45 protein-coding genes, 2 tRNA genes and 3 rRNA genes (2 of these 50 running past the window's edge) are annotated in these 57,671 nt (G+C 43.1%); 23 read left to right on the top strand and 27 right to left on the bottom strand.

The window, feature by feature from the left end:
* On the bottom strand, positions 1-546 hold the 5' portion of the coding sequence (locus H4W00_RS03750) for a superoxide dismutase (protein WP_209956299.1). The gene continues 84 nt to the left of window position 1, outside the view; the window shows 546 of its 630 coding nt (coding positions 1-546); its start codon is at positions 544-546; its stop codon lies off the left edge, out of view.
* Between the two features lie 506 nt (positions 547-1,052).
* Here H4W00_RS03750 and rdgB point away from each other — a divergent pair.
* The 5 genes from rdgB to H4W00_RS03725 all read left to right on the top strand — a co-directional run bounded on the left by rdgB (position 1,053) and on the right by H4W00_RS03725 (position 7,454).
* Positions 1,053-1,706 (top strand): RdgB/HAM1 family non-canonical purine NTP pyrophosphatase, encoded by a 654-nt coding sequence (gene rdgB / locus H4W00_RS03745; protein ID WP_209956298.1) that lies wholly within the window; start codon positions 1,053-1,055, stop codon positions 1,704-1,706.
* A gap of 394 nt (positions 1,707-2,100) precedes the next feature.
* On the top strand, positions 2,101-3,444 hold the full coding sequence (tig, locus tag H4W00_RS03740; RefSeq protein ID WP_209956297.1) for a trigger factor: 1,344 nt from the start codon (positions 2,101-2,103) through the stop codon (positions 3,442-3,444).
* Between the two features lie 436 nt (positions 3,445-3,880).
* Complete coding sequence (clpP, locus tag H4W00_RS03735) at positions 3,881-4,513, top strand: ATP-dependent Clp endopeptidase proteolytic subunit ClpP (RefSeq protein WP_209958866.1); 633 nt, start codon at positions 3,881-3,883, stop codon at positions 4,511-4,513.
* Positions 4,514-4,718: 205 nt separating this feature from the next.
* Positions 4,719-5,996, top strand: coding sequence for an ATP-dependent protease ATP-binding subunit ClpX (gene clpX, locus H4W00_RS03730; protein ID WP_209956296.1), 1,278 nt, complete (start codon positions 4,719-4,721; stop codon positions 5,994-5,996).
* A 432-nt stretch (positions 5,997-6,428) separates the two neighbouring features.
* Positions 6,429-7,454 (top strand): SDR family NAD(P)-dependent oxidoreductase, encoded by a 1,026-nt coding sequence (locus tag H4W00_RS03725; protein ID WP_209956295.1) that lies wholly within the window; start codon positions 6,429-6,431, stop codon positions 7,452-7,454.
* Between the two features lie 275 nt (positions 7,455-7,729).
* Here H4W00_RS03725 and H4W00_RS03720 read toward each other — a convergent pair whose 3' ends face one another.
* The 3 genes from H4W00_RS03720 to argS all read right to left on the bottom strand — a co-directional run bounded on the left by H4W00_RS03720 (position 7,730) and on the right by argS (position 11,821).
* Entirely contained in the window at positions 7,730-8,824 is a 1,095-nt protein-coding gene (locus H4W00_RS03720; protein WP_209956294.1) for a PTS transporter subunit IIC, read from the bottom strand.
* Between the two features lie 172 nt (positions 8,825-8,996).
* Positions 8,997-9,830 carry an SPOR domain-containing protein gene (locus H4W00_RS03715; protein WP_209956293.1) on the bottom strand — a complete coding sequence of 278 codons (834 nt, stop codon included), beginning with the start codon at positions 9,828-9,830 and terminating at the stop codon, positions 8,997-8,999.
* A gap of 161 nt (positions 9,831-9,991) precedes the next feature.
* A complete protein-coding gene (argS, locus tag H4W00_RS03710; protein ID WP_209956292.1) occupies positions 9,992-11,821 on the bottom strand; it encodes an arginine--tRNA ligase in 1,830 nt (609 codons plus the stop codon).
* A 602-nt stretch (positions 11,822-12,423) separates the two neighbouring features.
* Between argS and H4W00_RS03705 the strand changes: the two genes are divergently transcribed.
* Positions 12,424-12,642 carry a DUF2788 domain-containing protein gene (locus H4W00_RS03705; protein WP_209956291.1) on the top strand — a complete coding sequence of 73 codons (219 nt, stop codon included), beginning with the start codon at positions 12,424-12,426 and terminating at the stop codon, positions 12,640-12,642.
* 88 nt (positions 12,643-12,730) lie between these two features.
* Here the strand turns inward: H4W00_RS03705 and cmoB are convergent, their stop codons facing one another.
* Both cmoB and cmoA read right to left on the bottom strand, forming a co-directional pair.
* On the bottom strand, positions 12,731-13,834 hold the full coding sequence (gene cmoB, locus H4W00_RS03700) for a tRNA 5-methoxyuridine(34)/uridine 5-oxyacetic acid(34) synthase CmoB (RefSeq protein WP_209956290.1): 1,104 nt from the start codon (positions 13,832-13,834) through the stop codon (positions 12,731-12,733).
* 66 nt (positions 13,835-13,900) lie between these two features.
* Positions 13,901-14,653, bottom strand: a complete 753-nt coding sequence (cmoA, locus tag H4W00_RS03695; protein ID WP_334684988.1) for a carboxy-S-adenosyl-L-methionine synthase CmoA — start codon at positions 14,651-14,653, stop codon at positions 13,901-13,903.
* A gap of 300 nt (positions 14,654-14,953) precedes the next feature.
* Here cmoA and msrA point away from each other — a divergent pair, with 300 nt between their 5' ends.
* The 4 genes from msrA (at position 14,954) to H4W00_RS03675 (ending at position 19,240) form a co-directional block, all read left to right on the top strand.
* Positions 14,954-15,475, top strand: a complete 522-nt coding sequence (gene msrA / locus H4W00_RS03690; protein ID WP_209956289.1) for a peptide-methionine (S)-S-oxide reductase MsrA — start codon at positions 14,954-14,956, stop codon at positions 15,473-15,475.
* 145 nt (positions 15,476-15,620) lie between these two features.
* Complete coding sequence (locus H4W00_RS03685) at positions 15,621-16,334, top strand: DUF1499 domain-containing protein (protein WP_209956288.1); 714 nt, start codon at positions 15,621-15,623, stop codon at positions 16,332-16,334.
* 335 nt (positions 16,335-16,669) lie between these two features.
* Positions 16,670-17,392: a thiopurine S-methyltransferase gene (tmpT, locus tag H4W00_RS03680; protein ID WP_209956287.1), complete on the top strand. Its 723-nt coding sequence runs from the start codon at positions 16,670-16,672 to the stop codon at positions 17,390-17,392.
* Between the two features lie 348 nt (positions 17,393-17,740).
* A complete protein-coding gene (locus H4W00_RS03675; protein ID WP_209956286.1) occupies positions 17,741-19,240 on the top strand; it encodes a lytic murein transglycosylase in 1,500 nt (499 codons plus the stop codon).
* 187 nt (positions 19,241-19,427) lie between these two features.
* On the opposite strand, the gene H4W00_RS03670 is transcribed toward H4W00_RS03675, so the two are convergent.
* From H4W00_RS03670 to H4W00_RS03655, 4 genes are all read right to left on the bottom strand, one after another.
* A complete protein-coding gene (locus H4W00_RS03670; RefSeq protein WP_209956285.1) occupies positions 19,428-19,724 on the bottom strand; it encodes a hypothetical protein in 297 nt (98 codons plus the stop codon).
* Positions 19,725-19,970: 246 nt separating this feature from the next.
* On the bottom strand, positions 19,971-20,981 hold the full coding sequence (locus H4W00_RS03665) for a DUF4062 domain-containing protein (protein ID WP_209956284.1): 1,011 nt from the start codon (positions 20,979-20,981) through the stop codon (positions 19,971-19,973).
* A 168-nt stretch (positions 20,982-21,149) separates the two neighbouring features.
* Positions 21,150-22,100 carry a glutamate racemase gene (murI, locus tag H4W00_RS03660; protein ID WP_209956283.1) on the bottom strand — a complete coding sequence of 317 codons (951 nt, stop codon included), beginning with the start codon at positions 22,098-22,100 and terminating at the stop codon, positions 21,150-21,152.
* Positions 22,101-22,387: 287 nt separating this feature from the next.
* Positions 22,388-23,044, bottom strand: a complete 657-nt coding sequence (locus H4W00_RS03655; RefSeq protein ID WP_442793130.1) for a DUF1285 domain-containing protein — start codon at positions 23,042-23,044, stop codon at positions 22,388-22,390.
* Positions 23,045-23,816: 772 nt separating this feature from the next.
* Here H4W00_RS03655 and H4W00_RS03650 point away from each other — a divergent pair.
* Positions 23,817-25,454 carry an electron transfer flavoprotein-ubiquinone oxidoreductase gene (locus tag H4W00_RS03650; protein WP_209958863.1) on the top strand — a complete coding sequence of 546 codons (1,638 nt, stop codon included), beginning with the start codon at positions 23,817-23,819 and terminating at the stop codon, positions 25,452-25,454.
* A 124-nt stretch (positions 25,455-25,578) separates the two neighbouring features.
* On the opposite strand, the gene H4W00_RS03645 is transcribed toward H4W00_RS03650, so the two are convergent.
* Positions 25,579-25,920 (bottom strand): alanine:cation symporter family protein, encoded by a 342-nt coding sequence (locus tag H4W00_RS03645; RefSeq protein WP_327193523.1) that lies wholly within the window; start codon positions 25,918-25,920, stop codon positions 25,579-25,581.
* 1,071 nt (positions 25,921-26,991) lie between these two features.
* On the opposite strand from H4W00_RS03645, the gene H4W00_RS03640 reads away from it, so the two are divergent.
* The 3 genes from H4W00_RS03640 to H4W00_RS03630 all read left to right on the top strand — a co-directional run bounded on the left by H4W00_RS03640 (position 26,992) and on the right by H4W00_RS03630 (position 29,948).
* Positions 26,992-27,252, top strand: a complete 261-nt coding sequence (locus H4W00_RS03640; protein WP_209956282.1) for a DUF4212 domain-containing protein — start codon at positions 26,992-26,994, stop codon at positions 27,250-27,252.
* A gap of 4 nt (positions 27,253-27,256) precedes the next feature.
* Complete coding sequence (locus tag H4W00_RS03635) at positions 27,257-29,125, top strand: sodium:solute symporter family protein (RefSeq protein ID WP_209956281.1); 1,869 nt, start codon at positions 27,257-27,259, stop codon at positions 29,123-29,125.
* 277 nt (positions 29,126-29,402) lie between these two features.
* On the top strand, positions 29,403-29,948 hold the full coding sequence (locus H4W00_RS03630; RefSeq protein ID WP_209956280.1) for a hypothetical protein: 546 nt from the start codon (positions 29,403-29,405) through the stop codon (positions 29,946-29,948).
* A gap of 38 nt (positions 29,949-29,986) precedes the next feature.
* On the opposite strand, the gene H4W00_RS03625 is transcribed toward H4W00_RS03630, so the two are convergent.
* The 12 genes from H4W00_RS03625 to H4W00_RS03570 all read right to left on the bottom strand — a co-directional run bounded on the left by H4W00_RS03625 (position 29,987) and on the right by H4W00_RS03570 (position 43,946).
* The gene (locus tag H4W00_RS03625; RefSeq protein WP_209956279.1) at positions 29,987-30,598 is read right to left on the bottom strand and encodes a rhomboid family intramembrane serine protease; all 612 of its coding nucleotides are present in this window, start codon (positions 30,596-30,598) and stop codon (positions 29,987-29,989) included.
* Positions 30,599-30,737: 139 nt separating this feature from the next.
* Positions 30,738-31,793, bottom strand: a complete 1,056-nt coding sequence (locus tag H4W00_RS03620; protein WP_209956278.1) for a 5'-nucleotidase — start codon at positions 31,791-31,793, stop codon at positions 30,738-30,740.
* Between the two features lie 288 nt (positions 31,794-32,081).
* Positions 32,082-33,371: a TRAP transporter large permease gene (locus H4W00_RS03615; protein ID WP_209956277.1), complete on the bottom strand. Its 1,290-nt coding sequence runs from the start codon at positions 33,369-33,371 to the stop codon at positions 32,082-32,084.
* Positions 33,368-33,895: a TRAP transporter small permease gene (locus H4W00_RS03610; protein WP_209956276.1), complete on the bottom strand. Its 528-nt coding sequence runs from the start codon at positions 33,893-33,895 to the stop codon at positions 33,368-33,370. Before H4W00_RS03610 ends, H4W00_RS03615 begins: the two co-directional genes overlap by 4 nt.
* 17 nt (positions 33,896-33,912) lie before the next feature.
* Complete coding sequence (locus tag H4W00_RS03605; RefSeq protein WP_209956275.1) at positions 33,913-34,968, bottom strand: TRAP transporter substrate-binding protein; 1,056 nt, start codon at positions 34,966-34,968, stop codon at positions 33,913-33,915.
* 858 nt (positions 34,969-35,826) lie between these two features.
* Positions 35,827-36,879: a TRAP transporter substrate-binding protein gene (locus H4W00_RS03600; protein ID WP_209956274.1), complete on the bottom strand. Its 1,053-nt coding sequence runs from the start codon at positions 36,877-36,879 to the stop codon at positions 35,827-35,829.
* Between the two features lie 402 nt (positions 36,880-37,281).
* A 5S ribosomal RNA gene (gene rrf, locus H4W00_RS03595) occupies positions 37,282-37,396 on the bottom strand.
* Positions 37,397-37,576: 180 nt separating this feature from the next.
* Positions 37,577-40,435 (bottom strand): 23S ribosomal RNA (locus tag H4W00_RS03590).
* A gap of 348 nt (positions 40,436-40,783) precedes the next feature.
* Positions 40,784-40,859: transfer RNA gene (locus H4W00_RS03585), tRNA-Ala, on the bottom strand.
* A gap of 8 nt (positions 40,860-40,867) precedes the next feature.
* Positions 40,868-40,944: transfer RNA gene (locus H4W00_RS03580), tRNA-Ile, on the bottom strand.
* Between the two features lie 77 nt (positions 40,945-41,021).
* Positions 41,022-42,560, bottom strand: a 16S ribosomal RNA gene (locus H4W00_RS03575).
* The 16S, 23S and 5S rRNA genes sit together here with 2 tRNA genes alongside, the layout of an rRNA operon.
* A gap of 750 nt (positions 42,561-43,310) precedes the next feature.
* Positions 43,311-43,946 carry a DNA glycosylase gene (locus tag H4W00_RS03570; protein WP_209956273.1) on the bottom strand — a complete coding sequence of 212 codons (636 nt, stop codon included), beginning with the start codon at positions 43,944-43,946 and terminating at the stop codon, positions 43,311-43,313.
* Between the two features lie 431 nt (positions 43,947-44,377).
* On the opposite strand from H4W00_RS03570, the gene upp reads away from it, so the two are divergent.
* Both upp and H4W00_RS03560 read left to right on the top strand, forming a co-directional pair.
* Positions 44,378-45,019, top strand: coding sequence for a uracil phosphoribosyltransferase (gene upp / locus H4W00_RS03565; RefSeq protein ID WP_209956272.1), 642 nt, complete (start codon positions 44,378-44,380; stop codon positions 45,017-45,019).
* A gap of 91 nt (positions 45,020-45,110) precedes the next feature.
* Complete coding sequence (locus tag H4W00_RS03560; RefSeq protein WP_209956271.1) at positions 45,111-45,863, top strand: SDR family NAD(P)-dependent oxidoreductase; 753 nt, start codon at positions 45,111-45,113, stop codon at positions 45,861-45,863.
* Positions 45,864-45,880: 17 nt separating this feature from the next.
* Here the strand turns inward: H4W00_RS03560 and H4W00_RS03555 are convergent, their stop codons facing one another.
* Entirely contained in the window at positions 45,881-46,612 is a 732-nt protein-coding gene (locus H4W00_RS03555; RefSeq protein ID WP_209956270.1) for a hypothetical protein, read from the bottom strand.
* A gap of 247 nt (positions 46,613-46,859) precedes the next feature.
* Between H4W00_RS03555 and H4W00_RS03550 the strand changes: the two genes are divergently transcribed.
* The 3 genes from H4W00_RS03550 (at position 46,860) to H4W00_RS03540 (ending at position 49,763) form a co-directional block, all read left to right on the top strand.
* Positions 46,860-47,771 (top strand): ABC transporter substrate-binding protein, encoded by a 912-nt coding sequence (locus tag H4W00_RS03550; protein ID WP_209956269.1) that lies wholly within the window; start codon positions 46,860-46,862, stop codon positions 47,769-47,771.
* 14 nt (positions 47,772-47,785) lie between these two features.
* The gene (locus H4W00_RS03545; RefSeq protein ID WP_209956268.1) at positions 47,786-48,733 is read left to right on the top strand and encodes an alpha/beta fold hydrolase; all 948 of its coding nucleotides are present in this window, start codon (positions 47,786-47,788) and stop codon (positions 48,731-48,733) included.
* Positions 48,734-48,926: 193 nt separating this feature from the next.
* Positions 48,927-49,763 carry an alpha/beta fold hydrolase gene (locus H4W00_RS03540; protein ID WP_209956267.1) on the top strand — a complete coding sequence of 279 codons (837 nt, stop codon included), beginning with the start codon at positions 48,927-48,929 and terminating at the stop codon, positions 49,761-49,763.
* 79 nt (positions 49,764-49,842) lie between these two features.
* Here H4W00_RS03540 and H4W00_RS03535 read toward each other — a convergent pair whose 3' ends face one another.
* Together H4W00_RS03535 and H4W00_RS03530 are read right to left on the bottom strand one after the other, a co-directional pair.
* Complete coding sequence (locus H4W00_RS03535; protein ID WP_209956266.1) at positions 49,843-50,082, bottom strand: DUF1653 domain-containing protein; 240 nt, start codon at positions 50,080-50,082, stop codon at positions 49,843-49,845.
* Between the two features lie 139 nt (positions 50,083-50,221).
* Positions 50,222-51,466: an alkane 1-monooxygenase gene (locus H4W00_RS03530; RefSeq protein WP_209956265.1), complete on the bottom strand. Its 1,245-nt coding sequence runs from the start codon at positions 51,464-51,466 to the stop codon at positions 50,222-50,224.
* A gap of 255 nt (positions 51,467-51,721) precedes the next feature.
* On the opposite strand from H4W00_RS03530, the gene H4W00_RS03525 reads away from it, so the two are divergent.
* Positions 51,722-52,807 carry an AraC family transcriptional regulator gene (locus H4W00_RS03525; RefSeq protein ID WP_209956264.1) on the top strand — a complete coding sequence of 362 codons (1,086 nt, stop codon included), beginning with the start codon at positions 51,722-51,724 and terminating at the stop codon, positions 52,805-52,807.
* Between the two features lie 34 nt (positions 52,808-52,841).
* Here H4W00_RS03525 and tyrS read toward each other — a convergent pair whose 3' ends face one another.
* A complete protein-coding gene (gene tyrS / locus H4W00_RS03520; RefSeq protein WP_209956263.1) occupies positions 52,842-54,053 on the bottom strand; it encodes a tyrosine--tRNA ligase in 1,212 nt (403 codons plus the stop codon).
* A 123-nt stretch (positions 54,054-54,176) separates the two neighbouring features.
* Here tyrS and H4W00_RS03515 point away from each other — a divergent pair, with 123 nt between their 5' ends.
* The 3 genes from H4W00_RS03515 to H4W00_RS03505 form a co-directional block, all read left to right on the top strand.
* Positions 54,177-55,571 (top strand): anhydro-N-acetylmuramic acid kinase, encoded by a 1,395-nt coding sequence (locus tag H4W00_RS03515; protein ID WP_209956262.1) that lies wholly within the window; start codon positions 54,177-54,179, stop codon positions 55,569-55,571.
* Positions 55,572-55,826: 255 nt separating this feature from the next.
* Entirely contained in the window at positions 55,827-57,197 is a 1,371-nt protein-coding gene (fabF, locus tag H4W00_RS03510; RefSeq protein WP_209956261.1) for a beta-ketoacyl-ACP synthase II, read from the top strand.
* 148 nt (positions 57,198-57,345) lie between these two features.
* Positions 57,346-57,671, top strand: the start of a protein-coding gene (locus H4W00_RS03505) for a hypothetical protein (RefSeq protein WP_209956260.1). The gene runs 460 nt beyond the window's last position; the window shows 326 of its 786 coding nt (coding positions 1-326); the start codon lies at positions 57,346-57,348; the stop codon falls past the right edge of the window.

The following is a 57,671-nucleotide window of genomic DNA, read 5'->3' as shown; positions in this document are numbered from 1 at the left end:
ATAGTCAGGACGACGGTTGCGATAATCAACGTAATAAGCATGTTCCCACACATCACAAGTCAATACCGCTACTTGACCATGTGCTAATGGGTTGTCAGCGTTACCTGTTTTAGCGATTGACAGTTTGCCGCCTTCTTTATCAGCAACGAGCCATGCCCAACCTGAACCAAATTGGGTTAGTGCTGCGTTTTTGAACTCTTCACGAAACTTATCATAGCTACCGAAGTCTTCTTCGATTTTGCCTTTTAGATCGCCAGTAGGTTCGCCGCCGCCATTCTCAGGCGTCAAGCAATTCCAATAGAAGGTATGGTTCCATACTTGAGCAGCTTGGTTAAACATACCCTGTTTGCTGTCATCTTTAGATGCGGCTACGATGATTTCTGCTAGCGTTTTGTCTTCTAGACCAGAACCTGGTAACAAATCATTTAGCTTGTTTACGTAGGCGGCATGATGCTTATCGTGATGATATTCTAGAGTCTCAGCACTGATATGCGGCTCAAGTGCGTTTTTTGCGTACGGTAATTCTGGTAAAGTAATCTTTGACATGGTTATTTTATCCTTGCTTTTTAGCCGTTAATGTCATGCTTCAGTTGTGTGCCTATTTCTGACCCACTTACCTTAAAACTTGTAGATAACGCGATCATAACCGCGGTACTGTTCGAACTTATGACCATGAAATATTAGGCTAAATTGGCTGAGTTTATTGTTAATGAATGAACGTTATTGCTCAATGCGCTATGGCACATGATTATAAAACAAAAAAATTGACCACATGACTGTTGCACACGGATTGTTAATTTTAAATTCATAACCTACAAGCTATAATTCACTTTAGCTTACCATTTATTATAGCAAAAATTACGCTTAATATCCGTTACTGAATGTTATAGCTGCCTTAATTCGACTATTTAAATTACCTGCCAATGGCATACATTAGTAATTTACTTAATTAAAGCATAAAATAGCCACTGCCATTAGTGTTTACATTATAATAATTCAACATTAATGATCCAGTAGACCATCACCACATACAAAAATTACGGACTGGCCTTATGAGCGATATTGAGACACAATTACAGCCAAGCCACGCTTTGACTCAGACGAGTTGGGTGCTTGCGAGTAATAACAAAGGTAAGCTTGCTGAGTTTAAACGACTGTTCGCTGAAGCCAATTTAGACGTTACTATCATACCGCAAGGTGAGCTAGATATTGAAGATGCTGTCGAGGACGGTCTCAGCTTTATTGAGAACGCTATTATCAAAGCCCGTCACGCCAGCCGTATAAGTGGTAAACCTGCCATTGCCGATGATTCAGGGCTCTGTGTACCAGTACTTGGTAATGCGCCTGGAATATACTCTGCCCGTTACGCAGGCGAGCATGGTAACGATGCTAAAAATAACGCCAAGCTTATCGCTGACTTACAGCCGATACGCGCACAGCAGCCCGATACGCCCATTGATGGTTTATTTGTCTGTGTACTAGCCATGGTTCGTCATGCTGATGACCCACTACCTATTATTGCTCAAGGCTTATGGTCAGGTGAGATTTTAGACCAACCGCATGGCGATGGTGGTTTTGGCTACGATCCACTATTTTGGTTGTCTGATATGCAAGCGACCGCCGCCAGTTTAGGCGCCACTGATAAAAATCGCGTCAGTCATCGTGGACAAGCTATTCGGCAGCTATTGCAGCAGCTGGATTTCTAGTCATAATAGACGCTATCACTTTTTAAATGGTTAAATTTCTGTACTATTGGCCCATTTTGAGCATCAGGCTATAAAAGCGTGTGCCAGACAAAACAGATAACTTTTACTTTAATTAGCAGATAGATTATACTGTTCTACTTTTGAAATTTTATCGAAAATCGCCATTTATCTCTACTGCTGATTAAAAAGCATTGTTATCAGAGCCTATTAGCGAGTTATTATTGATATTTGACGTACTATATTGCCTATATCATTGCTAGTGTCATTGGCGATTCCCAATCGCACTATCATGAGGCGATCGATATCCCCTATTCATTCCAACGGCAATCGGCATAACGAGTCCCAATCTTGAGGCGCGATTGCCTGTTATTTTAATCCTAAAGGTGTAATCAACATGGCTACAGATTTACAGATCACAACCAACAAGCTGTCTGAAAAAGAAACCCAGCTAACGGTTAAAGTACCGGTCGAAAAAATTCAAAACAAAGTCGAAGGCCGTATTCGCCAAGTTGCGAAAACTGCCAAAATCGATGGTTTCCGTAAAGGTAACGTCCCTATGTCGCATATCCGCAGCCAATATGGTGCCGGTATCCAACAAGAAGTAATTAACGACGTCATTCGCGATACTGTGTTTGAAGCGATTAAAGCGGAAGATATCCGCGCGGTCGGCATGCCTAACATCGATGATGTTAAACTTGAAGATGATTTCTTAGTGTATCAAGCGACAGTTGAAATCTTCCCAGAAGTTGACGTGCAAGGTATTAATGACATCGAAGTTGAACGTCATACTGCTACTGTTAACGAAGAAGACGTTGACACTATGATTGAAAATCTACAAAAGCAGCGTGAAGAGTTCGTCGAGAAAAAAGGCAAAGCCGATAAAGGCAATCAGGTCATCTTTGACTTTGAAGGCTCAATCGATGGCGAGAAATTTGAAGGCGGCTCCTCTGAAGACTTCAAATTAGTTATTGGTAGCAACCAGATGATCCCAGGCTTTGAAGCGGGTATCAAAGGCATGAAAGCTGGCGAAGAAAAAACTATCGACGTGACTTTCCCAGAAGACTATCAAGCGGAAGATCTTGCTGGTAAAGCGGCTCAGTTTAAAATTAATGTCAAAAAAGTTGAAAAATCAAAACTTCCTGAAATCAATGAAGAGTTCCTTGAGCTGTTCGGTGTGACCGAAGGCGGCGTTGAAAAACTAAAAGACGACGTTCGTAAAAACATGGAACGCGAAATCAAAAACGCCGCCCGTAGCCAGGTTAAACAAGCTACTTTTGATGCCTTGCTAGAAAAAAATGCATTTGACGTACCAAGCGCTATGCTAGAGCAAGAAATTGAACGTCAACGTAGCATGATGATGCAACGTTTTGCTCAACAGTTTGGCTCAAACGCTGATAGCTTCGATAAAGACATGCTGCCAAATGAGCTGTTTGAAGAGCAAGCATTGCGTGCAGCCCGTCTTGGTATCATCGTTGCTCGTGTTATCGACACCAAAGGGATAGAAATTGACCAAGCGCGCGTTGAAACCTTTATCAAAGAATCTTCAGAAAACTACGAAGATCCAGCAGAAGTCATTGAGTACTACACCAATGATAAGCAGCAGCGCGCTAACATTGAGTCTGTGGTTCTAGAAGACCAAGTGGTTGATTATCTGATCGAGCAAGGCAAGGTAACTGACAAAGAAGTCAGCTATCAAGACCTTCTTGCTGCGCAGCAACAACAGCAGCAAGCGATGTAATCTAGTACTGATATGAGTTGGCGTTTAAGCTAATTTTGTAGCATCACTTATTAAATTTGTCTTACAAATGCCCTAACATATGTTGTTGGGGCATTTTTATTGGTGGTTTATGGCTTTAGCCCTTGATAAATGATTGCAGACGCCTTATTAATAGGGAGTCATTTATCATTTGTCACATTAAAACGTTACTATTAGCGCATTAAAAAAGTTACCATTACTGCCATCATTTCTAACACAGCTTTTTAGCAAAATCCAGGTATTGTTATTGCTTGTTGTTATTATCCGTTTCTATTAAAAGACGTCAACTTTAACGACAATAAACGCCCATAAACGATTGGCTACTGGTTAATATTTATTTATTTTATACACTTATTGATAGGAAATCTCTATGACAGATTATGATCGCATTACCGCCAATCCGCATTTTGATATGCTAATGAGTGCGCATAACGCTCAAAGCGCTCAGAGCCCCCAAGGCGCACTAGTTCCCATGGTGGTTGAGCAATCTGCACGCGGTGAACGCTCGTTTGATATTTTTTCACGCCTATTACGTGAGCGCGTTATCTTTTTGACCGGTCCAGTCGAAGATTATATGGCCAATCTTATCGTAGCGCAGCTGCTATTCTTAGAAGCCGAAAACCCTGATAAAGATATTCATTTATATATCAACTCGCCAGGCGGTTCAGTCAGTGCCGGTTTGGCTATTTTTGATACTATGAACTTTATTAAGCCTGAAGTCTCTACTATCTGTATGGGCGGTGCTTATAGCATGGGTTCATTCCTTTTAGCTGCGGGTGAACGAGGCAAACGTTATGCATTAGCTAACGCTCGCGTGATGATTCACCAGCCTTCAGGCGGTGCTCAAGGTCAGGCAACCGATATCGAAATTAATGCTCGCGAAATTCTAAAAACTCGTGCTCGCTTAAATGAAATTTTGGCTGAGCGTACGAGTCAACCAGTAGAAAAGATTGAAAAAGACGTCGAGCGTGACTTCTGGCTAGATGCTAAAGAAGCAAAAGAATATGGTTTGATCGATGAAGTATTAGAACGTCGTCCTGACTCTTTATAAGTAGTATTAAACTTATGAGCAGTATTAAGCAGGATACGACTCAATATTGATCGTAATTACCAGACCATTTTTAGTCAATCCATAATAATGAGAATATAAGAAAGCTTCGCGCAGACTACACAACAGTCCAGCTAGTGACGCTAACAACATAGTCGTTTTATTGTGGGTAGACTATAGAAGTTTAAAATTTTAGGAGTGCCTTTGTATGGCAGAAGACAAAACACCGCAGTGCTCATTTTGTGGTAAAGCCAAAAGCGATGTGAAACAGCTTATTGCCGCTGATGATGCCAATATTTGTAATGAATGTATTGAGCTATGTACTGACCTTATTGCTGATAGCGGCGACAGTGACGATGATACTGATGGTGAGCTTGATACCTCTTGGGTCAATAAAAAATTACCAACACCCAAAGAACTACGTGCCCAGCTAGATGAGTATGTCATTGGACAGGACGGCGCTAAGAAAGCCTTATCGGTTGCCGTTTATAACCATTACAAACGTTTAAAAGTTAGCCAAACCTTAGCCAATGACAGCAAAAAATCTAAGATTGGTGCTGATGAGGCCATGGTTGAATTAGCCAAGAGCAACATCTTGCTTATCGGACCGACTGGTTCTGGTAAAACATTATTGGCGCAGACTTTAGCGCGCTTGCTAGATGTGCCTTTTGCCATGGCTGATGCCACTACCTTGACTGAAGCCGGTTATGTGGGTGAAGACGTTGAGAATATCGTGCAAAAGTTATTGCAAGCATCCGATTATGATGTGAGCAAAGCTGAGCAAGGCATCATCTATATTGATGAGATTGATAAAATCAGCAAAAAAGGCGAGAACCCGTCTATTACGCGTGACGTATCTGGAGAAGGCGTGCAACAAGCCTTGCTAAAGCTTATTGAGGGTACGGTTGCGGCTATTCCACCACATGGTGGCCGTAAGCATCCACAGCAAGAGCTGATTCAAGTCGATACCAGCAACATCCTAATCATTGTCGGCGGCGCGTTTTCTGGACTCGATAAAGTTATCCAGCAGCGTACTGAAAAAACCGGTATTGGCTTCAATGCCGATGTCAGCTCAAAAGATGACAGCCGCCGCAGCTCAGACTTACTGCAGCAAGTCCAGCCGGAAGATTTGATTAAGTTTGGTCTTATTCCTGAGCTAATCGGTCGTTTGCCAGTACTTGCGGCTCTAAGAGAGCTAGATGAAGAAGCCCTGGTTCAGATATTGACCGAGCCGAAAAATGCGCTAGTGAAACAATATAAATACCTGTTCGATATGGAAGGCGCTGACATTACCTTTACCAAGGAGGCGCTCGATGCCATTGCCAAAAGGGCCATGGAGCGTAAAACGGGTGCTCGTGGACTACGCTCTATTGTTGAAAACGCTCTGTTAGATACTATGTATGAGCTGCCTTCAATGAAAAGTGCTAAAAAAGTAATTGTCGATGAGCAAGTAATCAATGACGGCAAAACACCTGAAATCACTTAGGTTATTATCAATAGTTGGTTGGGTTAATTTGCGATCAAAATAAATTAACGTCTATTGACTTTTGTTATAGAAATGGCGTCTGGCATTAATTATGCTCAGACGTCTTTTTTATGTCTATTGCCTTATTATTTACCACTCGTTCTTGGTAGCAAAGCTATAGTTAAAATACCTTAAAAACGCGACGGTACTGCTGGTATAAACTTTTTGCAGCCTCTGTCTGCGTAGGCACAGCAAGCAAGAAAGACTTATGCCAGCAGTACATTATGTATCGATACTACTTTTTATTGACTATACTTTATAAAATAGCGTTATAAGATGACAGGAGCGTCTACCAAACATAAATAAGGCGGCTCATAAGTTATGCTAAGGTAGCTTTGCAAGTAACCGTTAAAATTATCAACTTATTACCTATGATACAAAGGATTGTTTATCATGCTTAATACTATAAGTGCCACCCTGCGTAAGCGTTTACCCTTCTTTCCAAAATCCAGCCAAGATAACGATATTACTACTTATTACCGACACCATGTGGCCGCTATTACCGGTGCAGGCTCTGGTATAGGGCGCGAGCTTGCCTGTCATCTAGCAAAAATGGGCTGCCATTTGGCATTGTCTGATATCAATGCTGAGCAGATGGCACAGACAAAAGAATTGCTCGTAGGCTACGATGTTAACGTGACCATAACTGTACTGGATGTCTCAGATAAAAAGGCAGTCGATGCGTGGGCTGATAGCGTGATGATAGCGCACGGTAAGGTTAATTTTATCTTCAATAATGCGGGTGTGGCGCTGTATTCTACCGTGGAAGGCAGCAGCATCAGCGAGCTTGAATGGGTCATGGATATTAATTTTTGGGGCGTGGTTTATGGGACTAAAGCATTTTTACCCTTGATTAAAAATAGCGTCAAACAAAGCGAGTCTGATGCCAGCACTGACAGCAAAAGTAATAAATCACGTCAGTTCGATGAGCATGGTCATATCGTGAATATCTCAAGTCTCTTTGGTTTGACCGCGCAGCCTTCGCAATCCGCTTACAATGCCAGCAAATTTGCGGTGCGCGGCTTTACAGAAAGCTTGCGTCAAGAGTTGGATATCCAGCGCTGCGGCGTGTCAGCAACTTGTATCCATCCGGGTGGTATCAAGACCAATATCGCCAATAGCGCGCGCGGTAATGAAAGCATAAGTGATATCGGTATGCCTAGCGGTCGCAAAGCCATCAGTAGCTTTAATAAACTGCTAAAATTTGATGCTAGTGACGCCGCTTGGATCATTCTTCATGCCGCAGCGACCAACCAAACTCGATGCTTGATTGGTAATGACGCCAAAGTGATAGATGCTGTGCAGCGCGTATTCCCAGCAAGCTATAGCAACGTGCTCAACGATGTCAATAAGCTGGCTCGTAAGCTAAAGCGCAAGAAACGCTCAAAACCTAACGCTCAAAAATCTGCTTCGGCATAATAAAATCTCAGTGCCATGACAAATAAGAATCAACATAAGAAAAACCCAGCTAGCAATTTATTACTAGCTGGGCTTTTCTTATGTAGCCAGTTCAAAATAAAATAGATACATTTGTGTCAGCGTACTACTGGTATAAATTTTTCTTGCTTACTGTTCGCACGCGTGACAGAGGCTGCGAAAAATTCATAACAGCAGCACTGTGTCGTTTTTAAATTGGATTTACTATACTACATCGATGTTTTTTATATCAGTTTTACAATTCGGTGACTGTAAAACTAAGGCAACTTCATATCACCATCAACCAACCAGCCGATACGACGCATAACGTGTGCCACTAACCAAGCAATAACAGCGGGTAGCACAAACATCAATAATATAATTGCTGTCCACAGCTGGGTACTACCCATGAGCTCTTGTGACGCTTCAATAACCCCAAAAACTCCTACCAGGCCTGCGGTACCCATACCTGCGCCTGTGGCCGTACATGCCAGCCCAAAGCCTACGGTCGCAATAGGTCCAACGATGGCACTAGCAATAACTGCCGGTAATAAAATCATGGGCTTTTTAAGCACATTAGGAATCTGTAGCATACTGGTGCCTAGGCCCTGCGATATAACGCCACTGACCCCATTGTCTTTATAACTTGCCACCGCAAAGCCAATCATATGCGCAGCACAGCCGACCACAGCAGCGCCGCCTGCCAAACCACCGAGCCCAATAGCGATACAAATTGCCGCACTAGAGGTCGGCAAGGTCAATAAAATACCAACCACCACCGCAATGATAATACCCATTAATAATGGCTGTAGTGTTGTTGCCGCCTGGATACCTTGACCAATGCTATTCACAGCAGCGACTACCGGCGGATTCAACACTGCACAAACGACTAACGCTAGCGTGCAGACTACTAATGGCACTAGTAAAATATCAAGCTTGGTCTTGCCGGCAACCCATGTCCCTGCGCGATAGGCAAATACCGATGTCAAATATGCGCCGATCGGATTACCTGGCAAGGCGACAAAAGTTGCAGGACCAGCCTCTTGCGGGATAAATAGCGTTCCTGCCATAAGTGCTTCAGAATGTGCACCCAACATCCCTGCTACTAAGCAGCTGAGCATAACCAAGGTCGGTGCTTTGAGATAATAAGCTATGCCCACACCAATTCCTGCACCCATCAATACTGAGGCTAGCTTACCGACAGCAACTAGCGCGGGCAGATGTAGCCAACCGCCTATTTGCGAGATAATAAGCCCGGCAATTAGGGTCACAAACAATCCTAAAGCCATACCGGTAAAAGCATCAATAAAGTACTTTTGAAAAAATGACTTAATAATACTAGGAGGCGCTATCACTGTATTAGATGGGTTCATGGTGATACTCTTGTTTGAGGTGTCTATAAAGGGTTCTAATTAAGAGTTTTGATTAAAACAGTTCAATGTATTAATTTTACTAAAAAAATAGCATAAAAAAAGCGCCGATATGACGCTTTTTTTATACTGTGACTTAGGACTTAATATTAAACCTAACGACCTAGCATCACACTTAACGGCGCTGTTCAACGATAATAGAATCAATGCCATTATTTTGTAGTCGTTGTTGCGCATTGGCAACCGCTTGACGATTATTCATCGAGCGCGAGATTACCTGATAAATCGGCGAGCCATTACCCGTCGTGTTTTTGACCACCTTAGCATCAACCCCAGCCATTAATACTTGCGCACGCCGACGATCCGCTTCATCAGCACTACCAAAACTGTTGATTTGTAAAATATAGGTCGCTACAGGTGTCGCTTTTTGCACACTAGCCGTTCCTGTACCTGACCCGGTGTTGTTAGATCGTGAGGTAGTATTGTTATTTTTGCTGGCAGCAGGTGGTGTCCCACCGTCATAAGTAGCGTCTTCCTCAACGATAACAATATCATTATTATCACTGGTATTGTTAGCGTTATTACCACGACTAGGTTCAATGACCGTACTTTCAGAAATACCAAAGTTACCCGTGTCATCATTACGATTAGCGGAGTTATCGTCAGGCTGAGTGACCACCACATCAGGTTCAAAATCGCTGATATCACCTATTAGGCTATCATCCGTCTCCCCAATATCTTCATCAGGAATAGTCGCCATCTCTTGATTTGGCAAAATATCATAAAACTCATAATCGCTATTGTCAGTATCAGTATCAACACGCGGCTGTACCTGCCGATTAGGATCAGTACCAGTAGAACTAGCTGGGCTAAAGTCAAACAATGGTGAAAGGTACAGAAATACCCCAATCATAAGGGTCAATACGGCCCCAACGAACATCCATAATAATCCTGACACGCTACTGGCTTTGCGTTTTTCAGTGGCACCTTTAGGTTTTTTGGCTAACATGAAACGCGTTCTCCCTACCGAATCTAACAGTTGTTATGAGCTGATATTATGTGCCGTCTTTATAACCGGTGTTATATTGACAAGCGCGAGACGACTTGCGCCTTTATATGTTTATAATTCTATATTTCAATGCTTGGGCATTTTTATGCCTATATTTAAGACTACATGCTGGACGGTGCTGACAATCCTAATAAGCCTAGACCATTGGCCAGTACCTGTCGCACCGCTTTTGATAAGCGCAGGCGTGCTTGCATCAGCTCAACCTCAGAGTCGCTTGGGGTCTCCCCTGAGGTTAAGCTTACGGGTAGAATGCGATTGCTGTCATACCAGCCATGAAATAGCGCAGCCAACTCTTTGAGGTAGTTGGTCATTATGTGCGGCTCATAGCCAGTTGCTGAACGCAGCAAGGTAGCAGGATACGCCGCAAGTAGCTTGATTACTTCCTCTTCGGCAGGCGCAATAAGCAAGTGTTGCTGCTGCGCACCGATGAGGTCATCCACACTTAGACCACTGGCTGCTAATTTTTCTAATACCCGACAAACACGAGCATGCGCATATTGAATGTAATAAACCAAATTGTCCTTGCTTTGCGATTTGGCAAGCTCTAGATCAAAGTCAATGTGCACTTCAGGCTTCCGCGCCACATAATAGAAGCGTGCCGCATCATTGCCGACTTCATGACGTAACTCACGCAAGGTCACGAACTCACCTTTACGCGATGACATAGGTACCTTTTCATCGCCACGCCATAACGCCACAAACTGTACTAACACTACATCAAGACGCTCAGAATCAATACCAAGCGCCATTAGCGCTGCTCGAACGCGCGGCACATAGCCATGATGGTCGGCGCCCCAGACGTTAACAACTTTATCAAAACCACGGTCGAATTTATTCTTATGATAGGCGATATCTGAGGCAAAATAAGTGGTTTGACCATTGGCACGGCGTACGACTCTGTCTTTTTCATCGCCAAAGTCAGTCGATTTAAACCAAATATTACCCTCTTTTTCGTACAGATAACCTTTATCATCTAGTATCTGTAGGGCGGGTTCAATATCAGCATCAATAGTTTTTTCATGAAACCAACATTCATAACGCACGCCAAACTCATTCAAATCATCTTTGATATCAGCCAAAATACCACTTAGTGCGGCATTCAAAAACAGCTCATAGCCGTCACCAAGTAATGCCTTGCTATTGACAATCAAACCATCGATATGAGCTTCTTTATCACCCGATAGCAGTACATTTTCGCCATCAGCATTGATCTCAAATTGCGCGTCAGCTGGTACGTCTTTCGCGATTTCTACAAAGCTGTGCACGTAACTATTACCATGCTGTGTCTTGAGTGTCTCTGCTATATCGCGAACATAGTCGCCTACGTAAGCGTTGGATGGGAATATTACTGTTTCACTGTTAGCCTGTAGATAACGCAAATAAGTGCTGGTGGCTAGAATGTCCATCTGCCGACCAGCATCGTTAACATAGTACTCACGAGTGACGTCATAGCCCACTGCCTCTAACAAGTTGGACACGCTCATACCAAACGCCGCTCCGCGACCGTGACCAACATGCAAGCTAGAAGTTGGGTTGGCTGAAACAAACTCGACTTGAACCTTTTGTCCGTCGAACTGCCGGCTGAGGCCAAAGCGATCCTGTAAGTCGAAGATATCACCTAATACCGCAAACTTGGCTTCAGCATTCAAGAATACGTTGATAAAGCCCGGCCCAGCGATGTCTACTTGGCGTATGTCTTTATTGTCTGGCAGTGATTGAACGATTTTTTCTGCCAACGCGCGTGGATTGGTCTTGGCCGCTTTGGCCGCGGTCATGGCAATATTACTGGCGAAATCACCATGGCTAGCGTCTTTAGTACGGGTAATCTGGCTATTGTTTTGCCAATCAGCCGGTAGCGCGCCTTCGTTTTTTAGCACTTGAACAGCATGATCAAATAATGAGGCTAACGTATCAATTTGGGCTTGTGACATAAGACTATAAACTCGGATAAATAAACAATAAAAATGAGGTGAAAAAGGGAATCAACACGCATTGGGGTCGTCAATAACGGCTTATAGCGATTGCTCATTTTTTATTATGAGATTGACCAGCATCAAACTACTGGCATACAAAGATAAAATGATACGAAAATATAAGTAGCCTGTAAATATAACAACCTTTGCACTGTATTGCACTATTTGTACTAAAAATAGTATTAAAATTCATATACTAACTGTGTATGGCTAAGATTTATTAGCTAACATCTATTGTAAGCGTCAAGTGACTTAGTAGTCGCTCTGAATGTAGTGTTCCTGTTGCCTCACAGTTGGCGGCAGGTTTAACCCTCATTGGTTCCAGAGTATAATAGCCCTTGGTATACTGCTTGGCATTTTTCTATGCCGTTTTTTCTTAGTGTTGATTCTAACTATAATAGGCCGCTGTCTAGTACGCTTATTTAATGTGTTTTCTGTAAAGTAGCTTTATAGGCTACGACCATAGTCATCCAACAGTAAAATGAGCATCAGATAAATAGCCATCAGATAAACAACTACCAAATGATAGTTTATGTCACTACTTTATTTAGGATTACACCATGTTTGCGATTGCTGCTAGTACTGTTACCAGCTGGGGTATGTATGTTTTATTACCGATATTTATTGCCTTCTTATTCTTCATTATTTGGGATCTCTCCAAACAATCTGACGCTGGGCGCGCTGGTACATTTTGGATGTTCTTGGCCCTTGGTGCCGGCTTTATAGGATTTATATTTAAGATTCTAATAGAAATTGCTTTCACCACATGGTTTATCTAAAAACAACTATTTTTGATGCCGACTCAATTTCAAACTGCATGATACAAACTACATTTCAAATTAAAAACTTCAAACAGTTTACATGGCTCTACTTTTTAGCAATTAGAGTCGCCCGCTTTGGCGCTGGATGGCCTTCAATAGTTTTGGTCGGATCATTGGGATCTAAGAAGTCTTTGAGCGAATGATAGCTCATCCAATCTGTTTTGCGTTGCTCATCAATGGAGGTCATTGCTAGATCAACGCAGCGAACCTCTGAAAATCCAACTTTTTCTAGCCAGCTAATTAATGCAGCAACTGACGGCAAGAAGTACACATTATTCATTTGCGCATAGCGGTCTTGGGGCACTAATACTGTATTGACATCACCATCTATCACTAAAGTCTCAAGTACCAGCTCCCCACCCTTAACCAACTGCCCTTTCAGCTGTTGTAAGTGCTCAAATGGTGACTGGCGATGATACAGCACACCCATGCTGAATACGGTATTAAACAGCTGACTGTGTGCCGGTAAGGCCTCAAGTGCTACTGGAATATAATGAGTACGATAGTCATCCGCTGCACCGATGAAGTGCCGAATCGCCATAAACTGATGATAGAACAAACATGACGGGTCAACGATTATCACACTCTCTGCGCCTGCCCCCGCCATGCGCCAACCATGATAGCCAGAACCACCGCCCACATCCAGTACGCGCCGCCCTTTTAAACTCGCTAAATGGGGCGCAACTCGTTGCCATTTCCAATCACTACGCCATTCAGTGTCAATGATTATTGGCCAGCTTTTCTCGCTGTCATTCTCACTGTTAGACTTACTGTTATCCTCACTAGAATTATCACTATAAACGACGGCATCGCTATCAATTCGACCGCTACCGATCTGAAAAGGTCCTTTACGCCACGGCATTAATTGCTTTAATAGAGCAATAGTTTGCTTACGCTCAGAGTTGCTCAGAGTCGCTTCCATAGTCAGGGTGGCGCTATTTAGATCTACCTTACTAGCTAATATATTAGGCAAACGTGCGACTGCTGCTTGATAAGCTGGTGCATGGGCATAGTTGTTTTTGTCTTTAATTTGATTCAACCATTCAGGTAGTAGCGACAGCCACTCATTGACGATTGGCTGCTGCTGCGCTAGTGCTAATAAGGTTAAATAAAGTTCGCGTTCAGCGTGGATAATGGTGTCATTAATCATCAAAGCAATTACCGTTATTTTGGAGAATAAGAAGAGATTAAAAATTTACTTTTCAAATAATGAATGTTATTTAAAAGCCACAATAGAAACAAAGTTCAAAAACTGAAACCAAGTGAGATGACGCTCAAAACCAACGTTAGCCAAACGAGCGTGATGCTCATCTAATGTATCGGTAATTAGTACATTTTCCAATGCATTACGCTTACCGCTAATCTCCATCTCGGTATAACCATTGGCACGCTTAAAGTCATAATAACGCTCAACCAGCCAAGCATCATATTGCTCATCAAAGGCATGGGTCTTTTCGGTCAGTACCAATATACCGCCTGTACTTAACGCTGAGTAAATCTTATCTAATACCGCCACCCGATCCACTGCTGGCAAAAACTGCAACGTTAGGTTCAAAACCACCATATCACAAGGCTCAAGCTCAATATCTCTGATATCAGCCGTGATAACTTCAATATCATGTTCGGGATAGTTTTCGCTTAATAAGGTTTTGGCTTCAGCGGTCATGGCTGGTGAAATGTCCACTGCTTTAATTTGTAAGTCATGTGGCGCAAACTCGCCAGCAAGCGCCATACTTGCCGCCCCAAGAGAACAGCCTAAATCATAAATACGGCTGACCCGTTGACCACTGTCATTTTGTTGGCGATACTTACCATGCCGCCTCGCAAATATCGGCAGCATGGCGAGCACTTGACCGTAGCCTGGCACACTGCGGCGAATCATATCCGGAAAACAGGCCACCACTTGCTCGTCAAAAGAAAAACGTGCGGCTTTATCCAGTGGCGTGGTGAACAAGGTATCGTGTTTAATAGTATCGTTGTTAATAGTATCGTTGTTAATAGTATCGTGTTTAACGGTATCGCTTTGAATGGCTGCGGCTGGCAAGGAAGTAGATTGACTCATGAAATGGCTCGTTTTTTTATGGCGCAATACTTTGATTAAATTTATTTAGCGAATTATTTGTATACCTTAGGGGCTATATGCTTAATAAAGCCGTATTATAACATTACTGTTTGTTACTAATAGGCAGCTTGTAGGCTGATAAGCTAAATGCATCGTATTAAGCAACGAATTTTTAACCCCTCGTATTTATAATAACAGGACAATCTTATGCAAAACATTATATTAGGCGGTGGCTGTTTCTGGTGTACCGAATCAGTATTTTTATCACTCAAGGGTGTACAGTCGGTGGTCTCAGGTTACATGGGCGGCGAAGCTGCTACTGCTAACTACCAAACAGTATGTGGCGGTAATAGCGGGCACGTGGAAGTCATTAAAATCGAATTTGATCAGTCTATTCTACCGCTAGAAGTGCTACTTGATGTATTCTTTGGTACTCATGACCCGACTACCAAAGACCGTCAAGGTAACGATGTCGGCAGTCAATATCGCAGCGTCGTGTTTTATACAGACGAAGATCAAAAACCAACTGTTGATCGCACTATTAATAAGCTGCGCGACATGGGGCTTGATATCGTCACTGAAGTACATCCTGCTGTAGAGTTTTATAAGGCTGAAGACGATCATCAGGACTTCTTTAATAGAAACCCCGGTCAAGCCTATTGTAACTTTGCTATCCCACCTAAACTTGCTAAACTTCGTAAAGAGTTTAGTAAATATATGACTGATTAAAATAGTATTTTCTTAAAAACAAAGATGCCGGGTATTCAGTGATAGTTGCTATATGATAGCTATTGCTGCCGGATAATGATCATCAAGGCGTGTTTTATACTCGGCCGTAATGGGTCGAATAGTTAACTGATAATAGAGAAGTTTGATGAAAGTTTTAGTTACTCTAATAAGTTTAATCGCCTTATTGCTAGTCGTATTACCAGGCCCTCTTTATAAATTTGGTATTGTCGATTTAGGTACTGCGTTTGCAGGGTTTAAGTTTGGGGTATATGCCGGTATTGCAGCGCTGGTGCTGCTTTTACTACAATTTTTATTGAAACGTGACACGATGACGCTTGGCAGTTCGGCGATAGTGGTTGTATTTTCTGTATTTTCTATCGCAATGCCCCTTAGTATGATGAATACCGCCAAAAGTGTACCGCCCATTCATGATATTTCAACCGACTTAGTAAACCCGCCTGAATTTGTGGCTATTGCACCACTGCGCGCTAATGCCCCAAATCCGGTAGAGTATGCTGGTGAAGCAAGTGCAGAGCAACAACGTCAAGCCTATCCGGAGCTTAAAACCCTCAACTATTCGCAACCAAAAGCTGAGTTAGTGAGTGCTGTTGAACAAGCTGCTAAAAACTTAGGCTGGGAACTAATAAATGCGGATGCTAGCAACGGAATTATTGAAGCGACACATACGTCAACCTGGTTTGGTTTCGAAGACGACGTAATCGTCCGTGTTAATGATCAAGGTAACGAACGTTTGGTCGATATTCGAAGTAAATCACGTATTGGTGGTAGCGATTTAGGTAAAAATGCAGCACGCATTCATACTTTAATTGAAGAGCTAGACACTGTACTAGCAGAGTAGTATTTATATAAAGACTTAATATGAAAAAAAAGCCAAGTGTCAATGTGCTTGGCTTTTTGTTGGCTATTATAATGTTAGTATTAAGCTGATAACTTCCGTTTTTTGAAATATAGATATAGTTAAAACACCTTAAAAACGCTAGGGTACTGCTGGTATACGCTTTTTGCAGCCTCTGTCTGCGTAGGCACAGCAAGCAAGAAAAACTTATACCAGCAGTAGGTTATGTATCGATACTACTTTTCATTGACTATAACTATCTGCAAAGCCAACTTGTAGAAGCCATCGATATCTACAAAGCCTGTCAATAACAACTATCACCAATAAAGGTTGCAATAATGAACCCTGAATTCTGGCAAGAACGCTGGCAAAATAAGCGCATCGGTTTTAATCAGCCAGAAGTGCATCCATTATTGCTTAAATACTTTACCGCTCTAAACTTGTTGGCTAGTAGTCGAGTCTTGGTACCCTTGTGCGGTAAGTCAATCGACATGGTATGGCTAACGAGCCAAGGCTACGATGTGGTTGGGGTTGAGCTTGTTGAGTCAGCCATTCAAGAATTCTTCGCTGAGCATAATATCTCGCCTACAGTCATTGAAAATATAGCTGTTCAAAACACAGCTATCGAGCATACTAATAGCCCAGCTATTAAATGTTATCAAGGCTCGCTATCCGGTCAAATAATAGAACTATGGGTTGCTGATATTTTTGCGCTAACACCTGATAACATCGGTCGAGTTGATGCGGTTTATGATAGAGCAGCCTTAATCGCCTTGCCAGCAGATATGTGTCCAAGATATAGCGAACAAGTGCGGCAGCTTAGCAGCAATGTTATAGGCAACGTTAGTAGCAATGCGCCACAATTACTATTAACGCTCAATTATGACCAAAACGAACGCAATGGCCCACCATTTTCGATCAGTAGCGAGCAAGTTGCGCAATATTATGGCAATCATTACCAGATTACTGAGCTTGAGGGCGAGCCGTCAACTTTGAACGCCGCGCCAGATTTGGTGGTAACTGAGCATGTTTGGTTATTGGCGCGAAAACAGAAAATATAATGATATTACTCATAACTTGATAACTCACTAAGTCAACTTGTTAATGATATATTTGAGCTCGCTTTTTAATATAAGAATGGCGGCGAATTCATTGATCTAAGTTTATAATCCATATAACACTTACAGTCACATAGACGCCATAGTTGTTGTGAGCGCTGCAAAATATTTCCTTAAGCCATACTTTACCCTTTCTCTCCCTTACCTTGACCCTGCGTCAGCTTATGGTAACTAAGTACTCCTAAACCTTTTCTTTATTGTTGATATTGGTTACTCTAAACCAGTCTCATCATATTGAACTTTTGATATTATTTTCGGCCTTGCCACCACTTATGTTTATAGGATATTTTCATGCGTTTGACTCACTTATCTACCCTCTCTTTACTGAGCGCTGCTATTGGCTTAAGTCTAGCCAGCACTGCCCAAGCCGCCAGACCAGAAGCGCCGAACTTATCCAATGCTGAGCTACAACAATGCTTAAGCACCCTTAAAAACAGCAGTCAATTTAGCGATATATCCGATTCGACCTTTGAGCGTTATCGTCCAAGTGCACCTGATCCTAGCGTTATTCAATCATTAAATTATCAGCCTGAATTTCAAAAGGACGTTTGGGATTATTTGTCAGCGTTAGTTGATAAGGAACGGGTAGAAGATGGTATCCGTGCCAAGCGCCAATGGGCAGATACACTGCGAGAAATTGAATCACGCTATGGTGTAAAAGCTGAGCACGTGTTGGGCGTATGGGGCGTGGAGTCAAATTTTGGTCAGACCTTAGGTAAAAAACCATTGTTTGAGTCATTAGCGACGCTGTCTTGTTTTGATCGTCGCCAAAGCTACTTCCGCGGTGAGTATGCCAATGCGCTAAAAATTGTCCAAAACGGTGATATCAGTCCCAGTGATATGACTGGCTCTTGGGCAGGCGCGTTCGGCCAAACGCAGTTTATGCCTGGGACTTTTTTGGACTTGGCTGTAGACTTTGATGGCGATGGCCGCCGCGACTTAGTCAATAACGTTCCCGATGCGTTGGCCTCTACCGCAAACTTCCTGGCGAAGCGCGGTTACCGTTCAGGTGAGGCGTGGGGTTATGAGGTCACACTCCCTAACGGATATTGGGCAGTGTCCGATCGTAAAGATAAGAAGTCAATGAGTCATTGGCGTGATCAAGGTCTAACCCTTGCTAATGGTAGTCCACTCCCCTATGACCTCAGTAGCGCCGGACTGCTATTGCCTGCCGGTAAAGGTGGCCCTGCATTTTTGGTCGGTAGGAACTTCGACACTTTTTATTCCTATAATGCCTCAGAAAATTACGCATTGGCAATCGCTCATTTATCGGATTTAATTACCAAAGAAGATAGTAGCAAAACTGACTTTATAACAGCATGGCCAACTGATGACCCAGGGATCAGCCGCCAGCAAGCTAGAGACATTCAGCAAGCGTTATTAGATGCTGGCTATGATATTGGTGGCGTTGATGGCATCATTGGCGATAATACCCGCACAGCTATTCAACAATATCAATCCAGCCGTGGGATCTTTCCAGCCGATGGTCGTGCGGGTCAAAAGTTTCATCGCTTAATCGTTGGTAATTCTGCTTCTAGTCGCTCGCAGTATACTAACCAGTATGGCAACCGATATGGCCAACCATCTGATAGCCAACCTTTAATTCCAGCACCTGCCGATCGCATGGGCCAATTGATTCAGCGGCAAACCACCGCTCCTAGCATTTATTCACCTCAATCGTCAGCTCAGCCAGCAACGGTTCAGCCATCAAGCTCCGGTAACGTACGCTATCGCCGCGTTACTGATGTTAATGGTACCGTGAGCTTAGTACGTATTGATGAAGGTTCTTAATAGAAATTTTTTAGTATTATGGCCGAATTTAAGATACTCCCGTACTGAACAGCTTAATCCTAAGCTATAAATAATAAAAACCACGTCAATGTAGACGTGGTTTTTTATTTACTTTTCTTGGTTTATAAATAATATTCTGATATTTATAACGGTCAAAGTAAGTCAGCTTGAGATTGCAATTTGGCACTTAAACAATAGGCGGTGGATTGGGCTTGCCGTTATCGCCATCCCAGTTCTCGCGTGCTTTGTCATCGAGATCTGCAGGTGTTTTTGGTTTCCATTTGCCATTCTCTTTCCAAGTGTCATCGCCCCAATCCTCTTTTTCTTTATCATCCCAGTCATTATAGGCCTTACTGGGATCAATACCACGGCGTTTCATATCGGCTATTTGTTCTTCCAACGTATGAAACTGATCGGCGTCATGCATGGTTTCTTCTAATTTATCTATATCACTCTTTAACTCGTCATTTTTAGAGTTGCTCATTATATTCTCCTCAATCAGTCAATATTTATGGTGCATTTTTCGCACTAACGGAGCTTGATATCGCTATGTGTGGTCAATATCAACCAGCCTTTTCTATCAAGATCTTCATAACAACTAAGCTGCTACTAGCCTATTAATAGACTTCATTATTACCAGTTTACAGTAGATTAACAACTGCCAGCACGTAGGCTTTGTATTACAAAACGTAGTGATGGGCACAGGTTACTTATAATTGAGACCTCATTATTAATGAGACATTGTTTGCTGACTCTTTGCAAATAAACTTTTGGCATAAAAGGTTGTTTTCCACATTTCTTGTGATACTCGAGTGCCGTAGGTAGTCAATTGAATCCAGTTAGCAGCGACCATTATACGCTGTAGTTTGTTTAAATCGTTTTGAGCAATTTTATAGCGTGAAACGGCATGCACATTGGGCATTTCTTGTTTAATATCTTGCTCAGCTTTAGCAGCGATCAAATTATTGATACAGCTTTGAAGACTATAGCTTGAAAAAGTCGCTGGTATCTTTACTAAAGCTTGTAGGACCTGTTGCCACGTTAAAGTCAGCGACCTAGTGATATCTGTCAGATTACCGTCTTCATAAGCTTGAGCACTATATTGGATAGTGAACGCGTCTATTAATTTAATCGGCTTGTTCAGACTGCCCGCAATGACACCATTTTCAGCTGAACGACTGTCTGGTTTGATAGTCGTACTACTGCTCGTAGATGAAGCAGCAGCATACTGTGCGATGATCGCCTGTGAGTCAGGTTTTGCTAGTTTCTTATTCGCCCTTACCCATCCATCTCTTACTTGATAATTTACGGCTATATCATCACAGGCGTAACTGAGCAGCTGCTCAATATTAGTGTCCTCATCATAGTAATAAATATGCTTGGCATGCTTTTGGACAATACGGGTAAAGTCCTTTAATTGCTGACTGACTTCCGTACCACCATTATGAGTTTTAATCAGTATCAACAAAGGTTTGAGCTTAGCTTTAGCACTTAGATAGCTCAGATGCATTTGACTGACACCCAGACTTTGGCTAGTGCCATAACTGTCACCAACTACCATTAATGCGTAATCACAAGCGTCAATACATTGGCGGCCGTATAGTGCAGCTCGCGGTAATTTATTAGAAACGTCGTAAGTTAAAAACGCTCGTGCTTGAAAAAATATCGCCAACCTGTCTAAAACCAACGGTTGATCGTTGGCAGCACATACGACGTGGATATGATAGCGACGGTTGGGCACAATAACCTCTACGCTCAGGTAGTAACGTGCAATAACACACAAGTATCTTGCTTGTGAAAGTTCTAGCCTAGCATAGTCTTATTAGGATGCGCGCTGTTTATTTTTATTGACCATACTTTATATAGAGTCATCCTAATATCGAGTCATTCCTAGTTTGCACAGACTGTGCTAAAAATGCTGTTGCAAGCGTATTTTATTACCCAGCAGACGCTGAATCAGCATACCAAGCCTGTCATCGTATTTACTGGCATAAAAGATTAAAGAAGGTCGAAGGTCTGTACCCTTGCTATCTGAACTCTCACTATCCGTATTACTAACAGGTAGGGCCATTAACTGGTTCTTTATCAGTAGCTCTTTTACGCGCTCAGCGATTGCTTGCCCTGAGTCGATAACTTGTATAGATAACTGTCGCTCCTTAATCTCTTGCAACAAAAACGGCTTAAAGAACGGGTAATGCGTGCAGCCTAGCACCAATTGGTCCACACCATTGCGAGCAAACTCTGTTAACTGCTGGCGTAAGCGCTGGGCAGTTTCAGAATTTTCTGGCATGCCTGCCTCTACCCACGGTACCAGCTGTGGATCGAAGTACTTAGTAACCGTCGTTTGGTTTGGCTGGGCAATATTCTCAATAACTTGATTGAGCAAGGTACCATTTAGAGTGGCTTTGGTGGCTAATACTGCTACGTGACCACTTTTACTGGCCAATACCGCAGGCTTTAAGGCGGGTACTAAGCCCACAATAAGCAATTGCGGATAACAGCGCCGGGCAGCATCCAAAGCATAGGCTGAAGCACTGTTACAGGCAATAACGATCAATTTACAACCTTGCTGAGACAGCCATTCTACTGCTATTAAGGTCAATACCTCAATCTCTTGGCTATCACGGTCACCGTATGGCACATGCAAGGTATCAGCATAATAGATATAACGCTCGGCTGGAAGTTGTTGAGCCACATGCAAATAAACTGATAACCCACCAACGCCAGAGTCAAACAAGCCAATCGGGGCGCTGCGGTCTCTATTAATAACAATTTCACTAAAAGCTGCCGTATAAATAGTATTAAACGCAGCTGGTTGGATAGTTACATCATTGATTACTTTGTTTTCAGCTATGCTCATAGTCAATTTACCGATTTTGTAATAGACATACTGTCATAAACATAGCGTCATTTGGACCTTTCTTATTAAATTTCGTATATTTTAGCTTAAATACCTCAACTCACAATGTGCCACTGGTATAAATTTTTCTTGTGGGCTGTTCGCGAGCGGGCTTCGAGCCTACGAAACGTTTGTTACAGTAGCGCTGTATCTCTTTTAAATTGAATCGACTGTAACAACTAACTGCCACCCAATAGGTAGCTAATTAAGGTAGCTAATTACTATTCATCTGGTTTAAGTCAGTAGCGTTAACTAGCCGGCATTGATAGCAAGTAAGACTGTCCACCACTTTGTAAAGTCAATATAGTCTCATCTTCTTGCTGCGTTAATTCACCGATCTCGGTTAAGTGATAAAAAGTATTACGGCCGATAAGTGCGGTTAGTCCGTTTCTAATGGGCATATAAGGGCGTACTGGTGTTTCTTCGTGCTTATTATCTTGGAGTCGACTGTCCTTAGGCTGGTAAGTCGCCAGAGTAATCGGATGCTTTTCATCTAAACGTACCACATCACCAGTGGTAGTCGTAAACTCTAACCAACGCATATCTCCTTCGGTAATGATACCAACATCATTAATCAGTAGCGGCACATCCTCTACTTGAATTCGTAACTTTTGCACTGGGGTTTTTAAAAAATACTCGATAACACCATCTTGTTCTTCTTTCCATAAGACAGTAGCAAATAGGTTGACTAATGACTCACGAGTCATATGCCCACCTTCATGCCACCATTCGCCATTGGCTTTTATCACTAAATCCATATCAACGACTTGCTCAGGATGCCAATCCTCTAATGGCGGTATTGCACGTCCCTGCTTTACTCCTGCCGCAGACTTTATATATTGGCTAAGGGTATCGGCATTGTCTAAGCTGGACGTCAAGTCCTGTGAGCCTTGCGTCTTATTCATGGTGCTGTTAACCACATTATGAGTATGATCAGTCATCATACAATCTCCTAGCTATTGGTCAAAGTTTGGCGTATCGAGTGTTACTATTAATTTTAGTTTGGGGTATGATAAAATCGTAGCTTAATTGCACAGCCATTATATTAATTTCACCTTAACACTGATACCCACAAATGCGTATCGTGTTTGTAGTAGTTTTCTTTTATAATGAGTAACGACCTTTTATTGAAATAGCCACGTAGGTGTTGTTTTAGTTATCCTCTTTACGTTATGTGTTTCTACAATCCCCTTTATTAATTTTCACATATGCTAATTTTCAATAGTAACGTTGTCAATTGATGCCGCAAAGACAGTTTTTATCAGGCAGCCATATATCTGAGGTAAGGTAGCGTCGCAAGCTTTATTATTTAATTGTTATGCTAATAATGCCCTGAGATAAGCCACTAAAAGTTTAGGAGTAGGTATGCAAGAGCAAGACAAGAAAACACCAGTCGTTGATGCTGATATTGTCAACACTGACGCAACAGAAACGGTAGAGTCAGCAAACTCAGTGACCGCAGAACAGACGACAGAAGTCCCAGCTGAAAATGTTGCTATTGAAAGAACTGACGTCAATGCAGCAGATCTTGATACAGAGCGTGTTGAAAAGGTAGCCGTTGACGAACCATCTACTGAGCAAGCAGTTATTGAAAAAACGCCTGAAACTATCGTCCTAGAGCCAGAAGCTGTTCCAGAGCCGGAAGTTGCTCCAGAACCAGAAATTGAACGTGAGTCAATGGAATTCGACGTTATTATCGTTGGTGGCGGTCCTTCCGGTTTGTCTGCGGCTATCCGTCTGCGTCAGCTGGCTATAGAAGCAGGCAATGACGAGTTTATGGTCGCTGTAGTCGAAAAAGGCTCTGAATTTGGTGCGCATATCTTATCTGGTGCCGTTATCGAACCACGTGCTCTAGATGAGCTGATACCTGACTGGAAGGAAAAAGGCGCCCCTTTAAATGTACCTGCGATTGAAGACCGCGTGTATATGCTAGGGTCAGCCACTAAGACGACTAAGCTTATCGACTCCGTTATTCCAGCCAGTTTGCATAATGAAGGCAATTATATTGTCTCATTGGCCAATGTGGTCCGCTGGTTGGCAGAGCAAGCCGAAGAGTTGGAAGTTATGATGTTCCCAGGCTTTCCTGCTGCCGATATTTTATACAACGATGACGGCTCAGTAAGAGGTATATTGACTGGTGATATGGGTATTGCGGCCAACGGTGATGCCAAAGCTAGCTTTGAGCCTGGCTATGAATTATTAGCTAAATATACTATCTTTGCCGAAGGCTCCCGTGGTCACTTGGGCAAGCGCTTAATCAGCCGCTTTAATCTTGATAAAGATTGCGATCCTCAGCATTATGGCATTGGTCTAAAAGAGTTGTGGGACATTGACCCCGAAAAACACGAGCAAGGTGTGGTGATGCACGGCTCAGGCTGGCCATTAACCGATACTGGCTCTTCTGGTGGCTGGTGGTTATATTTTGATGAAAACAATCAAGTTAGCTTCGGTATGGTCATCGATTTGTCCTACTCTAATCCTTACATGTCGCCGTTTGATGAGTTGCAGCGCTTAAAACTGCATCCGCTCATTCGTAATATTTTAGAAGGAGGTAAGCGTGTTTCTTATGGCGCGCGTTCACTTACTAAAGGCGGTTTGAACTCGTTACCAAAGTTCACCTTCCCAGGTGGTGTGTTGGTAGGGGATGATGCAGGATTCTTGAACTCTGCTAAGATCAAAGGCACTCATACTTCAATGAAGTCAGGCATGCTAGCAGCGGAAGCTATTTTTGAAGCACTGCAAGCTGAGCGCCAGCACGATGAAGTGGTTGCCTATAGCACTATGTATGAAGAGTCATGGCTATATCAAGATAACTATGAAGGTCGTAACTTTGCTCCGGCCATGCATCGCATGGGTGCATGGATGGGAGGCGCCTTTAATTTCATCGAGCAAAACTTGTTGGGTGGCAAAATGCCGCTGACTATTCATGATAACTTACGTGATTATGATCAGTTAGAACGTGCTAACTATGCCTATCAGCCAGAATATCCGAAGCCTGATGGTAAGCTGACATTTGATAAACCATCATCGGTATTTATCTCTAATACCAACCATGCTGAGAACCAACCGAAGCATTTAAAATTAACCGATCCTACTGTGCCTATTTCCATTAACTTACCCTTATATGCTGAGCCAGCACGTTTGTATTGTCCAGTTGGGGTATATGAAGTAGTCAAAGATGCTGAAGGTGCACGTTTTGTGATCAATGCGCAAAACTGTATCCATTGCAAAACCTGTGATATTAAAGACCCGTCACAGAATATTACCTGGGTCACACCTGAAGGTGGTGGCGGTCCTAACTATCCTAATATGTAATGGTTAAACAGTTATTAGGCATTTATAAAACAATTGCTCACTACTATTAACCTGCAACAAACAAAAACCCCATTCACTATGAATGGGGTTTTTGTTTGTCTAAACTGTTTTATAGCTGTTTACTTTAATCTTTCCATGCCTCTCGATTAGCTTCATCTTTAAGCTTAACAAAATCATCGGGGTTAAATTTAATTTGCTCACCCGTCTTGCCTTCCTTGATTTGCCGCTCGTAATCACGCAATATTCTAAGCGCCACGGGTGACAAGAGCACAATAGCCACTAAGTTAGTTAATGCCATCAATCCCATTGATAAGTCTGCAAAGTTCCAAATAGCCGGTAGGCTGGCTACTGCCCCGATAAATACCATACCAAGCACTAAGAAACGGAAAACCATAATCATTACTTTAGCGTTTCTGGCACCAGAGATAAATTCGAGGTTAGACTCACCATAACTATAATTAGCAATAAATGAGATCTATGTTGCTTTTTATCTACTTATCACTGTTTACAAGTCAATCAAAGTATTTATAAAGAAAATAGCCATTATTACGTCGCTACATTTTAACTGACAATATGACTGTTAACTGTTAACTGTTAACTGTTTCAGACTTTATCTCATCGATTATTTTTACTGAACTTTTAAAAGGTTTTTTAATTAGTTATTAATAGACAATTGTTAAATTAATTAATCGTTATCCAATTTTTATTAAATCTTTAAAAATAAATTTGCTATAAAATTTCTGTCTTGTTACTAAATAAATTAAATATATTTATGATCATAATACTTGCTTATCATTCTACGGACTCTATTTCTGAGATAAATACCATGTGCTATGTATACGCTTCAAGATAATTATCATAAAAACCCTTGTTATAAGCATGGGCTTTATATGATAATACCAACAGTATCAGTTGCTTTAATAAATTTTGCTAACATAAGTTCGCCATACTTTCTATTAAGTAAATATTTAGTTACATAAAGTAATTTAAATTTATTTATTGTTAATCAGGTCATTATTGTATATATTCCTAATAAGTTCACAACTATCTGCCTCAATACTTATTGGCATGAATAATTAAAGACTAAAAATTTTAATAGATATTATCAAAAAGATAAAAACTATAATAAAACAGTGGTAATAAAACAGCGGATTGTCAGGTCCCATCGACTTTCCTGAATGAATATTATTATGTTCATACAATACACTTGATCGCAGCCATAATAATGAGCAATACTATGCAGTTATCTTGCTCTCTTTCAGACGATTAACCCCATTATTTTTAGATCGCAGTTTAGTACTAAGCAGTTTATGGCTATTTTTATGAGTTATGAAGTTATAGGAAATGGCGTAAAACTTGGTTGATAGTTTTTGATTACTAATACTAGTTGGTCATTCTGCTTTAGCAGTCTATGAAATAAATCTCGTGATTTTATTATAGACACCCTATCGCACCGTGCGATGGACGCTAAACCACAATGACTTGTTAGATCCTAATTAGTAACTCTGTTTTTATTTCAGGCAAAAGGAGTTGTCCTATGGAGAACCACAACGATCCATCCGGTTATTGGCGCGCCAATATTCGTCTCATTATAGGTAGTCTAATCATATGGGCACTAGTTTCATATGGGTTTGCAATCTTGTTACGTCCATTATTATCAGGTATCGCCATAGGCGGTACTGATTTAGGCTTTTGGTTCGCTCAGCAAGGGTCCATCGCAGTCTTTATCATTTTAATTTTCTTCTACGCGTGGCGTATGAATAAACTAGATAAACAATATGGTGTAGACGAGGAATAGCCCTATGAGTCAATTTACAATTAATATTATTTTTGTGGGTCTATCCTTCGCTCTGTATTTCGGTATTGCGATTTGGGCGCGCGCTGGTACCACTAGCGAGTTCTATGTGGCTGGCGGCGGTGTGCATCCGGTAGTGAACGGTATGGCAACGGCTGCGGATTGGATGAGTGCCGCGTCATTTATCTCAATGGCAGGTCTAATTGCTGCTAGCGGTTATGGCGCATCAACTTACTTGATGGGTTGGACCGGTGGTTATGTACTACTAGCAATGCTATTAGCACCTTATTTACGTAAGTTCGGTAAGTTTACAGTGCCTGACTTTATTGGTGATCGCTTCTATTCAAAGACCGCCGCCATGATTGCAGTCGTGTGTTTGATTGTCGCATCCACTACTTACGTTATCGGTCAGATGACTGGTGCTGGTGTTGCATTCTCACGCTTCTTAGAAGTTGAAAATACGACCGGACTGCTTATTGCTGCTGTCGTCGTATTTTTCTACGCCGTACTTGGCGGTATGAAAGGAATTACCTACACGCAGGTTGCGCAGTATGTGGTTCTAATGATTGCTTATACGATTCCTGCGGTCTTCATCTCACTTGAGTTAACTGGCAACCCAATTCCAGGCTTAGGCTTATTTTCAACCCATACTGAATCAGGTTTACCGATATTAACCAAGCTTAATCAAGTGGTTACCGACTTGGGTTTTGCTTCTTATACGGCTGACGTACCTAACAAGCTCAACATGGTACTATTTACCTTATCACTTATGATTGGTACAGCCGGTCTACCGCACGTTATCATTCGCTTCTTCACAGTACCCAAGGTTGCGGATGCCCGCTGGACAGCCGGTTGGACACTCGTATTTATATCGCTACTATACTTCACTGCTCCAGCAGTAGGTGCTATGGCGCGTCTAAACTTAATCGATACTGTCTACCCACAAGGTGTTGACCAACCAGCGCTTACCTATGATCAGCGTCCGGATTGGATGAATACTTGGGAAGACACCGGTCTAATCAAGTACAACGATTTGAATAACGATGGCCGTATTCAGATGTATAGCGATAGCGGGCTTGGTGCAGCAGAGCTTGCATTAACTGCAGCTCAAGCTGATGGCGGCGATGTTGCTGCAGCGACTGCGGCAGTTGAAAAAGCACAAGCAGCGCATGACTTAGAGCTCGATGGACGCTTTACTGATGCGGGCTGGAAAGGTAATGAGTTAGACGTAAACGCTGATATCCTAGTATTGGCTAACCCCGAAATTGCACAGTTGCCAGGTTGGGTCATTGGACTTATCGCCGCAGGTGGTTTGGCAGCAGCGTTATCAACGGCAGCTGGCCTACTACTCGCCATCTCATCAGCGATCAGTCATGACTTGATTAAAAGAAACCTCAATCCAAACATCAGTGATAAAGACGAGCTAAAAGTGGCACGTATCACTATGGGTGTGGCGATTGTCGTTGCCACATGGTTGGGTATTAATCCACCAGGGTTTGCCGCCCAGGTGGTTGCATTAGCCTTTGGTATTGCAGGGGCATCACTGTTCCCTGTACTAATGATGGGTATTTTCTCTAAGCGTATTAACAATCTTGGCGCGATCGCTGGTATGTTAACGGGTCTGATTACTATCCTAGTTTATATCTTTGTTTTCAAAGGCTGGTTCTTTATCACTGGTACTGCCAACTTCCCTGATACTGAAGAGTATTGGTTGTTTGGGATCTCGCCATTGTCATTCGGCGCGGTTGGTGCGTTGCTTAACTTTATCGTCGCATTTATTGTCTCTTATTCTACTGCGCCACCACCGGCACATATCCAAGAGCTGGTGGAGAGCGTACGTTCTCCACGTGGTGCTGGCGGTGCGGTTGACCACTAAGCTGTTATTCACTAAGCTTAGCTGCTAGACATGTATCACTGGTAACACATCTATCACTCACAGGCAGCAGCTGCTTGTGAGTGATTTTTTTATCCCAAGGTTGTTATGAATAGATATTTATGACAAGCGATTATTTGGTTAACCCGTTTCTAAAAATTAAAGCAAACGAGAAAGACAACGGCCAGTACTATAATGAGTAGGCTTAGAAAGTCTGACCACGTTGGCTTATTTTTTGATATTGGTATTAAATGCGCTGATTGCGTTAAGGAAAAGTCTTATGCTTTTTGAGTTTATCGCTACCATTGCCGCCGGATTCGGCCTAGCTGGGGTAGCACTCGTCATAACTCACCTCAGCAAACTGGCAGGTAAAAAGGCACCTAAGTGGCTTATCCCATTATTTGGTGCGGCTGGCATCTTTGGTTTTCAAATACACCAAGAGTACAACTGGTACAGTCAGCAAGTGGCTCAGCTTCCTGAAGGCATGACGGTCATTAAGACCATTGAAAAGAGTATCTGGTTTCGCCCGTGGTCCTATATCAAACCACAAACAGTACGCTTCATAGCCGCAGACAGTGGTCATGCAAGTGCTCAAGTAGACGACCAAGATATATATTTGGTTAACTTGTATTTATTTGAAAGACGCATGAGTGTTCAGCAAATCCTACAAGTTATTGATTGTGTGGCGCCAGCGCGCGCAGACTATATTATACCCGCGAAAGACAGTAAGCTAACCATTAATGAATACGTTGAACAGACCACTAAATGGCGTGCTTTAGCACAAGGTGATCCATTATTTATTAGTGTATGTTCAAACAACCGCTAAACGATATGCTTATAGGCATCACTATAAACAGCGATAGATCACTTGTGTGCATACTTAGTGATGCTGGTATAGGCATGTTTCGAGCTCGCCCCTAACAATAAACCGGCGCATAGACCGCCAAAGTGCGCCGCAAATGAGATACCCTGTTGCGGAATCAAACCTTGCTTGATAGTGAGCCAATACCCTGTTCCCATTACAATACAAGCAATCAGATAGCCCCAACGCCTCGCAAACACGGCTCCTCCTATCATATAGCCGAGCATCGCAAAACACAGCCCTGACGCACCAATATGAATTGATAACGGTGAGCCTATCAGCCAAGTCATCACCCCTGAAGCGACAATGAGCTTGAGGATAGTCCGATAAGCATTATTTTCAAACAAACCAAACAAAAACAAAATCTGTAACAATACTAAGGTATTGCCTAATAAGTGGGCAAAGTTACCGTGCATAGTCCATGAAGTGAACACACCGATAATGCTGCGTAAATCTAGGGTGCGGGGTACGATACCAAAAATATTCCAAAGGCCAAATAGTATTGCTTTATTAAAAATAAACAGGCCCCACATTGGTATCAGCACCAGAATATATAAGCCAATAACCTGCTTCAATCGCGCCATAATCAGTGTTAGTAATTGCTGCCAGTTCATACTCCGCTACCCTCTTATGTCTCAATCAAACCAAATACGTTACGTACTTTATGTCAAAGATCAATTTTACTATGAAATAGAATAATCCAAACGTATCAGGTTAATTACACTAGAAATATTGTAACAATCAAGATATCCGTTAATTATTCACTGAAAAAAGTGACTTTTGGACTGGGATAAAATTTAGTAATGAGGCGTCTTTGCTAAAACTTAAATACCTACTGCCATTTAATAAAGAGGCTGAATGATAGGGGACTAAGGCCGTAGGAATAAAACTGCGCGCGGCATTAATATGCTGAATTGAATCATCGAAAAAGATATGTGGCGCGAAGGTTTTGAGTACTGACGTTTTTTCAAGACCACCCAAAAAAAACGCCATATCGACATCTACCCCCCACTCCCGTAGCGTCTTAATCGCCCGCAAGTCAGCTGGTGCATTGCGCGCAGTGACCAATGCAATACTGATAGGACATTGATTGATACCCACTGGTAATCGTTCTTGTAGTTTTGACAGCTTAATTAACAGCTCAGCATATGGCCCTTTTTCTATTGGCAAATCTCGCATCTGCGCTTCACGCTCATGAAAGGCACGCAGCCCCTTTTGTTTATACAAAAGCTCTCCAGAATCATCAAACAATACCGCATCACCATCAAAGGCAATGCGCAGCTGCTCAGTATCCAGCTCATACGTATTCACAGGGGTAGCGTCCAATATGGCACAAGCACAAATTTTTGCATCTGCTACCTGTTGTGCATCATCACGGTTGGTGGTCAAAAACAAGTCGACATTAAAATCATTGATATAAGGCGCTATTGGACTGCCTGAGATAAAGGCTGAGCGTGAAATATTAAGCTTGTGGTTACGAATGGCGTTTAGTACTTGAATACCCGTATCAGGGCTACTCTTTGAGACGATAACGACTTCAACCAAAGGCGTTTCAATATCTGATTCTGATCCAACACCTTGATTACAGTAATTGTTTAGATTAAGTAGCGCCTTGATCAAAGGGTAGCCGGCACCAATACTCAGCGGTTCGTCTTCACGATCCACCATATAGTCCCGAAATTCTTTGATAGCTCTATTAGCAGGATGCTGTTGCAACAGTTGCAATAGATAATTCTCGGATTCTGATAAATCAAAAAGTGCCGTTGCGGAAATTGCGACTATTAAAGTATTACTAAAATCGACTGCCATAACTTTTCTACTTATATATGCTGATATGAAATACTATTTATATGTCAATAATACAGGAATAAAGTCTATTGAGTTTACTACATCTATCAGCCTTTAAAATTAGGAGAAAAGTTATGATAAGGTCATCGCTCTATCAAAGTCTTGGACCTATAAGATCAAACCTATAGTGCTGCTCGCATAAAAAAACCATATTGTCATTACAACAATATGGTGAGAAGAACTAACGATAATCCTCTGACGCTCATAACTTTAATAATAGCTTGTTTATTTAGCTGTCATGAACAACTCTCAACTTAATAACACTAAAGATATGGCTGGGAAGGATACCAAAACAATCAATCGAATCAAATCAGAGACAATAAAGGGCGCTACCCCGCGAAACATATCCGCAAGCTTGATGTGCGGGGCTACCGCTTTAATCACAAAGATATTCATGCCCATGGGCGGGGTAATGAGCCCAAGCTCTACAGTTAATACCGCAATGATACCAAACCAAACGGGATCAAAACCTAATGCTAGAATAATAGGATATACCACAGGAATGGTGATCACCAACATCGCTAGGGCATCCATAAACAACCCAAGCAAAAAGTACATGATCAGGATGCAGATTAACACCACCATTGGACTAACGTCTAAACCACCAATCCACGCTGCTAGGGTATTAGACATTTGTGATACAGAGATAAAGTAGCCGAGCGCTTCTGCCCCTAATAGCATAAAGAATACCACCGCAGATAACGCTAAGGTCTCAATTAAGGAACGCTTTAACCCATCGAGTCTCATGCCTTTGACAGCAGCATAGCCCCAAGAAGCAAAGGCTCCTACTGCTGCCCCTTCAGTGGGGGTAAATAAGCCAAAGAAAATACCGGCGATAATAATAATGAAAATAAAGCTAAAAGGGATAAGACCAGTCAGAGACACTATCTTAGCTTTCCATGGGGTTCGCTCGCCGCGTGGTGCGAGATGCGGCTTCCAGCGCACCATGATCATCACAGTAATCGAATACATAACCATGCCTAGCACACCCGGCAAAAACCCAGCAATAAACATATCGCCAACCGATTGTTGGGTCAAAATGGCATAAACCAGCAGCGCGATACTGGGTGGAATCATAATACCTAAGGTCCCACCAGCGGCTAAAACCCCACAGGCAAAACCCGGCTGATAACCGTATTTTTCCATTTGTGGCAATGCCACTCGAGCCATCGTAGACGCAGTCGCTAACGATGATCCGGAAATAGAGGCAAAGATACCTGATGAGCCAATACCCGCAATCCCAAGGCTGCCTCTAACACCACCAAAGATAGTACGAGTGGATTCAAAGAGCTTACTTGCCATACCAGAATGCGTAGCAAACACCCCCATTAATATGAATAGAGGAATGGCACTAAAATCATATTTTGCTAACACATCTACTGGAACGTCTTTTAACATCTGTAGGGCGTTGCTAGGAGCAGTTACTGCCCCAAAACCTACTAGCCCTACGCCTAACATTGCCAAAGCAACCGGCACCCTGCCGATGACTAGTAAAATCATACACACTAAACCGATAGCACCAATAATTTCTGGACTCATGCGCCTGTCTCCTCGGCGTCAAAGAACTCGCCCGTTTTGAAAATATTGATAGATTCGATAAGGGCACGAGTAGCAAGTAAGGCACTTAAGAATGAACTCAAGCCATAAATGGGCATCATTGAAATTCTAAGATCTTGAGTCACTTTACCGAAATGGACGGCATCGACTGCACTCTCATATAGGCCCCATGTGAACACGATACCTATTAAGAAAAACCCCATCATGAAGGTACCCATCATATAGCCTTTGATAGCCTGGGGCATTTTTTGGGTAAAAACATCGACGATAATTTGTGACCGTTCGACATAGGCGGCAAAAGCAGACAACAACGCAAAAAGCATAAAATAGGAGACAATCTCCACGCCGCCTTTAATAGTAAATCCGAGCTCACCACCAGTGAGCTTGAACATATAACGAAAGAAAACATCTGCAATGGTGGCGAGAACAATGATGATTAAGCTGATACCACCAATGAACTCACACATCCTTGCAATAAAGCGGCTTATTTTGACCAGAAATACCATGTGACAACTCCAATAGGTTAAACCTTACAGGCAACACTGGCTGCTTTGGCTTTTGCATAAACCCCATCAGCATCTAAACCTAGAGCTTTGACATCACTAAGATACTTTTGCGTGCCTTTTTCCAGAGGCCCTTTCCAATCTGGGTTATTGAGCGGATCTGGAATATCGATGATTTCATCCCCTTTATCCCTTGCCGCTTGTAAAGCCATATCATCATGTTTATCAAATACTACACCGACCTTTTTCGCCAAAGCCATACCTGAATTATCATCAATCACTTTTTTCAAATCATCAGGTAATTTGTCATAGCTGTCTTGATTCATAGTCACCATCAAGGCAGAGCTATAGAAGGGAATATTAGTATGATATTTGGTTATTTCGTCAATTTTGAACGTTGTGACTGCTTCCCATGGGAAACTCAAGCCGTCAACGACCCCACGCTGTAAGGACGTGTACATATCATTAGCAGGTAATCCTACAGGAGAGGCACCCATACTCTCAATAATATCGCCTGCCACTGCTGAAGGGCGACGAATACGCATACCTTTCATGTCTTCAGGGGTTCTAATCAATTTATTAGTGGTGTGTAGAGTTCCAGGGCCGGCACCATACATAAATAGCAGGTGCGAATCTTTATATTCATCAGCAAAGGTACCATCTTCATAAAGGGTCTGCAGCATACAACCCATCTGAGTGGCTGAACTTGATAAGCCTGGAAGTTCTGCAATTTGAGTTAAGGGGAAACGTCCGCTAGTGTAACCATGGGCTTGAGAACCAATATCAATAGTTCCTTTTACAGCAGATTCATAGGTCACATCAGCCTTGCTCAAGGTCGCTGATGGATAAAGTTCAACTTTGAGGCGGCCATTGGAGTCGGTTTCTATTTGTTTCGCCCACGGCTCAAAAACCTCTTGGTTGATAGAAGAAGTTGCTGGCCAAAAATGCGAAAAACGCAGCGTAGTGGTTTCTTGGGATGATGCGGAGGCGTCGTTGCCAGTATCCGATGAATTAGAACAGCCCATTAGGCTGAGTGCTGCTAAAGCACCTATTGAAAAAAGAGGAGCGAATTTCATTATCAATTCCTTTTGATAATTATTAAAAAGATAAGAGCCTATTTATAAATCTACTAGATAGATAGCATATAACTTAAATCATATTTATTAGCGATTAATTGATAGCTCTCTATGATACTTACGAGTAACTATTATTAACTCCAATTTAAACCGCTATTTAGAATTAAAGATGCTAGGTAAAATTAGCAGCTATAATGATAGGTGTCAAATCATTTTAGATAATGAAATGGAATACTTTTTCAGCGTTACAATACCCTGCTTGCCTTCCATTTTATGTGAGAAATGCCTTATTCTACTTTAGCTTTCTAGAAGCTTAGGAATGAAAAGTGCATAGGTACGATGAACCGCCTTGGGTTTGTCGAAGACTCACCAATCTGACAGGGTAAAATAATGAGTAAAAACACATACACCTCAAGAGTAAAAAACATGCTGTCCGTATACTGGTAAAAATTGAATGCCAGTTTCTGTCAAAGCAGTAGTCCATCCTTTGTATCTATAGTCAATGAAACATAATATCGATACATAACATACTGCTGACATAAATTTTTCTTGCTTGCTGTACCTACGTAGACAGAGGCTGCAAAAAGCTTATACCAGCAGTACCGTCGCATTTTTAAGATATTTTAACTGTACTTTGTAATAGATTAGGCCAAGACCCTAGGTAATAAAAAACCCTGTTAAGCTAACGCTTAACAGGGTTTGGGTATAGAGAGCTGATGGTGATCCACTCCATGAGCGAACCACACAATATATTCTGAATACTTTCACTTATTCGAAGCAAAGGAACACAAACAATCAATCACGACAAGGTGGAAGTACGAGTCCTGACAATAACTGCTATGTCATGCCTTTGATTGGCTAAACCTTACAGGCAATACTAGCGGCTTTAGCCTTTTCATAAACCCCATCGGCATCTAAACCTAAAGCGTTAACATCGCTAAGATATTTTTGTGTGCCTTTTTCGAGTGGACCTTTCCAGTCTGGATCATTGAGCGGATCTGGAACTTCGATAACCTGATCCCCTTTATCGATAGCAGCTTGTAAGGCTATATCATCGTGTTTATCAAATACTTCACCGACTTTTTTCGCCAACGCCATTCCTGAATTGCTATCAATCACTTTTTTCAAATCATCGGGTAATTTGTCGTAGCTGCCCTGATTCATAGTGACCATCAAAGCAGAGCTATAGAATGGAATATTGGTATGATATTTGGTTAATTCATCAATTTTAAAGGTTGTCACCGCTTCCCATGGGAAACTTAAACCGTCAACGACACCACGCTGTAAGGATGTGTACATGTCATTAGCAGGTAACCCTACGGGAGAAGCGCCCATACTTTCGATGATGTCGCCAGCGACTGCTGACGGGCGACGAATACGCATACCCTTCATATCTTCAGGGGTTCTAATCAGCTTGTTGGTGGAGTGCAGCGCACCTGGACCCGTAGCATACATAAACAAGATATGTGAGTCTTTGTACTCACTAGCAATAGTGCCATCTTCATACAAGGTTTGCAGCATACAGCCCGTCTGAGTCGACGAGCTAGATAACCCTGGGAGCTCTGCAATTTGAGTCAACGGAAAGCGACCACTGGTATAGCCATGAGCTTGAGAGCCGATGTCTATCGTACCTTTAGCAGCAGCTTCGTAGGTGACGTCTGCTTTACTGAGGGTCGCTGAAGGATAAAGCTCAACTTTAAGTCGACCATTAGAGTCAGTTTCTATTTGTTTCGCCCACGGCTCGAATACCTCTTTATTAATAGAGGAAGTAGCTGGCCAAAAATGCGAAAAACGTAGCGTAGTGGTTTCTTGAGATGACATAGCAGAAGCGTCGCCATCAGATTGGTTAGAACAGCCTATTAGACTAAGTGCTGCTATGGCACCTATTGAAAAAAGAGGAGCAAACTTCATTATCAATTCCTTTTGATAATTATTAAAAAATAAAAGCTTATTTATTAATCTACTAAATAAAGGACATATTTCTAAGTCTCATTTAACATTGATTGACAAACGACTCTCTATAATTTTTACGAACGGCTATTATTAATTCAGATTTAGACTGCTACTTAGAATTAAAGGTATCAGTCAAAATTAGCAGCTATAACGATAGGTGTCAAATCGTTCTAAGATAAATATCAGAAGTATCTTACCTGAATACTAAATTATTCCTATGATATTTTTAGCACAGGCCTTGTTGTTTAGGAAAAACCTTCTGTTCCCATCACATAGAAGGAATTCATCAGTAGCCCACTAGAAACTTAGGCAAAGAAAAGCCCCCAACGAATTAACGTTGGGGGCTTTACTAGAATAGAGAGCTGACGATGACCTACTCTCACATGGACGAATCCACACTACCATTGGCGCGATGATGTTTCACTTCTGAGTTCGGTAAGGGATCAGGTGGTTCCATCATGCTATTGTCGTCAGCAAAGGGGGTTAGATATGAGTCTGTTGTTGTTATTGACTTAAGTATTAGCTTAAAGCCTGTCAACATAAACCTAACTGAATCAAGGTTTAAGGTGATATCGAAATGTATTTATATTCTATAGCATTTTAGCTATACAAGATAGATTAATTAGAGCTCTCATACAAACCACTTGGGTGTTGTATGGTCAAGCCAAACGAGCAATTAGTACAGGTTAGCTACACACATCGCTGTGCTTCCACACCCTGCCTATCAACGTCGTAGTCTTCAACGGCTCTTTAGGGAAATCTTATCTTGAGGTGGGCTTCCCGCTTAGATGCTTTCAGCGGTTATCCCATCCGAACGTAGCTACCGGGCAATGCCACTGGCGTGACAACCCGAACACCAGAGGTTCGTCCACTCTGGTCCTCTCGTACTAGGAGCAGATCCTCTCAAATTTCCAACGCCCACGGTAGATAGGGACCGAACTGTCTCACGACGTTCTAAACCCAGCTCGCGTACCTCTTTAAATGGCGAACAGCCATACCCTTAGGACCTGCTTCAGCCCTAGGATGAGATGAGCCGACATCGAGGTGCCAAACACCGCCGTCGATATGAACTCTTGGGCGGTATCAGCCTGTTATCCCCAGAGTACCTTTTATCCGTTGAGCGATGGCCCTTCCATACAGAACCACCGGATCACTAAGACCTACTTTCGTACCTGCTCGACTTGTGGGTCTCGCAGTTAAGCGCGCTTTTGCCTTTATACTCTATGAACGATTTCCGACCGTTCTGAGCGCACCTTCGTACTCCTCCGTTACTCTTTAGGAGGAGACCGCCCCAGTCAAACTACCCACCATACATTGTCCTCGGTATTGTTATACCTGAGTTAGAACCCCGACATGACCAGGGTGGTATTTCAAGATTGGCTCCACCAAGACTAGCGTCTCGGCTTCAAAGCCTCCCACCTATCCTGCACAAGTCAGGTCAAAGTTCAATGTAAAGCTGTAGTAAAGGTTCACGGGGTCTTTCCGTCTAGCCGCGGGTACACAGCATCTTCACTGCGATTTCGATTTCACTGAGTCTCTGCTGGAGACAGCGCTGCCGTCATTATGCCATTCGTGCAGGTCAGAACTTACCTGACAAGGAATTTCGCTACCTTAGGACCGTTATAGTTACGGCCGCCGTTTACTGGGGCTTCGATCAAGAGCTTCGCTTACGCTAACCCCATCAATTAACCTTCCAGCACCGGGCAGGCATCACACCCTATACGTCCACTTTCGTGTTTGCAGAGTGCTGTGTTTTTAATAAACAGTTGCAGCAGCCTGGTATCTGCGACTGCTAATAGCTTACGGAGCAAGTCCTTCACCATCAGCAGCGTACCTTCTCCCGAAGTTACGGTACCATTTTGCCTAGTTCCTTCAGCAGAGTTCTCTCAAGCGCCTTGGTATTCTCTACCTGATCACCTGTGTCGGTTTAGGGTACGATTCGTTTATAACTATTGCTTAGAAGCTTTTCCTGGAAGCATGGTATTTGCCACTTCGCTGTACAAGTACAGCTTGCTATCAGATCTCGGTATTAACAGTCCGGATTTGCCTAAACTGTCTACCTACATCCTTTCACCTGGACAACCGTCGCCAGGCTGGCATAACCTTCTCCGTCCCTCCATCGCATTATAAACAAGTATCAGAATATTAACTGATTTCCCATCGACTACGCCTTTCGGCCTCGCCTTAGGGGTCGACTCACCCAGCCCCGATTAACGTTGGACTGGAACCCTTGATCTTCCGGCGTGCGAGCTTTTCACTCGCATTATCGTTACTCACGTCAGCATTCGCTCTTGTGATACCTCCAGCATGCCTTACGACACACCTTCACAGGCTTACACAACGCTCCCCTACCACTTGAAAACAAATTCAAATCCGCAGCTTCGGCTCCTAGTTTGAGCCCCGTTACATCTTCCGCGCGGGCCGACTCGACTAGTGAGCTATTACGCTTTCTTTAAAGGATGGCTGCTTCTAAGCCAACCTCCTAGCTGTCTATGCCTTCCCACCTCGTTTCCCACTTAACTAGGAATTTGGGGCCTTAGCTGGCGGTCTGGGTTGTTTCCCTCTCCACAATGGACGTTAGCACCCACTGTGTGTCTCCCGGATATCACTCATCGGTATTCGGAGTTTGCATCGGTTTGGTAAGTCGGTATGACCCCCTAGCCGAAACAGTGCTCTACCCCCAATGGTGTTCGTCCGAGGCGCTACCTAAATAGCTTTCGGGGAGAACCAGCTATCACCGAGTTTGATTAGCCTTTCACCCCTATCCACAAGTCATCCCCTAGCTTTTCAACGATAGTGGGTTCGGTCCTCCGGTGCCTGTTACGGCACTTTCAACCTGCTCATGGATAGATCACTCGGTTTCGGGTCTATGCCCTGCAACTATTCGCCCTATTAAGACTCGGTTTCCCTACGGCTCCCCTAAATGGTTAACCTCGCTACAGAACATAAGTCGCTGACCCATTATACAAAAGGTACGCGGTCACCCCAATAAATTGAGGCTCCCACTGCTTGTACGCACACGGTTTCAGGTTCTATTTCACTCCCCTCACAGGGGTTCTTTTCGCCTTTCCCTCACGGTACTGGTTCACTATCGGTCAGTCAGGAGTATTTAGCCTTGGAGGATGGTCCCCCCATCTTCAAACAGGATTTCTCGTGTCCCGCCCTACTTAATATGTTAACTCTAATGTTTCGAATACAGGACTATCACCTACTACGGTCAGCTTTCCCACGCTGTTCTTCTACATTAGAATTAATCGGCTTCTCCCCGTTCGCTCGCCGCTACTTGGGGAATCTCATTTGATGTCTTTTCCTAAGGGTACTGAGATGTTTCACTTCCCCTCGTTCGCTTCTCGTACAAGTACGAGATACCTACCTTATGGTAAGTGGGTTTCCCCATTCAGAAATCTCCGGATCACAGGATATTGCCGCCTCCCCGAAGCTTATCGCAGGCTGTCACGTCTTTCATCGCCTCTGACTGCCAAGGCATCCACCATGTGCGCTTCATTACTTGACCATACAACCCCAAGTAGTCTTTCAACTATCTAAGTGTTATATGAGTCTAATTATGATAACGATATCACCTAATTTTATACGCTTGATTCAGTTCTCTTTATTATTTGATAATCAATCCTCTGGGATAACAACTGATGTCGTTAAGAGAATCGATTATCAGGTTAGAAACAACACGTGAACATGTTGTTCTAACCCAGACTCATATCTATGTTTTTAAATAGTTCCTGTATTCTCGTCGAATTACAGGTTCTGTATAAAACAGAAAGAAGTAATCTTAAGATATATTTCGCTATATCTAAATCACTTGTTTCTATGTTATTCGCACTCTAAGCTTACTCTGTGTTTATGATGGTGGAGCCAAACGGAGTCGAACCGTTGACCTCCTGCGTGCAAGGCAGGCGCTCTACCAGCTGAGCTATGGCCCCATATAAAATGGTGGGTCTAAGTGGACTTGAACCACTGACCCCCGCGTTATCAACACGGTGCTCTAACCAGCTGAGCTACAGACCCATATACGTTTATGCAATAAACGTAAGCTTAAACTAAAGAACAACTTGTTGTGAATTCTTGCTGACCGAATGCGTCTATAAGGAGGTGATCCAGCCGCAGGTTCCCCTACGGCTACCTTGTTACGACTTCACCCCAGTCGCCAACCACACCGTGGTGAACGCCATCCCTAAGGTTAGGCTATCCACTTCTGGTGCAATCAACTCCCATGGTGTGACGGGCGGTGTGTACAAGGCCCGGGAACGTATTCACCGCGGCATTCTGATCCGCGATTACTAGCGATTCCTACTTCATGGAGTCGAGTTGCAGACTCCAATCTGGACTACGATAGGCTTTTTGAGATTCGCATCACATCGCTGTGTAGCTGCCCTCTGTACCTACCATTGTAGCACGTGTGTAGCCCTGGTCGTAAGGGCCATGATGACTTGACGTCGTCCCCGCCTTCCTCCAGTTTGTCACTGGCAGTATCCTTAGAGTTCCCGGCTTAACCCGCTGGTAACTAAGGACAAGGGTTGCGCTCGTTGCGGGACTTAACCCAACATCTCACGACACGAGCTGACGACAGCCATGCAGCACCTGTATTCTAATTCCCGAAGGCACTCCCGCATCTCTGCAGGATTCTAGATATGTCAAGACCAGGTAAGGTTCTTCGCGTTGCATCGAATTAAACCACATGCTCCACCGCTTGTGCGGGCCCCCGTCAATTCATTTGAGTTTTAACCTTGCGGCCGTACTCCCCAGGCGGTCTACTTATTGCGTTAGCTGCGTCACTAAGTCCTCAAGGGACCCAACGACTAGTAGACATCGTTTACGGCGTGGACTACCAGGGTATCTAATCCTGTTTGCTACCCACGCTTTCGAGCCTCAGTGTCAGTATGATGCCAGAAGGCTGCCTTCGCCATCGGTATTCCTCCAGATCTCTACGCATTTCACCGCTACACCTGGAATTCTACCTTCCTCTCACCTACTCTAGCCTAACAGTTTCAGATGCAGTTCCCAGGTTAAGCCCGGGGATTTCACATCTGACTTATCAAGCCACCTACGCTCGCTTTACGCCCAGTAATTCCGATTAACGCTTGCACCCTCTGTATTACCGCGGCTGCTGGCACAGAGTTAGCCGGTGCTTATTCTGCAGCTAATGTCATCGTCCATGGGTATTAACCATGGAGTCTTCTTCACTGCTTAAAGTGCTTTACAACCAAAAGGCCTTCTTCACACACGCGGCATGGCTGGATCAGGCTTTCGCCCATTGTCCAATATTCCCCACTGCTGCCTCCCGTAGGAGTCCGGGCCGTGTCTCAGTCCCGGTGTGGCTGATCATCCTCTCAGACCAGCTACAGATCGTCGCCATGGTAGGCCTTTACCCCACCATCTAGCTAATCCGACTTAGGCTCATCTAATAGCGAGAGCAGTAAACTGCCCCCTTTCTCCCGTAGGTCGTATGCGGTATTAATTCGAGTTTCCCCGAGCTATCCCCCACTACTAGGTAGATTCCTAAGTATTACTCACCCGTCCGCCGCTCGACGCCTGGTAGCAAGCTACCATCGTTTCCGCTCGACTTGCATGTGTTAAGCCTGCCGCCAGCGTTCAATCTGAGCCATGATCAAACTCTTCAGTTTAATCTTGCTATGTAACCCTTTAAAGAGGTTACTAAACTTGGCTCATCTAATCTGGCAATTACGCTCTTCGTATGTTTTCATTTAAATGAATTAACTTTGAGTTTTCTTGCTGTCTTAAATGATAATTTTTATAGTTAATAGACTTCCCGAAAAGAGAAGACAGTCAACTTTATTTTTTAGCATTCTGAATCAGCAAAAATCCACACAAGTTGTTCTTTAGTTATGCTTTTAAATAGTGTTATTCACTGTCGTCCAGTAAATAATGTTTTCGCTAATTAAGGTAAGCTATTTAGCTTATCTCGTTTAGCGAGCTGACTAGTATATCATGTTGAAATAACCTGTCAAGCCTTTGTTCTAATTCGTTTCAGTAGGTTAGCTCGGTAGTCGTCAAGTAATGAATTACTCTTAAACTTGCTAGCTTCCCTTGCTGAGGGGCGCATTATAGACGCTTTTAATACGGTGTCAAGAAGTTATTTAACTAACTTTTTCTAAAGTGGTAAACCACTTCATAAAGCCGCTCTTCCCTTCCGACTGGGTGGCATTATACGCAGTTTCATGTGTGGGTCAAGCGGTTTTGGAAAGGGATTTAAGGTTTTCGTAATGACTAAATATAAGAATTGAAATATCACTATTTTTATCAATAAGTTAGTACTAAGTACAGTCTTGAATATTTTCTCTATTATCTAATGACGCTAACCTTTGCGCTTATAATTGGTCTGCTCTCTGCGTTTTTGATAGACCTTGTCCATTTTATAGCTTACCTATCTTTTTAAAGAAAGCCTTATAGGCTTCGACTTTTTTATCTAAGGCTAGTGGGTAGGCTCGTGAGGTTGAAGGTAAGCGATATAACGTTAAATCATTAACTGGTTCTGAGTTTGAGATTTTATCTAGGTCCTGCCATTGGTACGGATAATCCATACTTTGATTAGTTTTGGGATATCGCGATTTAGGCGGTGGTGCGTCAAGTAGATTAAGTAATACCTCAGTTGCCTTACCGCCTGTGGTAAATAATGCTCCGACTTTTGGCACTTGTAGCAAAATGCTGTCTAAATCAACCGATGTGACGACTGTTAAATTCTTATCTGAGGCGTTACCCGTTTCACGAATCGCTTGTACTACTGTGGGGCATGAGGCAATACCGCGTTCGAACATGAAGGTGCGGATACGCTCAGGATCAAAGCGCTTCTCATCTCCTACTCTAAAATAGTCAGCATCATCAAAGAATACCCGTCCATAAATGCGCCACATATCGTTATAAAAGTTAGGATAATGAAAACTCATTGCCCATTTATCAGCGGTCGGTGGAAACGTTCCCATCATCATGACGGAAGCGTTAGGTGGTAACACAGCTGCAAAGGGATGAGTTTCTATTTTTGGTGTGTTCATTTCAGAGTCTCTGGCTTAAAAGATATTAGGGTGTTCACAGATTTATTATCATTATAGTCGGCGTCAAATGCTCTTACGATGATAATATTATTAATCAGAAAAGTAGTTTTTTTGTTATGATAGCAACCTTAAACACTGCTTAAAATAGCATTATCAAATTGTCACTTTCAATAGTATGACAATAATATTGACTGGTATCCGATGTCGTTTACGCTCTTATTAATATAAAAGCCTAAATGATAGAGTCAAGGCATGATTTGTTATAGCCTGTTTATTGTAAAGGCGCTACTTTGCAGTGTATTTATTTGCCAAGTGTCTATTGTCATTGAAAGTAATCAGTAACAGCTACTCAGTATTGATACTATATACAGTATGTAGATAGCATAGTGCTGATTCTTTTCTAGCGTTAGTCCAAAACTAAGAGAGTACTCATGAGTGACTTAAAAATTACCGTAATTGATCATCCGTTAGTACGTCATAAACTCAGCTTGATGCGTGAAAAAGACTGTAGTACCTATAAATTCCGTACGCTTACTAAAGAGCTTGCGCGCTTGATGGCCTATGAGGCCAGCCGAGATTTTGAAATAGAGACTTTCCCAATGGAAGGTTGGTGTGGCGATATTACTGGTGAGCAAATAGTGGGTAAGACGGCGACTATTGTACCGATTCTACGTGCCGGTCTGGGTATGCTAGATGGGGTGCTCGACTTAATACCAACGGCTAAAATCTCAGTTGTTGGCTTACAACGCGATGAAGAAACCTTACAACCAGTGCCATTTTTTGAAAAATTCGTCAGTCATATGGACAAACGTCCTGCGATTATCATTGATCCAATGCTAGCAACGGGTGGCTCCATGATTGCTACTATTGAGATGCTCAAAAAAAATGGCTGTAAAAATATCAAAGCCTTAGTTTTGGTTGCTGCGCCCGAAGGCGTGCGCTTGGTCAATGACGCGCATCCTGACGTGACTATTTATACGGCTGCCTTAGACAGTCATCTGGATGAACACGGCTATATCATCCCTGGCCTCGGCGATGCCGGTGATAAGATTTTTGGTACCAAGCAAAACTAGTACGATTAATAACTATAAACCACTTCTATAGACAACGACTGGTCATTGATGACTGCCATTAGTAACTAATTATTAACAACAGGGATGAATAATGAACGTATTAATTACAGGGGCAAGTGCGGGTTTTGGTAAAGCGTTGGCGGAGCGTTTAATTGCAAAAGGCCACCGGGTAATCGGTTGTGCCAGACGCCTCGATAAACTTAATGAACTGGCACACAGCTTAGGCGAATCATTTTTGCCAGTGGCCATGGATGTCAGTGACACGGCTTCTATTCCGCAGATAATCGCCGATCTACCTGATGCCTTCAGCCAAATCGATGTTTTAATCAATAATGCCGGACTGGCACTAGGTACAGAGTCTGCTCAAAACTCCGACCTTACTGATTGGATGCAAATGGTTGATACCAACATCAAGGGCCTAATGTCATTAACACATGCGGTCTTGCCAGCAATGGTCGCGCGCGACAGTGGTTATATCATTAATTTGGGCTCTATTGCGGGTAGCTGGCCATACTATGGCGGTAATGTGTACGGCGCCACTAAAGCTTTTGTAAAGCAGTTCAGCTTAAACTTGCGAGCTGATCTAATCGGCACCCAAGTGCGTGTCACTAATCTTGAGCCCGGTAATGTTGGAGGAACAGAGTTCTCAAACGTACGCTATCATGGTGATGATGATAAGGCCGCCAAGGTTTATGATGGCTTTAAAAGTATGACTGGCGAAGATATCGGTGATATTTTGTTGTGGTTGATTGAATCTCCTGCTCACATTAACATCAACCGTTTAGAAGTCATGCCGGTGGCACAGACCTATAACGGACTGACGATTGCTAAGCAGGATAGCTAAATTGTAAGAGCAGGCCATTAACGTAATTCATAACAACGAAGCAATGTAGCGGTACTCTTTATAGCAGCGTGCTGTATAGCGGTACCGTTTATAATAGTATCATTTATAACAGTACCCTTTGATATCGCTGTATTACTTTGCTCCACGCTTTGCTCGTTCACTAAGCGTAAATCCTGAAAATCCAAAATTAATACTTCGTTACGGGTACGCTCGCTGGTACGTTTGTTATGGCGTATGGCAAACCCTAACACCTGCTTGCCTGCTACCCGTATCTGATTAACAACTGTCTCTTGAGTGTTTGCTAGTATTGCTTTATTAGCATGCTGTTTGCTTGTCCACGCTCCATTCACTGCGGTAGCAGGATTAAGCGTAGTCGTTAACAGTTTTTCACGGCGTACCTTCTTAGGTATATCGCCAGCTACGAATAATATTTGATCAAGCGGTAAATACTGCGCATGACGCATCAGCTCATGGCGAAACAATGCCGGTATGTCCATATTAAAGCTGTCTTCACTTTGCTGATAAAAGGCGGCAAAACTGCGCTGAATATAGCGCCCGAACACCGTAAAGTTAATCCACTGTTGATAAGCATCATTTGCCAAAATCTGCTTAGTAAACGCTTTTGGATCTGGTGTAATCCTACCTTCTAAAATTGCTATTAATAACGCCTGTGGATCCTTAAATACCTGCTGCTCCCAAACTTGCGGATAGAAGCTACTATCAAGTTCTGGTAGCGTTGGTTTACTCATGACGCATCATCCTTTTTTATGTTGATAATCGAATACATAATCATCGCGGCTATCCTTTGCTATGTGCTACTATTTATTTGATATTTTATACGTCCTTTTTACTCTATAGTATATTTATCATTGCTAACAATAAGCTTTATTTACTATCAGATTACTAGGGTAGTTTTTATACTGTGGTCAGCCTGGCTGCTTTTATTACAGTAGGGTTTACTATAGCAAGCTCTCATTATTTGTATAAGGATATTTTATGGCGAACACGGCACTTACCTTAACGTTAGAGTGGTTCTTAAATCCTGATCATCTGCCTTTTATAGCCGGAATCTACACCGACGCCTATAAGAAGGCGGGTCTTGATATCAATATGATTGAGCCAACTGAACACTATGATGGCTTTGCGGAATTGCAAGCAGGCAATATTGATTTGCATGTCAATGAGCCTATTCATTTATTCGAGCATTATTTTGATGATTTAAAGGCACTGGGCTGTTTTTTTGTGACCGACGGTGGGGTTTTAATGAAGCAAAGTAGTATGGACAAGCTGCATCAAAATCAGCCAATACGCATTACCACGCCAGCAGCCAACCCCATTACCAATAAGATCGGCTTTGAGATTTTGAACCGCTATGCCGAGAAAAATGGCTTTGTTTTAGACTGCGACAATGTCAGCTTTGTAGAGACTGACTTTCAGCATTTACATAACCTGCAACAAGGCGATGGGCAGGGCAAAGAACATAAAGAATTTGATGGGGCGTGGTTGTGTTTTTATAACTTTGAAGGCATCGAAGCCAATCATGCGGGTCTTGACTATACTTTTATCGACCAGCATTTATCACCGTATCCGAACTTTTCCGCACTGGAGCTAATGACTACGCATAGCATATGGCAAGAGAAATCAACCGCGCTACAGCAGTTCGTCAAGGTAAGTACCGACATGGGGCAACTGTGTATTAATGATCCAGAGCAGGCGCGCGCTATTTATTATGGTTACACGGGTGAGGCGCCCTCTGCACTAATGGACGACATTATTAATGACACGCTAAAACGCTTGATAACGCCCATCAAGCCTGACAGCAAGCGGTGGTCAGAACTACGTGAGATGTTGGCAACATTAGATATCGCCGCACTCAGTGACACGAATTATGCCAAATTGTGGCAGTAACGGTATATTAAAATATGATTATTAGCATTCTATCTCAATACCAACTACGGACCATTAATATTGCTGCTTCGAATGGAGCGCTGCTACCGGTCTCTGTGATTGGTAGCGGTCAGCCTGTGTTAGTACTACACGCTTACGGTATGGATGCGCGTGAGTTCCTACCCTTTATACTGCCACTGACCACTAAGTATCAATTTTATCTGCCGCACTTTCGCGGATTCGGCCTCGCCCAGTCTATTCCACTCACCCAGTTTGATTTCCTTGGCCAATATTCCGAAGATATCAATGCGGTCATTGAGCAAATCTGTAGTTGGCGCAACCTTATCTCTATCCCTGTAGCTGCAATTTCTATGGGGGCGCAAGTGATGTGGGCTTATTTTGGTCGCTACGGATCCGATCGAGTCAGCCGCTACCTCAATATTGATCAAACCCCTACGGTTCATAACCAATCAAATTGGCAAGGTGGGCTCTTTGGCGCGCGTCAGTCCGAAGTGTTTGATATATTTCAGGAAGTGCTTGATGCAGGGTTGGCTTATGAGCATTTTGACAGCTTTACCCACCTCCCTCATTCCTTAAAGCGACGCACCACAGATACCGAGCGCATGTTTTCCCTATTGTCCGCGAGTCGGCCGCGCTCCCAAGCCTTTATTCATCTAATGACTCACCAAACGGATCACCAACTGGTGTTTTATAATCATGACACCTGGAAGCATAAGATGCACTGCCTGCAAGCGTACTTGGCGCTCCCCTATGACTTTCGGGACGTGGCGGAGACACTGACCATTCCCGTAATGAACTTAATCGGCGGTCGCTCCCAGCTATATAACCCAGAATGGCAACGCAAAGTCACTCAGATGCTGCCCAACGCGACCGAGGTGGTATTGCCAAAATCTGGACACGCGGTGCCGCTCGATGAGCCGGTAAAATTTTATAAAGTATTGAAGAGATTCTTGCAAGATTAGTTATTTCGTTACGTTTCAACATAAAGAAGAGTGTGATTGACACTATGACTATACAACACCTCATAGTAACTAGTTTCGCTGCCCTTTATACTCAGTAGCACCAATCAACATTATCTTGTAATTAACGTCACTAAATTTCACGACTAATATTACTATATTTATATTGATTTACTCATTCTAAAAGGACGAAACCATGCCCTACGTTACGGTTGCAACTCAAGCTAATCAACCTGTCGACTTGTATTACGAAGTCCAAGGTACTGGCAGGCCTGTAGTCTTAATCCATGGCTGGCCGCTCAGCGGACGTTCATGGGAACCACAAATCGCTCCCCTTGTCGAAGCTGGTTTTCAAGTGATCACTTATGACAGACGCGGTTTCGGTCAATCCTCTAAGCCGTGGGAGGGTTATGACTATGATACTTTGGCGCAAGACTTAAAGGCACTCATGGAAGAACTTAATCTAAAAGATGCAGCGATTGTTGGATTCTCGATGGGTGGCGGTGAAGTTGCTCGCTATCTTGGTCAGTATGGATCAGACCGTGTCAGTAAAGCGGTACTGGCTTCTGCAGTTCCGCCTTATTTGTTTAAGGCCGATGACAATCCGGATGGTGGTTTGGAAGAGCAAGATGTTCAGCAGTTCCTAGATGGCGTGAGCGGTGACCGCATCGCATTTTTAAATGACTTCACTAAGACCTTTTTTACCCCAAAAGATGGCAAGTTATTAGTGAGTAAACCTCTGCGCCTGTATCACCGTGAGATTGCTGCGTTTGCCTCCCCTAAAGCCACTTACGATTGCGTCAAGTCATTTGCTTATACTGATTTCCGTGATGACCTAAAAGCATTCGATGTGCCTACGTTAGTAATTCATGGCGATGCGGATCAGATCGTTCCATTTGAAGTCAGTGGCCAGCGCTCGCACGATATAATTGCAGACAGTCAGCTACATATCATTGAAGGTGGCCCGCACGGTAATAATGTGACTCATGCAAAAGAGTTTAACCAAGTATTGATTGATTTTTTAAACGATTAACTGTCTTTTTAAACGTGTAGAAAAGCGACCTTAACTGGTCGCTTTTTTTGGTAGATATCTCATACGACAATTTTTAGAATTAGTCCACTAAAGCTTTAATCAACTCAAACCGTGGTACTTGCTTACCGTCACGTGTGACCATTTCAGTAAACATCGCTAATGGACGCACCCAAACGCCATAGTCACCGTACAGACAACGATAGACGACTAACGTTTCTTCGATTTCGGAATGATGTGCGGTGTGCAAAACTTGGTACAGACTGCCTTTGTAGTGGCGGTAGATGCCTTGGGGGATAGTATTTTGAGTTGATTGCGCCATAAGATTGCTTATATTCAATGTATTTGTAGGTCATTTAAAACCCTGCTAATTATAACTGACAAACTTCAGTTGAATCATTGCTATAACTTATTAATATAAAAATGGTTAATAGCGTTCTGTTTATCTGCCAGTACTAATCTTATTTACGCAAGCGCGCTAGCCATTCCAAGCCTTTAGTTGCCTGATCGGTCGCCCATTGCATACGTGGGCTAGGTAATTTATGGTGCTGATGTACTTTGCTCATGTCTCCGTCGTAATGCTCACGAACTCGCTTGTTCATTATAGCAAACCAAAGTGGCGGAATATACGCTGGCATAATCATACTGGCGTAGCCCGAAGGCAATTGCGGTGCCTCCTTAAAGTGGCGTAGCAGTTGATAGACACGGGTGGGATGAGCATGATGATCAGAATGACGCTGCAACTGGTACAAGAATAAGTTAGTCACCACGTGGTTACTATTCCAGCTATGCTCAGGTTGAGTACGCTCATAACGACCATCATCGCGTTGTTCTCGCAAGAGACCATAATGTTCGAGGTAATTGACCGCCTCTAATAAACTAAAGCCATAAATCGCCTGAATAGCAATAAAAGGAACAATCTTTTTGCCAAAGGCTTTATACATTACTGCATAGAGTACGGCTGACATTACCCAACCTTGCAACAGCTCATTATCTTGATGCCAAAAAGACTGGTTTTTACGTGCCAGCCGATCAGTCTCAATGTCAATTGCTGAGCGTAAGCCACCAAACACGGTACGTGGTAAAAACTGCCAAAACGATTCGTTATAATGGCTACTGGCCGGATCTCTTGGGGTAGCAACCCAGCGGTGATGACCAAAGTTATGCTCAATGGCAAAATGTCCATAAGCCGTTGGTGCTAAACTGATACGGGATAAAACGCGATTGAGACGGTCAGACTTGTGCCCAAGTTCATGCGCAGTATTAATGGCGACACCATTCATTACCCCAGCCGTAACAGCAACCCCTAAATGGTTATACCAGGGCAAATCGCGTTTTATATATTGATAACTGAACAAACCTAAGGCAGCATATTGCAATGGAATAAATGCATGAGCGATGCGCTGATAATATTGGTCTTGTTCTAACGCTTCAAACGCACCCTCAGGTGGATTACTGTTATCGTCACCGATAACTAAATCAGCGACAGGGATAACCCCATGGATAAACAATATTCCTGCCCAAGCGGTTACTGTATTCTTAACATCAATACCGTCTTGGTCGCGCAGACTGAGTGCAAACAAACAGCCAAGCAAGGGTAAAGCTGGACTAAATAGCCAAAATTGGCGTTTTGGATCTTGCCATAGCACGGAATCAGTCACTGCTTTAATAGTTTCAAGCGCCCGTGCGTCTAATTGCTTAGTCATTATATTACTCCTCGTCCATAAGAGACATTGCTGTCCATTAATTATGACAAGGTAGTTGAGTTAAAAACGAACTTATTGGCAATAAAACCTCACTTTGTGCCCGAAACTTACCTCTATAGCAGACTTCCATAATTATTTTAGGTATCTTGTTAGTCTGACGATGGCGTTTATTAGGACCTATCCTTTTATAATAAGAAATCTAATACTGCATAGATAACGAAAAGGATTAGTAAATAAAATTAAGAGACGCATAATATGGATGTTTTGAGTCTATTGTTCGAAGAAATGCACTTACACAATGTGCAATACATTAGTGTCACCGCAAAGGGTACTTGGTGTCTTGAGCATTTGGCGCATGATTATCTAACCTTTATTATAGTGACTCAAGGTCAGATTATATTGAACTATGCCGAGCAGACACAGATTGTCAGTGATAATAATATGATAATGCTGACTCAAGCGCTTCCCTATCGCTGTCAGTCGAGTGCATCACTTGCACCATCAGTTAGCCGAACTTTGATGCCAGCGCACGAGACCGGACAGACAGGTTTGGATATTAAAGGAGTAAAGCAGTTACCTACTAATATTGAGGAAAGCCCTTCAGATAAACACCACGTTGACGATGCACATACTGAGAAAACAACTGAGACTAGTTTTATAATTGTGCGCTGTCAATTTGATAAGGATATGGCAACACCCTTACTATCTGCCCTACCTGCAAGCCTGCCGCCATCGACGCAGCAGCGCTCGGCCTATCATAAAGTCATCACTATTGGGGTCAGTTTTTTTCAGTTAGAATCTAGTTTAAATCGGCCAGGCAAAATTAATATGCTGAATCGTCTTGCTAGTATGCTGATGATTGAATGTATCCGCGAATATATCGAGCAGTTAAATAGTGGCGCAATCAGTAAGAAGACTAAAACACATCAGGAACATCGAGCTGATTTAGCTTCTTCTTCTGCTACTAAGCCAAAGGTTTATGAAGAGAACCAACCCAATTTGCTCGCTGCCTTAAAAGATACTTATCTCGCAAAAACTCTGTACTTAATGCACAGTTATCCTAACGAGCCTTGGACGATGACCCAATTAGCTAAAGAAGCAGGGCTGTCACGCACAGGACTTAACGACCGTTTCAAAAAAGTTATTGGCATTACGCCACACGTTTATTTAAGTCACTATCGTTTAAGGCTGGCTGCCAGATATTTGCGCGAGGAACAATACTCAATTAATCGAATTAGCGAACTGGTTGGTTATGCATCGGATACCTCATTCCACGGTGCCTTTAAGCGCCATTATGGGCAGTCACCGAGCCAGTATCGCAAGGCTATCATTCAGTCTTGAGTGTTTTTTTATTTTACTAATTTTGATAAACTTATCAACTCACAGTCACTTTCGCATACGCCTTCTTGCCAGCTTGGATTACCACTGTTTGCCCAGAGGCTAAGCTAAAGCCACCATCGACCACTTCGCCATCTACTTTTACCGCGCCACGTTTTATCATATCTTTAGCGGCTGAGCTATTTTTGGTAAGTCCAGCTTGGTTTAGTATCTGCGTGATAAACAGCGCGTCTTGACCTTCTAAGTCCAACGTCACTTCTGGTAAATCTACGGGCAATTCACCATCGGCTAAGACGTTACCGGCTGACTTATGGGCATTGACTGCGGCATCGGCATCATGAAAACGCTCAATCAATTCTTCGGCTAAGACCCGCTTGATTTCTTGTGGATTGCGACCTTTTTCCATTTCGCTCATTAAGCCTTCGACTTCTTCCATGGGCTTAAAGCTTAAAAACTCAAAGTAGCGGCGGATTAACGTATCTGGCATAGATAGGATTTTTTGGTACATCGTACCTGGTGCATCGTAAATCGCGACATAGTTGCCCAAAGATTTGGACATTTTATTAACGCCGTCCAAGCCTTCTAGAATCGGTACAGTAATACAAACTTGTGGTTCTTGACCATAACGGCCCTGCAAAGTACGACCCATCAATAGATTAAAAGTCTGATCAGTACCGCCAAGCTCGACATCCGCTTTAAGCGCGATAGAATCATAACCTTGTACTAATGGATAAAGGAATTCATGGATAGAGATGGGCGTTTGGGCCGCATAGCGTTTGGAGAAGTCGTCACGCTCAAGCATTCGTGAAACCGTTTGCTGGCTGGCAAGCTGAATCATATCTGCCGCTGACATGTCGTTAAACCAATCAGAGTTAAAGACCACACGAGTTTTTTCTTTATCCAAAATCTTAAAGACTTGCTCAGCATAAGTTTCAGCATTGGCTTTAATTTGCTCAACGGTCAATGGCGGACGGGTATTATTTTTGCCAGAAGGATCGCCAATTTTGGCCGTATAGTCGCCGATTAGGAAATAAATCTCATGGCCTAAATCTTGAAAGTGTTTGAGCTTATTAATCAATACCGTATGACCTAAATGTAGGTCAGGCGCGGTCGGGTCAAAGCCGGCCTTGATACGTAGCGGACGGTTGAGCTTAAGCTTAGCAATTAAGTCCTCTTGCGATAAAATCTCTTGGGTACCACGTTGGATAAGGGCCAGCTGTTCTTCTAGGGTATGTGATGGATTGGTCATAGTTTTCTCTGTTTATAGTCTCTATTTAACGATTAGCACCTCTAAAAGCGTTAGAACCTTGAAGATGCATAAAAAAATGTTAGAATTTGGCAGATATACTAGCGTTTTTTAAGGTAAATTGCCATGACCAACCCTGCACCTACTGCTGATAATGCAAATTTCTTACATCAGGATGTGGCCACAAATAATAGTGAGGACACAGATTATGCCACGCTTACCGATACTCTTGAGCAAACGGTATTTGAAAGCTTCGATGATGGCTTATATATTGGTATGATGTCAGGCACTAGCTTAGATGGCATGGATGCAGTGTTATGTCAGTTCAGTTCTAATGTCAAAGCTGACAGTAATAATAATACGAATACTTCCGCTCCCATGCAATTATTGGCCACTTACAGTCAAGATTTTCCAACGCGTTTACGTGAGGTGCTACTGGCTTTATGTCGGCCAAACGGGGTGAAAGATTTAATTCCTCAAGACGATGAACCTGATAATAACTGTGGTGAGCTAGATTGGTTCGGCTGGGCAAGTCGTATGTATGGGGAGTTTGCCAGCGAAGTGGTCAATACTTTATTGCAACAAGTTGATATTGATGCGGAATCAGTCTTAGCAGTTGGCTGTCATGGGCAAACGGTTCGCCATCGCCCACAGATGGGTTTTACGCTACAATTAATTGATGCTAATATTATTACTGAACGTACGGGAATCAGTGTAGTCAGTGACTTTCGCCGTCGTGATATGGCGGTCGGTGGCCAAGGCGCACCATTAGTTCCAGCCTTTCATCAAGCGCTATTTGCTTCCTCTAGCACCACTCGTGTGCTACTTAATCTAGGTGGCATTGCAAATATCACAGTCTTGCCAGCAAGCTCTCTAGCACACTCTACGGATGGGCACTCTAGTAGTCAAAATGAGCAACAAGCAACAGCGCAAATCATCGGTTATGATACCGGTCCCGCTAACTTATTGTTGGATGCATGGGCGGCATTACATACCGGTAAAAATTATGATGCAGGCGGCGCATGGGCACAGTCTGGGCAAGTGATTGAAACGTTGCTGAACCAGTTGTTAATGCATCCTTTCTTTGCCAAGGCTTGTCCTAAAACTACCGGGCGCGAAGACTTTAATTTAGGATGGCTACAAGCCGAGCTACAGACATTTGATCAAGCAGCTGCTAATACACGTTACTCTTCAGCCGATGTGCAGGCAACTCTCACTGAGCTAACCGCGATAACAGCCAGTAATCAAATGAGACAGTTTATAAAAAATGAAGCAGTAAAAGGCGAAGTTTATATCTGTGGCGGCGGCGCGCTTAATGATTATTTGATGACACGAATTCAAGCACACCTGCCACATTGTAGTGTCGAGACCACTGCAAGCTTGGGACTCGATCCAACATGGGTGGAAGCAGTGGCTTTTGCATGGCTGGCACGACAGACGCTAATGGGAGAAGTGGGCAACTTGCCGGCGGTGACGGGTGCTAATAAAGGCGTGGTACTGGGCCAGGTTTGCTTCGCTTAATTCTGTTTGGCCTAATGAATAGAATGTTATAAATATTGAGTAAACTAATGCTATTGCCATCAGCTAATGCTAGTCTTTATCTTGCCTTATCGACCTCATTGGTTACTTTAAGTTTACAGTCGTAAACTAATGTGCTTTATAATGGTTGCTAAAATACGCATATAACGCTATAAATAATATGACCCTGTTAAACAGTAGCTATATAACAAAAGTAAAATATCATCCTTTTAGGACCGCAAGTATAGGACATAGCGCATGAGCCAACATAGCAGTTTACCTACGTCGCAAGCCAATAATACGGCCACAAAGCCGAAACAAAATCCGCGTCGTCATAAGCCACCCCATTATGAGCGCTCTGATGAGACTCGAATAGTGGTCACGGGTATGGGCGCCGTTACGCCACTGGGGCTGGATGTCGAAAGCACCTGGACCAGCCTACTCAATGGTGAAAGCGGTATCGCGCAGATAACACATTTCGATGCTACTGAATATCGGGCTCAAATAGCAGGCGTGGTTAAGGGCTTCGACGCCAAGCAATATGTGAGCGTTAAAGACGCACGTCGCTACGACGATTTTATACATTATGCGGTGGCGGCAACGACCATGGCCTTAAAAGATGCTGGCTATATCGATGAGATTAGCGCTGCTGACACCCCTGTAAATGGCGTGGATCAAGAGCGTTTTGGCGTCATTATAGGGTCGGGTATTGGCGGTATTCAAACCATTGAAGACAGCTGTGCCATGCTAAATGATAAAGGCCCTAAAAAAGTCTCGCCTTTTATTATCCCCGGCTCTATCGCTAATATGGCGGCCGGTATCGTGGCAATCAAACACACCCTAAAGGGCCCAAATCTTGCCACTTCAACTGCATGCACAACTGCCACCCATGCTATTGGATTAGCCGCACGCTTAATTGCTTATGGCGATGCCGATGTGATGATTGCTGGTGGTAGCGAAAAAGGCTCAAGCCCTCTTGGTATGTCAGGCTTTGCGGCGATGCACGCGCTCTCTACTCGTAATGACGAACCAACTAAAGCCTCGCGTCCTTTCGATAAAGATCGTGATGGTTTTGTACTGGGTGATGGCTCGGGTGTCATGGTGTTAGAGAGCTTGGCTCATGCCAAAAAGCGTGGCGCGACGATATTAGCTGAGCTGGTCGGATTTGGCATGAGTGATGACGCCAGTCATATTACCTCGCCCCCTGAAGATGGTAGTGGTGCAGCGCGGGCGATGCGAAATGCGCTTAATGATGCTGGTATCGAGCCATCTGCTGTCGGTTATGTTAACGCGCACGGCACCAGCACGCCTGCGGGAGATGTCGCTGAATCAATAGCGATTGAGACCGTATTTGCTCCTATCAAAGACAGTATTTTGGTCAGCTCAACCAAGTCAATGACCGGTCATCTGCTAGGTGCAGCCGGCGGTATTGAAGCGATCTTTACCGTACTTGCTTTGCAGCATCAGCACGTACCACCGACCATTAATCTAGATAATATTGAAGACAACTGCAATCTTGACTACGTACCCCACCAATCACGTAAAGTTGATAATTTGCAGTATGCCGTCTCTAATAGTTTTGGTTTTGGTGGTACTAACGGTTCCTTAATCTTTGCGCGCTGGTCGTGATACTTGGCATAAGAGCGATCCTAAAGGTATTGAAACCCAGCGTCTCATGATACTATCAATGTAACGATAACGTCATATTTGCTACGTTTGTCCCCTTGCAGCCCCTTATCGTACTTGCGTATGATAAGGGGTAATTTTTGGAATATATATGGAAGAAACCATGTCAAGCTATTCATTTTCCCATCAATTTTATCAGCGTTGGACGCGTGCGCCAGAGCCGATACGTGCAGCGATTATTCAAGAGCTCACCGATATCACTTCCTTACTACAGACAGATACTCCATTTGAAGCGTTCGTTTTTAACGCTCCTGATTTAGATGCTCATCTTGAGGCCTTATACAAAACTCATGATACTGAACAAGCTGCTGCCAAGAAAATCGCTGACAAACAAGCGCAATACCGAGCTACTGCTGAGCAAGAGCGTCTAAAAGAGCAGCAAGAGAAAGTTGAAAAAGAACACAAAGAAGCCCAGAT

Source organism: Psychrobacter sp. PL19, assembly GCF_017875835.1.
GTDB lineage: Bacteria > Pseudomonadota > Gammaproteobacteria > Pseudomonadales > Moraxellaceae > Psychrobacter.
The sequence above is the reverse complement of the archived record's forward strand: the minus strand, read 5'-3'. Positions and strand labels throughout refer to the sequence as shown.

Coding starts and splice junctions, on each gene's coding strand:
- H4W00_RS03615 (WP_209956277.1), bottom strand. CDS start 33,371: ATGAGTCCAGAAATTATTGGTGCTATCGGTTTAGTGTGTATGATTTTA.
- clpP (WP_209958866.1), top strand. CDS start 3,881: ATGAGTGCGCATAACGCTCAAAGCGCTCAGAGCCCCCAAGGCGCACTA.
- clpX (WP_209956296.1), top strand. CDS start 4,719: ATGGCAGAAGACAAAACACCGCAGTGCTCATTTTGTGGTAAAGCCAAA.
- H4W00_RS03685 (WP_209956288.1), top strand. CDS start 15,621: ATGAAAGTTTTAGTTACTCTAATAAGTTTAATCGCCTTATTGCTAGTC.
- H4W00_RS03540 (WP_209956267.1), top strand. CDS start 48,927: ATGCCCTACGTTACGGTTGCAACTCAAGCTAATCAACCTGTCGACTTG.
- H4W00_RS03625 (WP_209956279.1), bottom strand. CDS start 30,598: ATGAACTGGCAGCAATTACTAACACTGATTATGGCGCGATTGAAGCAG.
- H4W00_RS03550 (WP_209956269.1), top strand. CDS start 46,860: ATGGCGAACACGGCACTTACCTTAACGTTAGAGTGGTTCTTAAATCCT.
- argS (WP_209956292.1), bottom strand. CDS start 11,821: ATGTCACAAGCCCAAATTGATACGTTAGCCTCATTATTTGATCATGCT.
- H4W00_RS03555 (WP_209956270.1), bottom strand. CDS start 46,612: ATGAGTAAACCAACGCTACCAGAACTTGATAGTAGCTTCTATCCGCAA.
- rdgB (WP_209956298.1), top strand. CDS start 1,053: ATGAGCGATATTGAGACACAATTACAGCCAAGCCACGCTTTGACTCAG.
- upp (WP_209956272.1), top strand. CDS start 44,378: ATGAGTGACTTAAAAATTACCGTAATTGATCATCCGTTAGTACGTCAT.
- H4W00_RS03715 (WP_209956293.1), bottom strand. CDS start 9,830: ATGTTAGCCAAAAAACCTAAAGGTGCCACTGAAAAACGCAAAGCCAGT.
- H4W00_RS03560 (WP_209956271.1), top strand. CDS start 45,111: ATGAACGTATTAATTACAGGGGCAAGTGCGGGTTTTGGTAAAGCGTTG.
- H4W00_RS03525 (WP_209956264.1), top strand. CDS start 51,722: ATGGATGTTTTGAGTCTATTGTTCGAAGAAATGCACTTACACAATGTG.
- tig (WP_209956297.1), top strand. CDS start 2,101: ATGGCTACAGATTTACAGATCACAACCAACAAGCTGTCTGAAAAAGAA.
- H4W00_RS03515 (WP_209956262.1), top strand. CDS start 54,177: ATGACCAACCCTGCACCTACTGCTGATAATGCAAATTTCTTACATCAG.
- H4W00_RS03545 (WP_209956268.1), top strand. CDS start 47,786: ATGATTATTAGCATTCTATCTCAATACCAACTACGGACCATTAATATT.
- tmpT (WP_209956287.1), top strand. CDS start 16,670: ATGAACCCTGAATTCTGGCAAGAACGCTGGCAAAATAAGCGCATCGGT.
- cmoB (WP_209956290.1), bottom strand. CDS start 13,834: ATGATTAATGACACCATTATCCACGCTGAACGCGAACTTTATTTAACC.
- H4W00_RS03725 (WP_209956295.1), top strand. CDS start 6,429: ATGCTTAATACTATAAGTGCCACCCTGCGTAAGCGTTTACCCTTCTTT.
- H4W00_RS03720 (WP_209956294.1), bottom strand. CDS start 8,824: ATGAACCCATCTAATACAGTGATAGCGCCTCCTAGTATTATTAAGTCA.
- murI (WP_209956283.1), bottom strand. CDS start 22,100: ATGAGCATAGCTGAAAACAAAGTAATCAATGATGTAACTATCCAACCA.
- H4W00_RS03600 (WP_209956274.1), bottom strand. CDS start 36,879: ATGAAGTTTGCTCCTCTTTTTTCAATAGGTGCCATAGCAGCACTTAGT.
- H4W00_RS03630 (WP_209956280.1), top strand. CDS start 29,403: ATGCTTTTTGAGTTTATCGCTACCATTGCCGCCGGATTCGGCCTAGCT.
- H4W00_RS03530 (WP_209956265.1), bottom strand. CDS start 51,466: ATGACTAAGCAATTAGACGCACGGGCGCTTGAAACTATTAAAGCAGTG.
- H4W00_RS03570 (WP_209956273.1), bottom strand. CDS start 43,946: ATGAACACACCAAAAATAGAAACTCATCCCTTTGCAGCTGTGTTACCA.
- tyrS (WP_209956263.1), bottom strand. CDS start 54,053: ATGACCAATCCATCACATACCCTAGAAGAACAGCTGGCCCTTATCCAA.
- H4W00_RS03620 (WP_209956278.1), bottom strand. CDS start 31,793: ATGGCAGTCGATTTTAGTAATACTTTAATAGTCGCAATTTCCGCAACG.
- H4W00_RS03650 (WP_209958863.1), top strand. CDS start 23,817: ATGGAATTCGACGTTATTATCGTTGGTGGCGGTCCTTCCGGTTTGTCT.
- H4W00_RS03535 (WP_209956266.1), bottom strand. CDS start 50,082: ATGGCGCAATCAACTCAAAATACTATCCCCCAAGGCATCTACCGCCAC.
- H4W00_RS03705 (WP_209956291.1), top strand. CDS start 12,424: ATGTTTGCGATTGCTGCTAGTACTGTTACCAGCTGGGGTATGTATGTT.
- fabF (WP_209956261.1), top strand. CDS start 55,827: ATGAGCCAACATAGCAGTTTACCTACGTCGCAAGCCAATAATACGGCC.
- H4W00_RS03605 (WP_209956275.1), bottom strand. CDS start 34,968: ATGAAATTCGCTCCTCTTTTTTCAATAGGTGCTTTAGCAGCACTCAGC.
- H4W00_RS03610 (WP_209956276.1), bottom strand. CDS start 33,895: ATGGTATTTCTGGTCAAAATAAGCCGCTTTATTGCAAGGATGTGTGAG.
- H4W00_RS03675 (WP_209956286.1), top strand. CDS start 17,741: ATGCGTTTGACTCACTTATCTACCCTCTCTTTACTGAGCGCTGCTATT.
- H4W00_RS03640 (WP_209956282.1), top strand. CDS start 26,992: ATGGAGAACCACAACGATCCATCCGGTTATTGGCGCGCCAATATTCGT.
- msrA (WP_209956289.1), top strand. CDS start 14,954: ATGCAAAACATTATATTAGGCGGTGGCTGTTTCTGGTGTACCGAATCA.
- H4W00_RS03670 (WP_209956285.1), bottom strand. CDS start 19,724: ATGAGCAACTCTAAAAATGACGAGTTAAAGAGTGATATAGATAAATTA.
- H4W00_RS03655 (WP_442793130.1), bottom strand. CDS start 23,044: ATGAATAAGACGCAAGGCTCACAGGACTTGACGTCCAGCTTAGACAAT.
- H4W00_RS03635 (WP_209956281.1), top strand. CDS start 27,257: ATGAGTCAATTTACAATTAATATTATTTTTGTGGGTCTATCCTTCGCT.